Origin of the sequence: Amycolatopsis mediterranei (assembly GCF_026017845.1) — a bacterium.
In the GTDB taxonomy this organism is placed as follows: Bacteria; Actinomycetota; Actinomycetes; order Mycobacteriales; family Pseudonocardiaceae; genus Amycolatopsis; species Amycolatopsis mediterranei.
This window is the reverse complement of record NZ_CP100416.1, coordinates 4066945-4124615: the sequence shown is the minus strand read 5'-3', so window position 1 is coordinate 4124615 and position 57671 is coordinate 4066945. Positions and strand designations below refer to the sequence as shown.

Below are 57671 nucleotides of genomic sequence, written 5' to 3'. Positions count from 1 at the left end.
GGACGTGAGCGCCGTTCGGACGCCGTCGCCAACCGGGACCGGATCGTCGAGGTCGCGCGGGCGGAACTGAGCGAGTCCAACGGCGCGACCGACGGCCTGAAGCTGCATCGGGTCGCCAAAGCCGCAGGCGTCGGGCAGGGCACCCTGTACCGGCACTTCCCCACGCGCGAGCACCTGCTGGCGGAGGTGTACCGGGCCGAGCTGACCCAGCTCGTCGACACCGTGGCGCCCCTGCTGGCGGAGCACTCCCCGCTCGACGCGCTGACCCGGTGGCTGGACCGGCTGGTCGAGTACGCGCGGGTCAAACGCGGCGTCATGGCGGCGATCGAGGTCCCGGTGTGGCAAGACCTCTACTCCGGCCAGCACCACCGGCTCGACGAAGCGCTCGAAACGCTGCTGGACCAGGGAAAAGCAGCCGGGGAGATCCGTGGCGGCGTCGACGCCGCCGACGTCATCCTGCTGCTCGGGGCGCTGTCGCGGATCCCCGAAGCCGAGTGGGACGAGCGGGCACCCAGGATCGTGGCCGTGATCGTCGACGGCCTGCGCGCTTGACCCCGCGCCGCCCGGGCATTGCCCGCCCAGCACGCTACGCAGGCTGACCGAACTCCGGCGAAGTGCGCCGGGGCGCGGCCTTCGGCACGGGGACTGGTTGAGTTCCCCGCGGGGTGGGCAATAGAGGTTCGCCCGGACAGCGCCTTGCGCAGCTTCGGGCCACGGCGTCGCCGCCCCTCGGGCACAACCTCGAGGGCGCGACGCAGCGGTTGAGCCACCAGCCGCCACCGAACTCCGGTCCGGCCTGCCCACTGGCGGCCCGGCAGCGCGAGGGTGGCATGGCGCACCAGGCCTCCTTCCGCACCAACGAGAGGCCACCCATGCCCGGCACCGCCACCATCAGCGACATCGACGCAGTTCACTGCGCACGCACGAACATCGCCGTGACCACCACGGCGGACGCTTCGACGGTGACGGTCACCGGCCATCTCGACCTGGCCACCACGCCGCGCCTGCGGGATCAGCTGGACGACGCACTGAAGTCGCGCCCCCTCGCGCTGATCATCGACCTCGACGCGGTCGGCTTCTGCTCCTCCGGTGGCCTGTCAGCCCTGCTCGAAGCCGTCACCAACGCCCACGCCCGCGGCATCCCGTGCGCGATCATCACCACCCAACGGGCGGTGATCCGCCCGATCAAGCTGCTGCAACTCGACCGCGTCCTGCCCCTCCACGCCGGCCGCACCGAGGCCGAGACCTGGCTGGCGCTGGCGGCCCGTCTGCGCTGAGCAACCCTGAAGGCTCGCTCCTGCGGCAACCGGTGACACGACGACCGCACTCGGCTTGCCCGACGTCGATCAGTAGCCCAGTTTCCGGTCCGATCGCGCCCCAAAGGTTAAGTAGTTACTTGACCAATGAACCCTGTCGAGGTTAACTTAAGTACATGCTTAACCATGGCGAGCCGCTGGACCGGCTCCGGGACTTGCTCGAGCCAGGTGACTCGGAAGGAACTGCCTCATGACCGTCACGCACGCCACGTTCACCCTGGAACGCACCTACCACGCGGCCCCCGCACGGGTATTCGGCGCCTGGGCGGACCCCGCCGCGAAAGCCCGCTGGTTCGGCGGGGAAACCCACGAACTGGACTTCCGCACCGGCGGCGACTGGCTGGACAAGCTCGGCGAGGAGCTGAAGTGACCGCCGGCCCGCGGTCGGTGATCGAGGCCCGCGTCGCGGCCGTGGCGGCCAAGGACGTGGACGCCCTCCTGGCCTGCTACGCCGAGGACGTCACGCTGTTCGACGCGGTTGGTCCTCTCCGCGACACCGGCCGGGACGCGGAACGGGCCCGGTTGCGGGAGTGGTTCGGCGCCTACCGGTCCGCGATCGAGCTGGACATCCGCGACCTGGACGTGGTCGCCGACGGCGACGTCGCGTTCGCGTCCTACCTGTTCCACGTACGCGGGACCATGCTGGACGGAACCGACGTGGCGATGTGGGTACGTTCGACCGCCGGGCTCCGCCGCGACGACCACGGCTGGAAGATCGTCCACGAACACAGTTCGGTGCCGTTCGACGGCGCGACCGGCGAGGCACTCACCCGGCTGCAGCCCGAGTCCGGTACCGCCGCGTGCCGGGACACCGGCGTCCCGGGGGCCGTGCGCACGGCCTGGAGCACCTGACCCACCACCCGATCGGCCGGCCGGGACGGTGCGCAAAGCGCGCCACGCGTCGCCGAGCCCCGAACCGGGGAACGGCATCCCCGCCAACGGCACTTCGTCCGCGGCGATCCCCAGCACCGAGGCACACGTCCCCGGCCGCAGCCGCACCCCCGTCAAGAGCTCGGTCAGGCTCCCGGTCCCGGCCTCGATCTCCGGTCCGGTCAACCACAACGAACCGTCCGCGAAAACCAGCAGGTCCACGAACGGTTGCGGCAACGCGGGCGGCAGCTCCCCGCTGCGCCGCCACACCCGGCCGACGCGGTCAGCCAGGTCGGCGGGCGGAGCGAAGTCACCGGTCACGACACTGAGTGAACCCCCCGGACGGCCGGGTTCCGCCACCGAAACGCGCTGGAAACCAGGCGTTCGAACCGTGTGACCGAACCAGCTGCCGTGCGTGTTCGGATGATCCCTGCCAACCCGGGCAACCGACGTGGCCGCCTGCTCGGCTGCACGTCCAACTCGGCCACCGTGAGCGGGATCCACCCCGGGCCCGCCCGGGAAACCGATGTCAGCGCGGCGGGCCGACGATGACGTTCCCGAACTTCTCCGCCGCCTCGGCCATCCGGGCCGGGGAGATCTCGAATCCGTCCGGCCGGGGTTCGGCCCGGTCGCGGCCGGCGTGGCGGAACATGCCCTCGATGCCCGCCGGGGTGTTGATCATCAGCAGGTCCGCCGTCGTGGACGTGATGCGGTAAGCGTGCGGGATGTTCTTGGGCAGGAAGACGATGCCGCCCTCGGCGAGCTCCATCTCCTCCTCGCCCACCCAGACCAGCGCCGTGCCCTTGATGAGCATGAAGACTTCGTCTTCCCTGGTGTGCAGGTGAAACGGGGGCGCTTCGCCCTTGGCGACGTCGAACCGGCCGACCATCAGCTGGCCGTCGGTGGCCGCGCCGTCGAGCAGGATCGACAGCGTGCCGCCGTCGAGCCACTCCAGTTTCTGCTGCTGGCCGGGCTGGGCGAGGTAGGCCATGCTCATCGGGCGGCTCCGTTCGAAGTGGACAGTCAGAGGGAACCGAGGACACGCAGGCGGTCGGCGACCGCGCGACGGGCGACGTCGGTGTCCCAGGCGAACGTTTCGAACTCGTGCGGCACCCCGGGGTGCAGGTGGAACTCCACGTCGACGCCGGCCGCACCGAGCCGGCGGGCGTAGTCGAGGTCTTCGTCGCGGAAGATGTCGAGCTGGCCCACCTCGAGGTACGTCGGCGGCAGGCCCGTGAGGTCGCTCGCCCGCGCCGCGGCGGCGTACGGCGAGACGTCGGGGCCGCCGGCCCGGTCACCGAGCAGTGCCGACCACCCGGTGACGTTGTCCTCGTAGGTCCAGGTCGCGAACGGGACCAGCTCCGGGTCCGGCGTCGTCGTGCGGTCGTCGAGCATCGGGAAGACGAGGATCTGGCGCGCCACCGCCGGCCCGCCGCGGTCGCGGGCCAGCAGTGTCACCCCGGCGGCCAGGCCGCCGCCCGCGCTGTCACCCATCACGGCGATCCGGGCCGGGTCGACGCCGAGTTCGGCGGCGTGGTCGTGGAGCCACTTCAGTCCGGTGTAGACGTCCTCGACCGGCGTCGGGTCGGGGTGTTCGGGCGCGAGCCGGTAGTCGACGGCCAGCATCGGCACCCCGCTCGCGGACACGTACCGGGCGATCGGCGCGTCGTAGAGCTCGACGCTGCCCAGGATCATCCCGCCGCCGTGCAGGTACAACGCGGCCGAGCCGGGGGCGGCGCCGTCCTTGGCGTACCAGCGCAGCAGCACCTTCGTGCCGTCACCGGCGACCGCGTGGAAGCCGGTGACCGTCACGTCGGCCGGGGTGGGCTGCAGCGCCGCGGTCTCGGCCATCACCGCTTCCAGCGCGACGCGCCGGGTCGCGATGTCGCCCACGGCGGGGTGCGGTGTGGCGGCCATGGCTTCGGCCATCGGGGCCAGGATCGCGGCGACCTGAGGGTCGACGGTGAACGTCACGACGGTCCTGCTCTCCGGAGATTCGTACGGACCGGATCGACGGTGATCGGGACCAGGACACGGACTCGGCTGCGCTCAGGCGCAATAAACGGACGATATCGTCCGGCTAATCGGTTGTCAACGACTCCGGCGACGCACCGAACTGCGATGATCGGAGCCGTGAGCGAGAGCAAAGGCGGACCGGGCAGGCGCCGGGAGCTGCGGCGGGACGCGATCGACAACCGCGACCGGGTCCTGGCGGCCGCCGCCGCCGCGGTCCGCCGGGACGGGACCGCGGTCCCGATGGCCACTATCGCGGCGGACGCCGGGGTCGGCGTCGGGACCGTCTACCGCCACTACCCCTCGCGGGACGCGCTGCTCGGCGCCTTGACGCACCGGTCCTTCCAGCTGGTGCTGGAGACCGCCCGCCGGGCCGCGGCCCTCGACGGACCCCCGATCGAGCGGATCCGCTTCTTCCTCGAACGCACCATCGAGCACGGATCGGACCTCGTGCTGCCGATGCACGGTGGCCCGGCACCCGCCGACCAAGCCACCGTCGCGCTCCGGGACGAAGCCCACCGGACACTGGGCTCGATCCTCGAACAAGGACGAGACGACGGCACGATCCGGGCCGACGTGACCAGGGCCGACATCGTCAGCTTCGGCGCGTTGCTGGCGCAGGGTCTCCCCCACGTCCCGGATTGGAAACCCACCGCCCGCCGCCAAGCGGACATCTACCTCACCGGTCTCCTGAACCGCCCCGGCCGGCCGGATCCCGGCCGCTGAACCGCGGCTACCACGACCCGGACTTCGTCGAAGGCCACTCCCCCGGCGGCCGGCCCGAAGAACCACCACGACAGGTGTGCCGGCCGGGCTACTCGGCCGGCTGATCGACGCTGCCGATCCCGTGGTCGAGGAACGCCATGGTGAGGTTCTCGAGGTGCTCACGGGCCGGGGCCGGCAAGTCACGCAACGGACCCTGCCCGGCGAGCACGGCCAGTCCGTGCACGGCGGACCAGATCGGGTACTCGATACCGTCGCGGCGCCCCTCGTCGAGCACGCCCGCGTCGACCAGTTCGTCGAGCGCGGCGCGCAGCTGGCCGAGGGGGGTCCGTGGCGGCCCGGGTTCGGTGCCCGGCATGTCGTAGCCGTGCTGCTGGGGCAGGGAGAACGCGGTGGCGAACAGTCCCGGTTGCTCGCGGGCGAACTCCAGGTAGGCGACGCCGATCGCGTACAGCCGCAGGCGTGCGGCGACGGGGTCCCCGCGCTCCCCCTCGACCCGGGCGACGCCGGCGGCCATCCGGCCGGCCAGTTCGCGCATCGCCGCCAGGCAGACCTCGGCCAGGAGCTCGTCGCGGTCGGCGAAGTGCCGGTAGGCGGCGTTCGGCACCACGCCCACGATCCGGGTCGCCTCCCGCAGCACCACCGCGTCCGGGCCGCCGGTCCTGGCCATCTCCACCCCCGCGGCGACCAGGCCTTCGCGGACGGCGCCGCGCGGCCGCCGCCGCTGCGCCGGGTGCTTCTCCGCCGAAGGCCCATTGGTCGTCACGGGCGAAGGATAACTTGTGGACAGCGTCCACTAATCGCCCTATGGTGGACAGCGTCCACTAACGGCGAAGGGAGCACCGATGAACGGCATCGTCACGGCCGCCGAGTGGTTCGCGGGCGGCCGGCGAATCCGGTACCACCCGGAAACCGCGCGCGTCCTGACCGAGCAGGAAGCCGCCGCGGAACCGGGCGCGCTGCGGGTCTTCGAGCGCGTTGCGGCCGCGAAACCCGGTGCGGACGACGTCTGGCTGACCCTGTTGCCCGGTTTCCCGGACGGCTCCTACGGCTGGGCCCAGGTGGACCGGATCCTCGGCGGCACCCTCGGGCCGCGCCTCTACGTGGAGCCGGTCGGCCAGGGCGACTCGGACAAGCCCCGCGGCTACGCGTACTCCACGGTCGAGCGGGCCGACCTGGTCGAGGCGTTGTGGCGGCACCACGGCGTGCGCCGCACCGTGGTCGTCACCTTCGACTACACCTCGCTCGCGGTGCTGGAAATCCTCCGCCGCAAGCTGGCGCGGACCGACGGCACCCCCGTCATCGCGGCCGTGTTCATGGTGAACGGCGGCTTGTTCGCCGACGCGCACACCCACCCGTGGCGGGGCACGCCGCTGCTCCGCACCCCGTTGGGCGCGCTCGGCATGCGGCAGGCGCAGCGATCGTCGCGCGTGTTCGCCTCGGCCATGGTCCAGGCCCGCATGTACGCCCGCGGCTACCGCCCCTCCGCGGCCGAACTGACCGAAATGTGGTCGGCGGTCACCCGGCACGACGGCGCGGCGTTCCTGCACGACGCGGCGGGATTCGTCGCGGAGCACCGCCGCAACGCCCAGCGCTGGGATCTCGCCGCGATCGCCCGCGCCCTGCACGGCTCGATCCCGTTCTCAGTCGGCGGCAGCGACGAGGACCCCTACGAGCACCGGCAGATCCAGGCCACGCGCGAACGCGTGCCCGAGGCCGAGATCCTGACCTTCCCCGGCGGTCACCTGACCACGAGCGAACACCCGGACCTGCTCGCCGCCGCGATCCACCGCGTCGCCGAACGCCACGGCGTCGGCACGGCGGCCACCACCAACCGATGACGCACGCTCACGACGGAAGGACCACCATGACCAGAATCGCCGCCCTGCTCGACCGGAACGAAGAGTTCGCCCGCACCTACGCTCCCGCGACGCTCGGCCTGCCCGCCACGCGATCGATCGTGGTGACGTGCCTCGATCACCGGGTCGACCCCGCGATCGTCCTCGGGCTCCGGCTCGGCGACGCGCCCGTCATCCGCAACGCGGGCGGACGCGTCAACCAGGCCGTCATCGACGACATCGCGTACCTGGCCTACCTCGTCCAGCAGATTTCCGGTGGCCAAGGCACAGCCGGGTTGCGCCCCGAAGTCGCGGTCATCCACCACACGCAGTGCGGGACGGGCCTGCTGGCCGACCCCGCGTTCCGGCACCGAGCCGCCGAAGCGACCCACATCGCGGAGGCGGCGCTGGAAGCCTCCGTCGTCACCGACCCGCACCTGACCGTCCGCACGGACGTCGAACGCTTGCTCACCGCGCCGGTGCTCACCGGGAAGGTGAGCGTCTCCGGCCACGTGTACGACGTCGCGACCGGCCGGGTCACCACTGTCGTGGACAGCCGGGAACCGGAGGATTCCTGAACCCATGGGCGAACACACCCTGCGTACACGACGACTGCGCTGGGTGTGTTAAGACTGGCTCCTAGCAAAGGGGCCACCGTGCACCAGCTCAGTCTCGGCGTCATCGCGCATTCGCGGAAAGAAAACGAACGGCGGCTGCCGATCCACCCGCACCACTTCGACCGGATCGACGCCGATCTCCGCAAGACCATCTACCTCGAACACGGCTACGGCAAACCCTTCGGCGTGCCCGACGAGCGCCTCGCGGACGCCGTCGCGGGGCTGCGGACGCGCGAGCAGCTCATCGCCGAGTGCGACGTCATCCTGCTGGCCAAACCACTGCGAGAAGACGTCGCCGAACTGCGGGCGGGCCAGGTGCTGTGGGGCTGGCCGCACTGCGTGCAGGACGCCGAGCTGACCCAGCTCGCCATCGACCGGCAACTGACCGTGATCGCCTTCGAGGCGATGAACCACTGGCGGCGCGACGGCTCGTTCGGCCTGCACGTGTTCCACAAGAACAACGAGCTGGCCGGCTACTGCTCGGTCCTGCACGCCCTGCAGCTGATCGGGTCGACCGGCGACTACGGCCGGCGGCTGCGGGCCGTGGTGATCGGCTTCGGTGCGACGGCGCGCGGCTCGGTCACCGCGCTGAACGCCCACGGGATCCACGACGTCGACGTCCTCACCGCCCGCGGCCTCAGCGCGGTCGGCGCACCGATCCATTCCGCGACGATGGTGCACCTCGACCACGACGCGAGCCACCCGGGCGACCTCCGCCGCAGCCACGCCGTCACCGACCACGGCCGGGTGCCGCTGGCCGGGTTCCTCGCCGAGCACGACGTGGTCGTCAACTGCGTGCTGCAGGACACCGCCGCCCCGCTGACCTTCCTCATCGAGGACGACCTCGCCGCGTTCGCGCCCGGCAGCCTCATCGTCGACGTCTCCTGCGACGAAGGCATGGGCTTCAGCTGGGCCCGGCCCACGACGTTCTCCCGGCCGACGTTCCCGGTCGGCGACGACATCACCTACTACGCCGTCGACCACAGCCCGTCGTACCTGTGGAACTCGGCCACCTGGGAGATCAGCGAAGCCCTGCTGCCGCACCTGCGGCCGGTCCTTTCCGGACCCTCCACATGGGACGGTCACGAAACCGTCCGCCGCGCGGTCGAAATCCGGGACGGCACGATCCGGAACCCCGCGATCCTGTCCTTCCAGCACCGCGCGCCGGACTACCCGCACCCCCGCCGAGCGCCGGCGACCGCGTAGCACGGTGAACGCCGCGGGTTGCGCGCCGGAACAGGCTCGAGGTACTTTCGATACGCGGCCGTAGCGTAGCGAAAGGAGCGGGTGAGCACTTTGGCGTCCGGCGACGTGACTCGGCCCCCGGCGACGGGACGGCCGCGGGATCACACCCGCGACCTGGCCATTCTTGACGCGACACTGTCACTGCTGACCGAGGTCGGGTACGAGCAGCTCTCGATCGAGGCGGTGGCCGGGCGTTCCGGGGCGGCGAAGACGACGATCTACCGCCGGTACCGCGACAAGGCGGCACTGGTCACCGCGGCGATCGAGCACCGTGCACCCGCGAAGCCTCCACAGCCCGAGGGCGAGAGTCTCCGGGAGGACGTGCATTCCCTGGCGACCTGGCTCGCGCGGAGCATTTCCGAACAGGACGTGGGTCTGCTCGGGGCCATGTTCACCGGCATGCGCACCGACGTGCGGCTCGCCCAGGAGATGCGGCACATCCTGCGGCAGGACCAGTCCGCGATGACGGACGGACTTGCGGCCGAGCGGCTGACACCCGGGGCGGCAGCGCTGTTCGCCGAGGTCGCACCCGCGGTGATCTTGCATCGCGTCGTGGTCGTGGGCGAGCCGTGCGACGCGGACTTCGTTGCGCATCTCGTCGACGACATCCTCATGCCACTCCTGCGCCGCCCCTGAGTGCCCTCACCCGCGATCCGGCCGACTCGAATCACGCGCAAACCGGGAGACACGATGAAAGCAGTGCGGTACGACCGTTTTTCGGGCATCGACGGGATCTACCTGGCGGACGTCCCCGAGCCAGCGGCCGGGCCGGGCCAAGTGGTCGTGCGGGTCGAAGCCGGTGCGCTCAACCCCGGGGCGTTACCGGCGCTGCACGGCAGTTCGTACACGCCGGGCCGCGATCTCGCCGGTGAAGTCGTGGCGATCGGTGCCGACGTGCCCGGCTTCGCCGTCGGTGACGCGGTGCTGGGCCGGCTCCAGAGCTGGGATGCCCACGCCCAGTTCGTCGCCGTCCCCGCAGACCAGCTGGTGTGCAAGCCCCACGACCTCTCCTGGGACGTGGCGGGCTCGCTCTGCACCACACCGATGGCGGGCCTCGGCGCCACACGGGCGGTCGAACCCCGGCCGGGCGAGACCATCGTGATCTCGGGCGCATCGGGCGGCGTCGGGTTCACCGCCGCCCAGCTCGCCCTCCGTGCCGGCGCGAGGGTGATCGGCCTGGCCGGCGACGCGCATTTCGACCTGCTCCGGCACCACGGCGTCGAGCCCGTCCGGTACGGCGACGGCGAACAGGAACGGATCCTCGCCGCGACCGACCGAGCCGACGCCTTCATCGACACCGTCGGTGGCGGCTACCTCGACCTCGCCATCGACCTCGGCGTTCCGGCAGACCGCATCGACACCGTCGTCGACTACCGCGGCGCGAAGGAGAAGGGCGTCAAATCCCTCGGGACGACCGATGCCGGCGGACTCCCGGCACTGGCCGAACTGGCCACCCTCGCCGCCACCGGCGACCTGCACATCCCCATCGCCGCAACGTACCCACTCACCGCCGTGCGCGACGCCTATCAGGCCCTGACCGACCGCAAGACCCACGGGCGCATCGTGTTGCACCCCCAAGATCTCAGCTGAACCACCCTCGGCCCGCAGCGGTTCATGATGGCCCGCACCGAACTGGACCAGTCGGTCCAGTTCGGTGACCCGCGGGGCGCACGAGGACCCGCTGGCGCGCCCGTCAAGGGCGTGTCGGTGCCCAGCGTCAGGTTCACGCCAAGGTGACGAGGGTCCAACCGGGGGTGAATCCGCCGACTGTCTCCAGGTTGGTGAAGCCACCGACGTTGCTCACCACACCGGTGACAGCCAAACCGTCACTGGCCCGGTAGAACAAGAGGCGGCCGCCACCCACACAGGCCACCGAGCACCTCGCGCGGGCCCTCGCCCTCTTCCGGCAGCTCGACGACCGCACCGGCGAGGCCTGGACGTTGACCAGCCTCGGTGACGTCGAGGTCCGGATGGGCCGGTACGGGGAGGCGAGCGAGCACCTCTACCAGGCGCTGGTCCGGTACCGGCAGCTCGCCAACTCCGTCGGCGAAGCTTGGACGCTGAACCACCTCGGCACCCTCCACACGCGCGCCGGCCTGGACACCGGACAGCATCAGCAGGCCATCGCCCTGTTCCGCGAGATCGGGGACCGCAGAGGGGAAGCCAGCGCACTGAACGGTCGGGGCGAAGCCGCGCACGTCACGGGCCGCCCGGCCGAGGCTCAGGTCCACCACACCGCCGCGAACGCGATCGCGGCGGAGCTGGGCCTGCGTGAACAGCAGGCCGGGGCCCACGCCGGCCTCGGCCATGCGCACCACGCGCAAGGCCGGGCCGCTCGAGCCCGGTGGCACTACCGGCGCGCGCTGGACGTCTACACCGACCTCGGCATGCCCGAGGCCGGCGAACTCCGCACTCTCCTTGCCGCCGACGAAAAGCGCAGCCGGACGACCTTGGCCGACCGCACCCGGTGACGATCGATGCGCAGCCCCCGGCGTGCCCTCGCCACCGCCGTGGCGCGGCGGTTCCACCCGGGGCGAACCCGGGTTTCGCGGGCCGGGCTCAGCCGCACCGCGGTGCCGGCGAGCGCGATGGTGCGGGTGGTCGTCTTCATGATCGGGTCAACCTCCGACGGCCGGGTTTCCCGCCTGGCCCCGAGCGTGCACCGGTGGCAGAGGCCGCGACGCAATCCCGAACGATTCCGGACGCGGGCCCGACCTGCTGGCCGATGACCGACCGGTTCCCGGGTACGAGGCGGTTCGGCACGCCGGGCCGAACGTCCGTGAACGCGTTCGCCGTCAGGTTCGGTGACCGTGCCTCGCGGATTCCTTCGTCATGCCGGTCCACCCGGCGTCGAGGAGGGTGAAGATCCGGTCGAGCGCGGACTCGGCGTCGTCTCGTCCGTGCACGAGGGTGACGGCTTCGAGAGCGAAATGGGCCAGCGCCTGACAGCCGGGGTCGCTCTCCGGGAGCGCGGCGTCCGCGGCGATCGCTGCGGACAGCGCCTTCTCGTGGCGCACCCACATGCGGCGAAAGTATTCGTGGAGTGCCGGAGTGGTGTCGACGAGACGGAGGAAATCGGCGAAGCGCGGGTCGTCGCGGACCTGACGGGACCGCTCGTCGCCCAGCAGCCGACGCAGCGCCTGCGGGATGGATTGCCCGGCCGGGCGCTCGCGGACCGCGGCGACGAGCGCGGCCTCGCGGTCGGTGTCCTGGTCGAAGACCAGTGCTTCCTTCCCGTCGGGGAAGTGCTTGAACAGCGTCGCCGTCGAGACGTCGGCAGCCTCGGCGATTTCCCGCACGCCGACCGCGTCGTAGCCGCGCTCCAGGAACAGTTCCAGCGCGGCGTCCGCCAAGGCTTGCCGGGTGGCGGCCTTCTTGCGCTCGCGGCGCCCCGTCTCGGTCACGTCTCCACCTTAGCGCATGCGTTGAACGGATCTAAATGTAGAACCGTTCGACTTTTCGAACGGTAGCACCTAGGGTGGTGGAGGTCAGGCTGTCCGGCCTGCAGCGAGCCGCTACGACGAACCGTCGCCGCACCACCCGTGAAAGAGGTTCACCCATGACGGCCCCACCCCGCATCGCCGTCATCGGCGGCGGCCCCGCCGGCTTGATGTGCGCCCGAGTCCTGCAGGGGCACGGCTTCCAGCCCGTCGTGTACGACGCGGACGCCGCCGTGGACGCCCGTGACCCGGGAGGAACGCTCGACCTGCACGCCGACAGCGGCCAGATCGCCTTGGAGGACGCCGGGCTGATGGCCGCCTTCCGGACGTTGGCCCGGGTCGAGGGCCAGGCCAAGAGCCGCCGGGACCACCACGGCACGGTCCTGAACGAGTTCGTTCCCGCCGAGGGCGACGAGGCAGCACCCGAAATCGACCGGGGCCTGCTGCGAACCATGCTCTACGAGCACCTGGAGCCCGGCACCGTCCGCTGGGGCCACAAACTCCTCGCCGCGACGCCGGTGGGCGGTGCGGTGCACCGGCTGGAGTTCGCCAACGGCGCCCACGCGGAGGCCGACCTCGTCATCGGAGCCGACGGCGCGTGGTCGGCGGTTCGCCGGGTGCTCACCGACGCGGTGCCGCAGTACCTCGGCGTCCAGTTCTTCGACGCCCGGTTCGACGACGTGGACACCAGACACCCCGAAGTCGCCGCGATCGTGGGCGAGGGCCACATGTTCTCCACCGACGGCGCCGGCCGCGCGGTGATCGTCCAGCGCAACAGCAACGGCGTGGTCCGCGGCTACGTGGCCTTCCGCGCCGAACTCGACTGGCACGTCGCCGCCGGGGTCGACGTCACCGACCGCGAGGCGGTCCGGTCCCACCTGCTGAAGGAGTTCGGCGAGTGGTCCGCGATCATGCGCCCGCTGCTCACCGAAAACGACGGCGACTACGTGCAGCGCAGCTTCTGGGCCCTGCCCGCACCACTGACCTGGGACCACGTCCCCGGTCTCACCCTGATCGGCGACGCGGCCCACCTGATGGCCCCCTTCGGCGGTCACGGCACGAACCTCGCACTGCTCGACGGCGCGGAACTCGCGCACGCCATCGCGAAGGAGGACAGCCTCGACGACGCTGTCGCACGCTACGAAGCAGCGATGTTCCCGCGCTCCGGGCAACTGGCCGGGAGTTCGAACACCGCGCTCACGCGGTTCTTCGCCACGACGTCCCCGGACGCACCGCACCTTCCCCCCGACCACGCGCAGGAACACGAGGACTACCGCACCAGGGCCGCGGAATACCGGCGATTGCGGGCCGAACGCGACCGGTAGAGCCGGCCACACCCGCCGACGCCGTGAAATTCCGGCCGTCCTGGCCTCACCTCAGTAGCGCCCGACCGTCGGTGGTTACTCGCAGGCGCCGAGGCGGCTACCGTGGGCGGGGTGAGGAGGTGACCGCCGTGGCCTTCGAACGCGATGTCGTGGTGATCGGCGCCTCCGCAGGCGGTGTCGAGGCGCTGTGCCAGACCGTGCGGTCGCTGTCCGACGAATTTCCCGCCGCCGTCCTGGTGGTCATGCACCTCTCTCCCGGCGCGACGACCGCGCTCCCCCAGATCCTCACCCGCGCCGGGCCGTTGCGGGCGGTCCAGGCGACCCACGCCGCGCCGCTAACCAGGGGCGTGATCCACGTGGCGCCGCCCGATCACCACCTGCTCATCGACGGCGGCGCGCTCATGCTCAGCCACGGCCCCACCGAGAACGGGCACCGCCCCGCGATCAACGCCACCTTCCGGTCCGCGGCGGTCGCCGCCGGGCCACGGGCGATCGGCGTCATTCTTTCGGGTGCTCTTCACGACGGCGCCGCCGGTCTGGGCGCGGTTGTGGAACGCGGTGGTCTCGCGATGGTGCAGGACCCGGCGGACGCCCTTTACCCGGGGATGCCGGAAAGTGCCCTCGCCTGCGTGAGCACGGAGCACGTGTACCCGGCCGACGTGCTCGGCAAGGTGCTCGACCACGTGGTCCGCACGGCGGCGAGCACCCGGCCGGTCGAGCCGCCCTCGCCGGCTCTGCTGTTGGAGGACCGGATCGCCCGTGACGGTGTCCGGGTCTCACCGGCCGCTACGTCAGCACCGACCGGGAATGCGCGACCGCCGCCGAAACGCTGCGCCGGTTCCTGCTGTCCCTCTCCCCCGAGACCGAGGCACACTCGTGAACGCCGAAGGCGACCTACGGCCGGTACCGCAGTACCGGCCCGAGTCGCAGTGGGCGTGCCGGAACACACCGAGGATCGCCACCGAGCTGGTCGAGAACACGATCGTGCACACGACATCGCGCCCGCGGCTTCGGCTCGAGCTGCGGGGCGGTGCCTTCACCGTCGCCGGGACTTCCCGGGTCCGGGGGTGCAGCCGGTCCTGGACCGGGGGCGAGGTCGTCCGGGCCGTGCTCGCGCGGCGCGGCCGATCCCACCACGAGTTCGGCGGGTAGCGTGCGGAGCGTGACGGAGCCCCAGCCGGAAGACGACGGTGAGTTCGAGTCGGTTCTCGTGTACCTCAAAGAGTCGCGAGGCTTCGACTTCACCGGCTACAAGCGCAGCAGCCTGCGACGGCGGGTGCAGCGCCGGATGACCCAGGCCGGGGCCGGGAGCTACGCCGAGTACATCGACCAGCTCCAGGTCAACGCCGACGAGTTCGTCGCGCTGTTCAACACCATCCTGATCAACGTCACCGGGTTCTTCCGCGACCCGGAGGCCTGGGAATACCTCCGCAGCCACGCGATCCCGGCGCTGCTCGCCGAGCGCGGCCCGACGGAGCCGATCCGCGTGTGGAGCGCCGGCTGCGCCGCCGGCCAGGAGGCCTACAGCCTCGCCATCGCGTTCGCCGACGCGATCGGCGTCGACGCGTTCCGGCAGCGCGTCAAGATCTACGCCACCGACGTCGACGAGGAAGCCCTCACCCAGGCCCGGCACGCGGCCTACACCGCGGCCGAGGTCGAAGGGCTGCCCGAGGACAAACTGGAGCAGTACTTCGAACTGCAGGGCAACCGGTACAGCTTCCGCAAGGACCTGCGCCGGTCGGTGATCTTCGGCCGCAACGACCTCGTCCAGGACGCCCCGATCTCGCGGATCGACCTGCTCGTGTGCCGCAACACGCTGATGTACTTCAACGCCGAGACGCAGACCAAGATCCTCGAGCGGTTCCACTTCGCGCTGGCGCCGCGCGGGTTGATGTTCCTGGGCAAGGCCGAGATGCTGCTCAGCCACTCCCGCATCTTCGAGCCGCTCGACCTCAAGCGGCGCGTCTTCCGCAAAGTCGCCGGCAGCTCGGCGGGCTACAGCCATTTCGCCTCCCCCGGTCCTCCCGGACGGAAGCCGATCGACGTGTCGGGTCTGGACGAGCTGCGGGAACACGCCTTCTCCGCAAGCCCGGTGGCCCAGCTGGTGGTGACCGCCGACGAGGTGGTCGCCCTGATCAACCGGCAGGCGGAGCTCTCGTTCGGGCTCAACGACCGCGACATCGGGCGCAAGCTGTGGAACCTCGACATGTCCTACCGGCCGGTCGGCCTGCGCCCCTACGTGGAGCAAGCTCGGCTGGAACGGCGGTCGCTGCGGGTGAAGGACGTCGAGTGGCGGCGCGGGAGCGACACGGTCTGGTACGAAGTGCACGTGAACCCGCTGGTGGGCCGGGACAACAGCCTGCTCGGCGTCTCGGTGGTGTTCCACGACGTCAGCTGGGCGCACCTGCTGCTGCTGGAACTGGAACACACCAACCGCCGGCTCGAATCCGCCTACGAGGAACTCCAGTCCACGAACGAAGAACTCGAGACCACGAACGAGGAGCTCCAGTCCACTGTGGAGGAACTGGAGACGACCAACGAAGAGCTCCAGTCCACCAACGAAGAGCTCGAAACCATGAACGAAGAGCTGCAGTCGACCAACGACGAGCTGCAGACCATCAACGAGCCCTCCGTGACCGCAGCATCGAACTGGACGAGCTGAACGACTTCCTGGAATCCGTGCTGACCTCGATCCAAGCCGGGATCGTCGTGATCGACACCGAAATGCGGATCAAGGCCTGGAACCGCGGCGCCGAAGATCTCTGGGGCGTCCGCCGCGAGGAGGCGGAGGGCACGCACCTGCTCAACCTCGACATCGGGCTGCCGTTGACCGAGCTTCGGCCGGCCGTTCGCGACGCACTGGCCGACGCCGGCTTCCAAACCGAACTGACGCTGAAGGCGATCAACCGCCGGGGCCGGCCCGCGGTCGTCCGGCTGCTGTGCAGCGCACTGCGGTCCACCGGCGGCCAGAGCCAGGGCGCCCTGCTGCTGATGGAGGAGACTCCGGCCACCGCCCAGCCGGTATCGCGGGGACTCGGCGGGGAGTAGCTTGAGGCGATGGACGCCCGACCTCGATCCGGCGCTGTCGGCAGGGGACCGTGACCGGACCCCGTGACCGAAGTGTCACGCTGGAGCCCTCGGCCCGGCTGGCCAGCACCCTGGTCACCGTCACCGGGGAACTCGACCTCTCCGGCTACGGGTTCCTGCGCGACGGCCTGCTGAAGGTCGCCGCCGACGGACCACCCGGGTTGATCGCCGACGTGGACGGCCTCCGCATCAGCGAGCTTTCCCCGGCCGCCGTGTTTCCCCTGGTCGCCCGCCGGATCGGCAACTGGCCCGGCATTCCCTTCTCCCTCATCACCCGCCGGCCGGACCACCTGGACACCTTCCACCGCTCCGGCATCGACCGGTTCGTCGCCGTGCACACCGACGTGGAGGCCGCCGAACGACAGCAGACGATCCCGATCCGCCGGTGGGCCCTGCGGGGGTTCCCCCGCACGGACAACGCGACGAAACTCGCCCGGGCGTTCCTCCGGGAGATCATGGCGAGCTGGGACGTGCCGAAGCTGGTCTACGACGGCACCCTGATCGTCGGAGAGCTCGTCGGCAACGCGCTTCAGCACACCACGTCCGCACCCGAGGTGCGCCTCGACCTCCGCCGGGACCTGCTCACGATCTCGGTCGCCGACGACAGTCCCCGGCCCGCGACGCTCCTCGAGCGCACCGACCTGCGCGATCCCGGGCTCGGCCTGCGCATCATCGCCCAGACCGCGCAGGCTTGGGGCAGCAGCCGCCGCTGGTCCGGCGGCAAGGTCGTCTGGGCGACCCTCACCTCCGACCACCACACCTGAAACCGCAGCACCCGGCACGCGCGATTCAGGCATCCGGGCGTCGAGCCTTTCTCGGGACAGCCATTCCCGGTCACCATGCCTCCGGCATGCGCAGCACCGCCCACACGACCTTGCCGCTCGAGTGCCTTCGCGAACAACCTGCCGCCCGAGCCAGCCGGGTGACGCGCAGCAGACCACTCCCTGAATCCGCCGAGGTGCGGTCCGGCCGCGGCAACAGCACCGGCCGTGGATCGTCGTCGGCGACCGCGACCGTGAGCCTGCCCCGCCACAGCTCCAAACGCAGCGTCGCGGGCGAGGTGGTGTGCCGCGCGGCGTTCGCCACCAGTTCGTTCGCCACCACGACCGCGTCTGCCGTCAGAGCTTCGATCCCCCAGTTGTGACAGGTGTCGGCGACGAACCGCGCGGACGCCAGGACACTGCGCTCCGACGGCGGCAACCACAGCTCGGTCCGGTGTCGCGGCGGCGGCTCGTCCGCCAGCCCCAGCGCGGCGTCGACACCCGCGTGAACGGTGATGAAACGACGCGTCGGGCTGCCCGCGAACATCGCCGCGTGCACCGGAGCGGGAACCAGCATCAGCGGCACCGTCGACCACTGCGAAACCCGCATCCACACCGACACGAACACACTGATCAGGAAATCGTGCGTGATCTCGAGCCGGCCGAGGTCGACGATCACCGCCCGCGGCTGGTCGGCCGCGCACTTCAGCAGGCAGTCACGCAACACCGGGTAGGTGTGGATGTTCAGCACGCCCACGGGACGTACGACCGTCGCGCCCTGCACCCCGGAGATATCGCAGTCGAGCAGGCTGTGCGAGTCCACGCCCCTGGCTCGCCTTCCGTTAGTTCTTCAGCTGATCGCCGCCGGCTCCCGGAACAAGCCGCATCAACAGCGCGAACCACGAACGATACGCGCTGTACGACCACTCACTCCACGGGCCACGCCGCAAATTCACTCGATGCGATGATTTACAAGACCAACTTCTCTGTGCATATAGCACCGAGGGAACCGTTGACCATTTTCCGACAGAGCGACAATATGGCGAGAATATGCCAATCCGGCACAAGCCGCGTCCCGACTTTCGTTTGTCTTCATTCGGGCCGATGCATTCAACGACATTCTCCGCCGCAACCGGACGTTACTTGAGCACGCTGACCGCGCGCGCGATGACCAGCAGCGACGTCAGCAGCGCCGCGACGCTCTGCACCGCCATCAGCACCTTCGCCCGCGAGGACAGCGGCATGGTGTCGGTGGGGCTGAACGCCGTCGAATTGGTCACCGACACGTACAGGTAGTCCAGCAGGGTCGGCACCCAGTCGGACTTGACGCTGGAGCCCGCGGCGACCTCCTCGACGGCGTCGTCGTTCTCGTCCTGGGAGAACCGGAAGTCGGCCAGGGGGAGGTCGGCGCGGCCGGCCTGGGTGCGCTTGACCGGGCCGCCGCGGTCCAGCTCCCAGTAGGCCAGGCCGAACGCGATCACGTTCGTCAGCCACACCTGCAGCGCACCCAGCAGCAGGGCCTGGCCGCTGCCGGCCGCGCCGGCGACCAGGTCGTGGATCAGCAGCCCGAGCGCCCCCAGGTTGGTGGCGCCGATGACCACGACGAGCGCCAGGGACACGACCCGGGAAAACCGGGTCTGCCGGGTGACGCGCCGCGGGTTGATCGCGATCAGCGGCACCAGCAGCACGATCTCCAGCGCCGGCACCACGAACCGGGGCCCGACGAGCAGTTGTTCGGGCAGGGCCACGTAGAGCGCGATGGCCACGACGGTCGCGACGGCGGCCGGCAGGCGGGCCTCACCGCGGCGCTGGTGGCGAGCATGACGGGTGCGGGCCTCGGCCCGATCGGCTGGCATGACGGCGGTGACTCCTCGGGAACGGCCGCTGACCGGCCGTTGTTCGGCGGGCCGCCAGCCTAGCCTCCGGGGCCCCGGACCGCCGCCGACGACACACGCAGGCCTCCCTCCGGACGGCGCGCCGGCGAACAGGCAACGCCGGCCGACGGGCGCCGGAAGTCTCTCAGCGTTTTCACAGCGGGTTTGCGCCAAGGTCGGCGCCGTCCGTCGTATTGGAGGTTTTGTGCACGACCCGCTGACCCGGCGCCGCCTGTTCGGGGTGACGCTGGGCGCCGCCGCGCTGGCGGCGTGCTCGACACCCGGGCAAACCCCGGCTCCGGCCGGTTCCACCCCACCGCAGGCGGCGCCGCCGCCGTCGAGCACACCTCCGCCCTCCCCCTCGCCGCACCCGCAGGGGCCGGCCACCGAATTCGCCCGCTCCTCGTCGGGGCGGCCGCAGGTCGCGCTGACGTTCCACGGCGCGGGCGACCCGCAGGTCACCCGCCAGGTGCTGGACCTCGTGCACCAGCACGGCGCCCGGATCACCGTGCTGGCGGTGGGCACCTGGCTCGCCGAGCACCCGGACGCCGCTCGGATGGTCCGCGACGGCGGGCACGAGCTGGGCAACCACACCTGGAGCCACCCGGCGCTCTCGGGTTACGCGGCGGAGCCGATGTACGCGGAAATACAGCGGTGCCGGGACAAACTCGCCGAGCTGACCGGCTCGCCGGGGAACTTCTTCCGCCAGTCCCAGGGCCAGCACGCCACCCCCGAGGAACTCGCCGAAGCCGGCAAGGCGGGCTACGCCCGGGTGCTGTCCTACGACATCGACTCCCTGGACTGGAAGGACCCCGGGCCGGCCGCCATCCGCGCCGCGGTGGCGAAGGCCCGCGCGGGCAGCGTGATCAGCATGCACCTCGGCCACCCGGGCACGGTGGCCGCGCTCCCCGGCATCCTGACCGCCCTGGCGGACCGCGGCCTCACCCCGGTCACCGCGTCGGACCTGCTGGCGTAAGCGGATGCGCGTCCGGCTGACCGCCGTGGTCCTCAGTCTCGCCCTCGCCGCCGGCTGCTCGTCCGGCACCGGTTCGGACATGTCCGGCATGCCGGGCATGTCCGGCGGCCCGGGCACGTCCGTGCCGCACCTGCCCACCCCGCCGGTCCCGGCGCTGAACCCGCTGCCCGGCATGCCCGGCGTCCCGGACCCGCACGACGTCGACGCGGCGGCGGGCGCCGGGATGCTCTCTCCCGCGGTCGCCGGCGACAAGCCCCTGGTCTACGTGCCGCACAGCGGCTCGGGCGACGTCTGGGTCATCGACCCGGCGACCTTCCGCGTCGTCGCGAAGTACCCGGCGGGCAAGGAACTGCAGCACGTGGTGCCCTCGTGGGACCTGCGCACGCTCTACGCCACCGACGACCGCGGCGACCACGTGCTGCCGTTCGACCCGAAGACCGGGCTGCCCGGCAAGGCGTTCCCGGTGGTGGACCCGTACAACATGTACTTCACCCCGGACGGGCAGTACGCGATCTCGGTGGCCGAACGGCTGCGCAAGCTGGTCTGGTACGACCCGCACACCTGGCAGGTCCACGACGAAACCCCGGTGCCGGAGTGCGCGGGCATCGACCACGCGGACTTCTCCCCCGACGGGCGCACGGCGGTCTTCACGTGCGAGTTCGCCGGCCGCGCCGCGGTCGTCGACGTGGCCTCCCACCACCTGCTGCGGATGATCGACATGCCGCACCGCAACACGAAAATGGGCCCGCAGGACATCAAGCTCGCGCCGGACGGCTCGGTCTACTACATCGCGGACTCCGACGCGAACGGCCTCTGGGTCCTCGACGGCGCGGCGACGAAGGTGCTCCGCTTCATCCCGACCGGCCGCGGCGCGCACGGGCTCTACCTGTCACGGGACGCGAAGCAGCTGTATGTGACCAACCGCCACGAGGGCAGCGTCAGCGTGCTCGACGCCTACACCGGCGCGCCGGTGACGACCTGGCACATCCCGGGCGGCGGGAGCCCGGACATGGGCAACGTGACTGCCGACGGCACCCAGCTCTGGCTGTCCGGCCGCTACGACCGGGTGGTCTACGTGCTGTCCACAAAGGATGGGTCGCTGCTGGCGAAGATCCCCGTCGGGAACGAGCCGCACGGCCTGTGCGTCTGGCCGCAGCCGGGCCGGTATTCCCTGGGCCACACCGGCATCACCCGGTGAGCCAACGGAACCCGGAGAAGGGTGCCCCACGACGTGCCTGTGGATCGGCTTAAGAAACCCGTGACAGCCTCGCCGCCGGCCCGTTCCGGGCGGCACCATCGAGGTCATGGTGGTGCTCTCCGAACGAGCCGCCGTCCGGCGGCTGCACGACCGGCTCGGCTTCGGCCCGCGGGCCGGTGATCTCGATCGCGGGTTCGCCGAAACCCGCGATCGCCTGCTGGGCGGCGGACCGGACCCCGGAGCGGCCGCGACGCCGATGCCCGATCCCGGGCCACCGCCGGACAAACCCGGCAAAAACGCCGACCAGGCCACGAAGCAGCAGGCGCGCAAGGCGGTCCAGGCGCAGGCCACGCAGGCCGTCGGGTGGTGGCTCGACCGGATGGTGGCCGCCGACCTCGCGTCCGTCGAACGGCTGACCTGGTTCTGGCACGGCCACTTCGCCACGGGCGAGCAGAAGGTGCGCAGCCCGCGGCTGATGCTCGCGCAGAACCAGACCCAGCGCGAACACGCGCTCGGCAGCTTCACCGACCTGGCTCGCGCGATGGTCGTCGACCCGGCGATGCTGCTCTGGCTCGACGGCAACAGCAACAAAGCCGGAAAGCCGAACGAGAACCTCTCGCGCGAATTCATGGAGCTGTTCACCCTCGGCATCGGGCACTACACCGAAGACGACGTCCGCGAGGCCGCCCGCGCCCTCACCGGCTGGACCGCCAAGCGCGACGCCACCGGCGCGCAGCTGGTCGCCAAGCGGCACGACAACGGGGTGAAGCGGATCCTGGGGTCCAGCGGCGACTTCGACGCCGAGTCCTTCGTGGACCTCGTGCTGGGCCGGCCGGAATCGGCCCCGTTCGTGGTCGGGCGGCTCTGGTCCCGGCTGGTGTCCACGACCCCGCCGCCACCGGACACGCTCAACCGGCTCGTGGCCGCCTACGGCAGCCGTCGCGACATCAGCGCCCTGCTGCGCGCGATCACCGGCGAAGCGGCGTTCCACGACAGCGGGACCTCCCTGGTCAAACAGCCGGTCGAATGGCTGGCCGGGCTGCTGCGCGCGCTCGGCGTCCGGCCGGGGACGCTCGACGGGAAGACCCGTGACCAGCTCCTGGCGGCGTTGCGCGGGATGGGCCAGGTGCCGTTCCAGCCGCCGAGCGTCGGGGGCTGGGCCGCGGGCGGGGCGTGGCTGACGACGTCGGCGGGCGTGGCGCGGCTGCACGCCGCCCAGCTGGTCGCCGCGCACGCGGATCTCGGCGCGGTGTCGAAGGCGCAGGACAAGGTCGCCGCGATCGGTGAGCTGCTCGGCGTCGACGCCTGGTCCGACCGCACGCGCACCGCGCTGGCCGGGGTCGCCGGTGACGCCCGTCAACTGTCCACAGTGGCCGCTTGTGCCCCCGAATACGTAGTGAGCGGGTGACGATCGTGCAGCAGGTGAACCGTCGCAGGTTCCTCACCGCGACCGGCGTGACGGCCGCCGCGGCCCTGGCCGCCGGCGCCACGCAGGTCGACTGGGACCGGCTGATGTCGGCCGCGCAGGAGAACCCCCTCGACCCCGGCGCCGGCGTGCTGGTGGTCGTCACCCTCTACGGCGGCAACGACGGGCTCAACACCGTCGTCCCGGCGAGCGATCCGGCGTACCGGACCGCGCGGCCGGAACTCGCCTACCGGCCGGAAGAAGTCCTGGACCTCGGCGAGGGGCTGGGGCTGAACCCCGGCTTGAAGGGCTTCAAGTCCCTGTGGGACGCCGGCGAGCTCGCCGTGCTGCGCGGGGTCGGCTACCCGAAGCCGGACCACAGCCACTTCCGGTCGATGGCGATCTGGCAGACGGCTTCACCGGAGACGTCGGTGCCGACCGGCTGGCTCGGCCGCTGGCTCGACGCCACCGGCGACGACCCGCTGCGCGCGGTTTCGGTCGACCCGGTGCTGCCGCCGCTGCTCGCCGGCGAGCGCACCGCCGCCGCGTCCCTGCCGGTCGGCGGGCTGAAGCTACCGGGAGGAGCGCTCGGCAAGGCGTTCGGCGACCTCGGTGCGCCGCAGCCCGGCGAAGGGTTCTGGCAGGCCCGCGCCGCCCGGTCCGTGACCGATCTGCACCGGGCCGTGGAGACGCTCGGAAAGCCCGCGAAAGACGGGCAGAAGGCCAAGGGCGAGCTGGCCGCCCAGCTCGACGTCGTCGCCGGGCTGATCGAAGCGGGCGTGCCGGCGCGGGCGTACTCGGTGTCGCTGGGCGGCTTCGACACCCACGCCGACGAGCGCGGCACCCAGCAGCGGCTGCTGACCGAACTGGACGGCGCGCTGACGCCGTTCGCGCAGCGGCTGGCGAAGACCGACCGCGGCAAGCAGGCGACGGTGCTGGTGTACTCGGAGTTCGGCCGGCGCGTGACGGCGAACGCCAGCCAAGGCACCGACCACGGCACGGCGGGCCCGGTCTTCGTCCTCGGCTCGAGGGTCAAGGGCGGCTTCCACGGCGCCGAGCCCAGCCTGACCGACCTCGACGACGGCGACCTGAAGCTCACCACGGACTTCCGCGACGTCTACGCCTCGCTCGTCGAGAACGTCCTCGGCACCGACGCGGGCAAGGTGCTGCCCGGGCACCGCGGCCGGCTGGACGGCTTGTTCGCCTGAGCGTCACGGCACGGTCGGCAGACCGGCCAGCCGGAACCGCGCTCCCCCGCCCGGCGCGGCTTCGCACCACAGGTCGCCGCCGTGGGCCCGGGCGAAGCCGCGGGCGATGGGCAGGCCCAGGCCCGCGCCGGCCTGGCTGCGGGCGGCGTCGAGGCGGACGAGACGATCGAAGATCCGTTCGCGTTCCGTGCCCGGGACGCCCGGGCCGGTGTCGGTCACCGTCACCCCGTCGCCGGTGACCTCGAGCGTGAGCGTGCCCCGGCCGTCCATCGCGCGGACGGCGTTGCCCGTCAGGTTGGCGAGGATCTGGGTCAGCCGGACCCGGTCGCCGAGCACGGTCGTGTCCGCCCCGATCACCTCGACCGTGACCTCCGGCGCGGTCAACCGGACCTGCTCGGCCTGGGCCTCGGCCAGCTCCCGCAGCGACACCGGGGCCCGCTCGAGCTCGGCACCCGAGTCGAGCCGGGCCAGGTCCAGCAGATCGGCGACGAGCTTGCCGGCCCGCTGCGACTCGCGGACCACCAGCAGCTGCAACCGTTCCCGGTGCTCGTGCGGCGTGTCCGCGGGCTGCTGCAGCAACGCCTCGGCCGCCGCCTGCACGCCGGCCAAGGGGGTCCGCAGCTCGTGCGCCGCGTCGGCGACGAACCGCCGCGTCCGCTCTTCGGAAGCCCGCGCCGCGCCCTCCGCGCCCTCGAGCGCGTCGAGTGCGGAGTCGAACGCGGCCGCCGCGCGCCCCAGCTCGGTGCCGGTCCGTTCGGGCGCGAGCCGGCCGCCGCGCTCACCGGACACGATCGACCGCGCCAGCCGGGTCATCGCGTCCAGGGGCGCGAGCGCGAACCGGACGGCCAGCAGCAGCGCGACGGCGGCGACGGCCAGCGCGGCGACGCCGGTGGCCAGCAGCACCCAGCGCAGGCTCCGCTCGGCGGCCGCGATCAGGGACTCGTCGGCGGTGAGCGTCAGTTTGGCGCCGTTGATCCGCGGCGGCCCGGACAGCGTCGCGTGCACCTGCCGGATCCGGGCGTCCGCCGGCAGCGGTGCCGCGCCGACGAACGTGCCGTCGGGCAGGGACAACGAACCCGTCACGCCCCGCGTTTCGACGCGCCGCACCAGGTTCGGCGGGGACACGTTCTGCTTGGCCAGCTGCTGCGCGAGCTGGACCCGGGTGGTGAGCACCGTGTTGACGTCCCGCTCGGCTTGCGCGCGGAACGCCGCGTCCACCACCAGCCCGACGGCGACCAGCACCACCGCCAGGACCACGAGCACGGTGACGGTGACCCGACGGCGCAGCGACGCCGTCCGCAGGCTCACGGCTCGCCGCGCAGGACGTACCCCTGGCCGCGCACGGTGTGCAGCACGCGCGGCCCGTGCGCTTCGAGCTTGCGGCGCAGGGTGCTGACGTTGACCTCGACGAGGTTCGGCGCGGAATCGCCGTAGCCCCACACGGCGGTGAGGACCTGGGTCTTGGACACCACTCGGTCGCGATGCTGGGCGAAGTACAGCAGCACCTTCCACTCGGTCGAGGTCAGCTCGACGTCGGCGTCGCCGTAGCGGGCGCGGCCACCCTCGACATCGATCACGAGGTCCCCGACCTCGACGGCCGGCCGGGTCCGCCCGGTCCGGCGCAGCACGGCAGTCACCCGCGCGACCAGTTCGGCGAGCACGAACGGCTTCACCACGTAGTCGTCGGCCCCTTCGCCGAGCCCGCGCAGCCGGTCCTCGACGCCGTCACGCGCCGTCAGCATCACCACCCCGGCGGCCGAGGTCCGCCGGATCACCCGCAGCAGCTCGAACCCGTCCCGGCCGGGCAGCAGCACGTCCAGCACCACCAGGTCCGGACGGGTGCGGACCAGCTCCCCTTCCAGCTCCGCGCCGTCGGGCCGCGACCGCACCGAAAAACCCGCGTCGGCCAGAGCGGACTCGACCGCCACCCGGATCGCTTCAGCGTCCTCGATCACCAACACACGCGGCGGGGCCGGATCGTCCACACCGCCAGCTTAAAGGCAGCTCGGCGCGCCCCCGGCGGTCAGCCTCCGCGCCGCGATCGAGTCGTTGACCGACTCGGAGATCGGCACCGTCCGCAGCCTCTTGACGCCCTGTTCGAGCACTCGACCGGACATGAAGCCGCCAGGTTCGCCGCCGGACATTTACAACGTTGCATTCCCTGCGTCACACTCGATTTTTACAACGTTGTAAATCCGACCGGAGGTTGATCCCGTGCCGCTGAACCGCAGGCAATTCGTTGCCGGAGCCGTCGCCGCCACCCTCCTGACCGGCACGGACGTCGACACAGCCGCGGCGGCCGCGCTGCGGTACCGCCAGGTCGCCCCCACGAAGGGCGGGCTGTACACCCCCAACGCGGCACCGCTCAAGCCCGCCGCCTTCCTCAAGCTCCCGCCCGGGGCCGTCACCGCCCGCGGCTGGCTCGACGGGCAGCTGCGGCTGCAGCTCGACGGCCTGTGCGGGCACTACGCCGAGACGTCGCACTTCCTCGACTTCGCCACCAGCGGCTGGGTGCACCCGGAGCGCGAAGGCTGGGAAGAGGTGCCGTACTGGCTGCGCGGCTACGTCGACCTCGCCGCGGTGACCGGCGACGCGACCGCCCTGGCCACCGCGCGCCGCTGGATCGACGCCATCCTCGCCACCCAGCAGTCCGATGGCTTCTTCGGTCCCGCCGTGCTGCGCACCGCGCTCAACAACGGCCCCGACTTCTGGCCGTACCTGCCGCTGCTGCAAGCCTTGCGCTCGTGGCAGGAGTACACCGGTGACACGCGGATCGTCCCGTTCCTGACCCGGTTCCTCCGGTACATGAACGCCCAAGGCAAGAGCGCGTTCGACTCCAGCTGGGTGTCCGTTCGCTGGGGCGACGGCCTCGACAGCATCTTCTGGCTCTTCAACCGCACCGGCGACCCCTTCCTGCTCGACCTCGCCGACAAGATCCACACCTACGGCGGGAACTGGGTGCGGAACCTGCCGAGCCTGCACAACGTCAACGTCGCACAGGGCTTCCGCGAACCGGCGCAGTACGCGCTGCGAACCGGCTCAGCCGATCTCACCCGAGCCACCTACGCCGACTACGACACGATCATGGCCACCTACGGCCAGTTCGCCGGCGGCGGCTTCGCCGGGGACGAGAACGCGCGGCCCGGGTTCGGGGATCCGCGGCAGGGTTTCGAGACCTGCGGGATCGTCGAGTTCATGGCCAGCCACCAGTTGCTCACCCGGCTGACCGGCGACCCGGTGTGGGCCGACCGCTGCGAGGACCTCGCGTTCAACTCCCTGCCCGCCGCCCTCGACCCGGCCGGCCGCGCGGTGCACTACATCACCAGCGCCAACAGCGTCGACCTCGACAACGTGCCCAAGACCGCAGGCCAGTTCCAGAACGGCATCGCGATGCAGGCCTACCTCCCCGGCGTCGACCAATACCGCTGCTGCCCGCACAACTACGGCATGGGCTGGCCGTACTTCACCGAAGAACTGTGGCTCGCCACCCCGGACAACGGTCTCGCCGCGGCGATGTACGCGGCCAGCAGCGTCACGGCGAAGGTCGGTGACGGCACCTCCGTGACCATCACCGAAGACACCACCTACCCGTTCTCCGAGCAGATCACCTTCACCGTCCGCACCCCGCGAAGGCTGCCGTTCCCGCTGTACCTGCGCATCCCCGCCTGGTGCGCGGCGCCGCGGCTGATCGTGGCGGGTGCGCCGGTCGCCGCGCCGGCCGGACCGGCGTTCGTGAAGGTCGACCGCACCTGGGCCGACGGCGACGTCGTCACGCTGGCTCTGCCGCAGCGCACGACGACGCGGACGTGGCCGGCGAACCACGATTCCGTGTCGGTCGACCACGGCCCGCTGACGTACTCGCTGAAGATCGGCGAGAACTACGAGCGGCTGGGCGGCAGCGACCGGTTCCCCGAGTACGCGGTGCACGCGACCACGCCGTGGAACTACGGCCTGACCGCCGGCACGGCGTTGACGTTCTCGGCGACCGGTGGCCCGCTGCCCGCGAACCCCTTCACGCCGGACACGGCGCCGGTGAAGATCACCGCGGCCGCCCGCAAGATCGCCGAGTGGACAGCGGACGACCAGCACGTCGTCATGCCGCTGCAGGCGTCCCCGGCGCGCAGCGCGGCGCCGGCCGAGACGGTGACGCTGATCCCGATGGGCGCGGCGCGGCTGCGGATCACGTCGTTCCCGACGGCATCGCCGGACGGGCAGCCGTGGCAGCCGGGCGGCGGCGGGGCGAGCTTCCGGATCAAGAACCGCAATTCGGGCAAGGTGCTCGGCGTGGACCAGATGTCCACTGCAGACAGTGCGCAGGTGGTCCAGTACGCCGACAACGGCACCGACGACCACCTCTGGCACTTGGTGGCCAACGGCGACGGCTGGTACCGCATCCGCAACCACCACTCGGGCAAGGTGCTCGGCGTCGACCGGATGTCCACTGCAGACAGCGCGCGAGTGGTCCAGTACGCCGACAACGGCACCGCGGACCACCTCTGGCAGCTGATCGACAACGGTGACGGCTGGTGGCGCCTGAAGAACCGCAACTCCGGCAAGGTGCTCGGCGTCGACGGGATGTCGACGGCGGACAGCGCGCAGGTCGTCCAATCCGGCGACAACGGCACCGCGGACCACGTGTGGCTGCTGGTCCCGGACGGCCGGGTGCGGATCGAGAACCGCAACTCGAGCAAGGTCCTCGGGGTCGATCAGATGTCCACAGCAGACAGTGCGCGAGTGGTCCAGTACGCCGACAACGGCACCGACGATCACTTGTGGAGCTTCGAACCGACGACGGCCGGCTGGTTCCTGATCCGCAACGCCCATTCGGGCAAGGTGCTCGGCGTGGACCTCGCGTCCACCGCCGACAGCGCGCTCGTCGTCCAGTTCACCGACAACGGCAGCGCGGACCACGAATGGCGCCTGCGCGACGACGGCAGCGGCTGGTTCCGGGTGGTGAACCGCAACTCCGGCAAGGTCCTCGGCGTCGACCGGATGTCCACCGCGGACAGCGCACCGGTGGTGCAATTCTCCGACAACGGTTCCGCGGACCACCTGTGGCGGCTGCGATGAACGATCGGCAACACCAATGGCAGCGTGGGCAATTCGTTGCGGGCTTTCAGCAGGACCAGGACCCCCACGCCTGGACGCCGGCGGGTGTCCGCGGCGAGGTAGTTCTCTGTTCAGTACTACCTACTCGTATCGGTGCTGCTTGACGCGAGCATTAGTAATCAATACAGTACTGGTTTGTGGACGACGAGACGGTCAAGGCGGTGCGCCGGAGCGTGCTGCGGCTCGCGCGGCGGTTGCGCGGCAGCCGCTCGGCGGGGGCGTTGAGCCCGGCCAAGGTCGGCGTGCTGGGTTACCTCTCCCAGCACGGCGCCAGCAGTCCCGGCGAGATCGCCGCCGCCGATGCGCAGCGGCCGCAGGCGTTGACCAAGGTGTTCACCGAACTCGAGGCCGACGGGCTGATCAGCCGGTCACCCAACGAACTCGACGGGCGCAGCGTCCTGCTCCACCTCACCGCGCACGGCACGGCCGCGCTGGAAGCCGACATGCGCGAACGCGACGAATGGCTGGCGGCCGCGCTCGGGACGTTCACCGAGACCGAGCGCGGCCTGCTCCGGCTCGCCGCCCCCCTGCTGGCGCGGCTCTCCGACCACCCCGCCGCACCGAAGGACGAAGCATGACCGACGTCGATGCCTTCCCCCTGCCCCGCGCGTGCCCGTATTCGCCACCGCCCCGGCTCGCCGAACTGCACCGCGACGCCCCGATCAGCCGGGTCCGGATCTGGGACGGCAGCACGCCGTGGCTGCTCACCCGGTACGCCGACGTCCGGGCGGTGCTCGCCGACCGCCGGTTCAGCGTCGACCCCGCCCGGCCCGGTTATCCCGCCCGCGGCGCCGCCGGCCGCGGCCGGCGCACCGGACGTGGCTCGTTCATCTCCATGGACGGCCCGGAGCACACCCGCCTGCGCCGGATGCTCATCAGCGAGTTCACCGTGCGCCGCGTCGAGGCGCTGCGGCCGGCCATCGAACGCACCGCCACCGAACTGCTGGACGAGCTGACCGCCGGGCCTCAGCCGGCCGACCTGGTCGCCCGGTACGCGCTGCCGCTGCCGTCCATCGTCATCAGCGAACTGCTCGGCGTGCCCTACGAAGACCACGCCTTCTTCGAAGATCGCGCCCGCGCCATGCTGGACGACGCCGCCGGCGACGAGGCCAACCGGGCCGCGACCGCGGAACTCGCCCGCTACCTCGGCACCCTGCTGCACCGGCGAAGCGGCGACGATCTGCTCGGCCGCCTCAGCGCGGAGCAGGTCGCCACCGGTGCGCTCTCGCGGGCCGACGCGGTGGCCACGGCCATCCTGCTCTTGGTCGCCGGCCACGAAACCACCGCCAACCAGATCGCCCTGTCCACCGCCTTCCTGCTCGACAACCCCGAGCACGCCAAGGCGTTCCGCACCGCGGAAGGCCCGCCGTCGGCCGCGGTCGACGAACTCCTGCGACTGCTGACGATCACCCACTTCGGCCGCCGCCGCGTCGCGACCGCCGACGTCCGGCTCGGCGACGTGACCATCCGCGCCGGCGAGGGCGTCATCGCCGCCGCCGACATCGCCAACCGCGACCCCCGCGAGTTCGCCGATCCCGACGAGGTGGACTTCGCCCGCAGCCCCAACCACCACCTCGCCTTCGGCCACGGCGAACACCTCTGCCTCGGCCACCACCTCGCCCGCCTCGAACTGCACATCGCGCTGACCACGCTCATGCAGCGCCTGCCCCGGCTGCGGCTCGCGGTCCCCACCGGCGAACTGCCGTTCCGGCACACCCACCCGATCTACGGCATCGACCGCCTTCCCGTCACCTGGGATTGACGAGTGCGGACGACCCGGCCGGGAGCCACCGACCGGGCCGTCCTGACAGGACTATCGAAACAAGTCCGGTCGGGTCAGGGCTTCTCGAAGTGCTGGTAGTCGATCGGGGTGTCCCACGAGCCGCCCCAGGTCCAGCCGCGGGAGACGAACGCCCGCTCGGTGACGTCCCCGGCGTGGATCATGCCGGGCACGTTCTGCGTGCGGTCGACGTAGGGCGCGCCGTTGGGCGGGTAGACCGCGCCGCTGCCGGAGATGTAGGGGTTCTGCACAGTGTTGATGTCGATGGCCCGCCCGTAGGAGTGGTTGGACCAGGCGGTGCCGCCGGTGATCGCCCGGCAGTTGAACGCCGAGGTGTTGTTCGCCGCCATCGAGGCGTCGTCGTCGGAGTTGTACTTCTCCACGGTCTCCATCCGCTCGATGGGGAACCGGCCGAAGTACAGGTCGGCGAAGGTGCGGGCGACTTCGGTGGCGCGGTCGGCGTTGACGACCAGTTCCCCTCGGTGCACGGCACCGTCGAAGCCGAGGAAGCCCAGGTTGATCAGCCGCAGCTGATCAGGCCCGACCGGGCACCCTGCGTGCCAGCTGTTGCCGAGCCGTTCCGCGGTAACCGGTTTGATGACGGCAACGTAGGGCGCGAGCCCGCTACCGGCCGGAGCGGCGACTTCCACGGTTTGCGCCGTGGTGGCCGCCGGAGCCGGCACGGCCACGGCCCCGACCGCGGCGAACGTGAACGTGATGATGGCCAGAACTCTGGTTCTCAGATTCACTGCGAAGGATCCACTTTCTCTCGATTTGCTCCTGCGCCGGAGGGGATGTGGCGCGGCTCCGCCATGCCGTCTTCCGCCTTCCCCCCATAAACCGACCGAGTTACAGCGAGCGCCAGATTGTCACCTCTGCCGTCCCCCAGCCGGGTGAGCCACTCGTGCCAGGCCGACCGTGCCAGCGGTGACTGAAGAGCGTCAACCGGCCCGAAAACGTTTCACCCCCACCCGAAAGGTCACTTCACAGGCCCGAGACGGCAACCTTTGGGGACCTCAAGCCGGGGCCTGCGAGAACGGCGGCAGCGAGCGCGACCGAATCGGTCAGGCACGACGATCGGCGACGGCGAGCAGGTACAAGTAGCTCGCCCGCGCATACTACGGCTTTCATATGATATTTTACTCGTATCAGCTGTCGAGCACCGACGAACTCCGGAGCAAGCCGACCGGAGGGAAGGGTTTGCCATGATCGTGCTCACCGGAGCGACCGGCCTCGTCGGACGCCTCCTGGTCACCGAACTTGCCGAAGGCCACGAGGTTCGCGCCGTCACGCGTTCGCCGGGGAATGCGGGGCTGCCCGCCGGCGTCGAGGTCGTCGAGGGCGACCCGCAACGGCCGGGAACCTTCGTGGACGCGGTGCGCGGCGCGGACGCGGTGTTCCTCCACCCACGCGCCGTCGGCGATGCCGCCCATGACGTCGTCGCGCTGGCCCGGGATCTCGGCGTCCGCCGGGTCGTGGCGCTCGCGGCGGCCAATGTGGACGACCGGCTCGACGCCCAGCCGTCGCGCTTCCGCGGCGACCGCAACAAAGAAGCCGACGACGCGGTCGCGACGAGCGGTCTCGACTGGGTCAGCGTGCGGCCCAGCTCGTTCGCCGGCAACGCACTCACCGCGTGGGGCGGCCAGATCCGCGCAAGCGACGACGTCCGCTACGTGTACGCCGGCTTCGAGGAGTCGCCGCTGGACGAACGCGACCTGGCCGCCGTGCTGGCAACAGCCCTCACCGGTGACGACCTGCTCGGCCGGCGCATCGACCTCACCGGCCCGGAGTCGCTTACCCACGAGGAAATGGTCCGGCAGATCGGTGTCGCGCTCGGGAGACCCTTGCGGTTCCACGAAATCCCGGCCGAACCCGCCGCACGCACCATGGTGGCCAACGGGCTGCCCGAGCCGTTCGTCACCGCGATGATGGCTCGCTACGCCGCACACCGCACACAACCCCAGTTCCCCCCGACGCCGGAACTCGAGAAGATCCTGGGCCGCCCGCCCCGCACCTTCGCCGAATGGGCCACCGACCACGTCACCGGCTTCGAAGCGGCCGGGTGACACCGGAGACACGGACGTTTCCGCGGCCGGGTCTGGGCGATCTCCCCGAACTGCTCGGGCATGCCCTGCACCCACCCGCGCAGCATCGGCACCGCGCTGTCCACCCAGGCGCAGGCACAGCGCGCCATCGGCCGCCCCCGGTGGGCGCAGCCGAGCAGGATCAGGACCTCGCCGAACCGGCAGCTGCCCGGGTCGGCCGGCTCGGCGCCGGAATCCGAGCACCACGGCCAGTCCGCGAACACCGCCGCGGCCGCGCCGCGCTCGGGTCCCGGGTCCAGCTCCGGCGGCAGGAACTGCCGGACGGCCCGCGGGTTGGCCCGGGTAGTCCACCATGACGATCTCGCCCGAGAAGTGCCACGGCGGCGGCGTGAGCATGGCCGCCGCGCCGGTCGGGGACAACGGCAGGCTGTAGCCGCGGGGGCCGGCTTCTCGTAGCAGTTGGAGCTCCGGGAAAGTCGAGGAGAGGGAGAGCGTCGTCAACGGCTGGCGGGGATCCGGACCACCAGCGGGCCCGTCAGGAACCCGCCGTTGGGCGTGATGACGTGGACGCCCGCCGGGTCGGCGACCACGATCCTGCGTCCCATCGTTCCCGCGAACCACCGGAGGAACTGCCAGCAGTTCGGGCAAATGTTCTGGTTGACCGCGAAGGGGCCGCCCCACTGGACGACCATCTTCTTCTCCGCGTGGAACGGCAGTGTGCCATCTCGCGGGTTGAGGAGGCCCGCCTGGCTCATCAACTCGCGGATCGACTGGATCATCGGCGAGCTCATGCGGTCCCGCCGGCTCTGCGTACGGGGACCGCCGCGCGAGACCGCCGTGACGAGAGAGCCGTCCGGCACGGCCCCGACTTCGAGCTGCAACGTGATGGCGATGTCCATGAGCCTGTCCAGCTCGGGATCGGCGCGGCGGGCGGCTTCAAGCGGTGTCGCGTCGGTGGCCGGCTCGGTAACCGGCGCGCCACCACCGGTTCCCGGGGCGTGCACGGGCGCGGACGGGCCGGCTTGCGGTGCTACGACGGGCCGAACCGGGACGGGGTCGACGATCCGCACACCGGACGTGGCGCCCGGCGCTTCGGCGGAAGGCGGGGACTGCGCCGGCCGCGTTTGCGCGGACGTCCGGATCGTCTGGTAGCCCTCGACGGCGTCGTAGATGAGCAGCCCGACGATCACCCCGTCGAGGAACCAGCCGACGGGGTTCCACTCGTCCGCGATGGCCACCGCGGTGAGCCCGGCCAGCAGCCGACGGGAGACGATCCGCTCCCCGACCTGGACGACGACTTCCTCCACCGCTCGTTCCGCCACGACGCGCTCGGCTTGCGACGCCGCCGCGTCCACCGCGGCGCGTTCCGCGGCCCGCGCCGCGGAACTGCCGAGGGGAGGCAGCTCGAACACCTCGGGCGGCATGCCCTCCAAGGGCACGGCGGGCGGTTCCAGCGTCGGCGGAGCACCGGTCGACGGCTGAAAGGATTGTCGCTGGACGGTGCTGCCCTCGCCGTGAATCCGCTGGAACAGCATTCCCACGGCCCGGTTTCCCGCCGACTGCTGCAACGCGACTATCGGGAGCGCCGCCCGGCCAGGGGTGGTCCGCGATCGCCCGGGGCGTTCGCGGACATGCCTTTCCTGAGCAAACTCCATACGCGCCAGTGTCCCCCTCGACACTCGTCACAGCGGCGATCCGGCCCTTTTGGGCGGGCAATGTCGCCCTTGCGGGCGAGCGGCTCGGAGCCACCATCATCAAGTCACCGGAGACGGCTCCGCCAAAGGTCAGAAATCGTTTTCCCATGCTCCATTCGGGGTATTGTTGGCACTCTCCGTTACATCGAGCCGCCCGACACAGACCTGTTCCATGAGGGCAAGGGTGATGGCGATGGCAGTGGACTTGGAATTGGGCTTGGTCTGGGACAACGACCAGGAGAACTTCGAGGTCAACCTCCGGATGAGCGGCCCCGAAAGCCTGGACCAGATGGAATTCCTCCGGCACGCGATCACCATCGACGCGGATGCATTGCGAGCGGCCCACGCCGATGAAGACGAGTACGGGGCCCGTCTCACCGGCATGATCTTCTCCCAGCCGAAGATCGAGAAGTACTACCGTGACGCGATCCGCGCCGCCGGCACGGAATCAGTGCACTTCCGAATCCACCTCAACGGCCCGGCACGCTTTCACCAAGTGCGCTGGGAATCCTTGCGCGCGCCCGGCAAGGACGGCCGGCCGATCGCCACCTCCGGCAACGTCCTGTTGTCCCGGTACCTCAGCGGCGAGAACTGGCCGCTCATCCCCAGCAAACCCTTCCGGGAACGGCGGGCGCTCATCGTGGTCGCCGCACCGGCCGACGTCGAACAGTACAAAGACCTCGCACCGGTTGATCGCGCGGCAGAGGTGGCACGCGCCACTTCTTCGCTCGCGGACTACCGCTCCGACGTGCTCGGTCACGCGACCCTCGACGAAATCATCCGGCGCATGGAGAAAACCCCCTACGAGGTCTTGTACCTCGTCGCGCACGGCTGGCTGACCGAAGACGTACCGCGCCTTCTGCTGGAGAACGCCGACGGCAATGGTGACGTCGTCGACGCCCGCAGGCTGGCCGAACGGGTGCACGCCATGGCGCACAAGCCGACGCTCGCCATGCTCGTCTCGTGCCAGTCCGCCGACCCCGGCGAAAATCCGGCCAGCGCCGATTCCGGCGCGCTCGCCGGGCTGGGTCCGCGGCTTTCCGAGGCCGGAATACCCGCGGTCGTCGCCATGCAGGGCAACATCGCGATGGCCACCGCGGAGAAGTTCGTCAAGCAGTTCTTCGACGTCTTCAAGAACGATGCCGCCGTGGACGTGGCGATGGCGAAGGCTCGCGCCGCCGTACGCACGCAACCGGACTGGTGGGCGCCCGTGCTGTTCTCGCGGCTGCGTTCGGGACGTGCGTACCACAAGCCGGAGTTCACCACGCTCGCCGGCGAAACCTGGGATGACCTCAAGCTCCTGTTGGAGCGCCACCGGGTCACCCCCGTGCTGGGCCCCGGCCTCGCCGACGGCATCCTCGGTACCAGGGCGGAGATCGCCCGGCGGTGGGCGTTGCGGTGGCAGATGCCCATCGCCTGGCACGGCCGGAGCAACCTCGCCCAGGTGGCGCAGTTCCTGCGGGTGACCAAGAAATCCGGCATGGTGCCGCACTACCTGACCGAATTCCTGATGACCGACCTGCTGGAGCGGGTGGAGACCGCAGGCCACGACAACCGCGACGACCCCTTTGTCAACCTGCCTTCGAGACTGCTCACCGGCAGCGACCCGGTCCCCATCATCCAGGAAGTCGGGAAGCGGATGCGAAGCCGCGATGCCGCCGACCCCTATCGGGTGGCCGCCGCTCTCAAGTCACGTATCTTCGTCACGACCGGCTGGACCGGACTGCTCCAGGACGCGCTGCAGGAGGCCGGCTTTCGACCGCGGACGATGTGCTACCCGTGGTATCCCGAGTCGAGGTCGAGGGACATCGAGGGCGTCCCGCTCGAGGCCTGGCCACCGCCGACCGTCGAAGAACCCTGGGTCTGCCACCTGTTCGGCAGGCTGGCCGAACCGGAGTCGCTCGTCCTGACCGAGGACGACTACTTCGCGTGGCTCTCCGCCTGGATCGGCAAACGCAACCAGTTGCCGGAAACGCTGTCCGAGCTCTCGACCGCCCTCAGCGTGCGCCCCTTGCTCTTCGTCGGCTACCAGCTTCGCGACTGGGACTTCCAGGTGCTCTTCCAAGGCATACAGAACTTCGGCGGCCAAGGCATGCTGAACAACCTCAACGTGGGTGTGCAGCTGATGCCCGAGGTCGACGTCATCGAGCCGGAGGCCGCGCAGCGCTACCTGGAGTCCGCTCTCAAGGATGTCCGGATCTTCTGGAGCGACACCAAGACCTTCATGAAGACGCTGCGCGAGAAGGCGGAGCTGGAAACATGAGCAGGGACAATCCGTACATCGGCCCGCGAGCATTCCGGGTCACCGAGAAGCTGCCGAACCGCGAACGTGAGGCCAAGGAACTGACCAACCTGGTCATGGCCGAACGCGTGGTGCTGCTGCACGCCACGTCCGGGGCGGGGAAGACCTCCCTCATCCAGACCTCGGTCACCCAGCGGCTGACGGACGAGGGTCTCAAGCCGACCCGCGCCCTCCGGGTGGAGTGCCCACGACCGCCCGGTGTGGACTTCCGGAACCGGTACGTCTACTCGCTGACGCTCGACCTGCTGGGGAGCGAGGGGCTCCGGCCGGAGGACCTGGCGAAGATGCGGCTGAGCGAAGCCTTGGCCAAGGCGAACGACATGCGCGGCTACCGCGTCCTGATCATCGATCAGCTGGAGGAGATCCTCACCCTGGATCCGGCCGACCTCGACACCAAGACGGACTTCTTCCGGCAACTGGGCGAAGCCATCGAGGCCTGTTCGATGTGGGCCTTGCTCGCCGTTCGCGACGACTACCTGGGCAGTCTCGACCACTACCTCCGCTTGCTCCCCGGCCGGCCGCGGGTGACGTACCGCCTCGACCTCCTCGGTCGTCAGGAAGCGCTGGCCGCCATCCGGAACCCGGCCTCGGAACGTGCTGTCGAGTTCACCGACGACGCCGCGAACATGCTGGTCGACAAGCTCGCGGGCGGTGGCTGCGTGGAACCGGTCCAGCTCCAGGTCGTCTGCCGCCGGGTGTGGCGGGACTGGGATCACTCCCAGCCGGTGATCGGCGTCCGCTCGGTCGAGAACGTGGACATCGACACCGCGCTCGGAAAGTACTACTCGAGATCCCTCGACGACCTCGTCGAGGAACTCGAAGTGGACGAGCGCGTCGTCAGGGATTGGTTCGAGCAGTCGTTGATCACCGACACCGGGTACCGCACGCAGACCCTGCGCGGGCCGGAGGTGGGCGAGCTCGAGCGCGAGGTGCTCCAGCAGCTGGAACGGATGTACCTCATCCGCAGTGATCTGCGGGCCGGCAGCCGGTGGTACGAACTCGCGCACGACCGGCTGGTCGGCGCGGTACTGGAGAACAACCGGGCCTGGCAGCTGCACCATCTGGCCAGCTGGCAGGTGGCCGCGTACGAATGGAACCGCAAGGATCGCGACCCCAGCTTCCTGTTGCCCAAGAACAAACTGGCCTACGTCCCGCTGACTTCGAAAGCCCTGCTCGAGCACGAGCTCGACTTCCTGCGGAAGTCCTACGAGGATGCCGGCGAGAAGTGGCGGGCGAAGTTCACCGCCACCGCGTTCCGGGTCGTGTTTCCGCTGGCTTTGGTCGAACTCGTCGTCATCGTCGTCCTGGTCGTCCTGAGATGAGCACCGAGACGGTCGAGTTCAACGGCATCGACGCCGATACCGGGCAGTACCTGTTCCCCGCTCAGTCGCCGGGGGACGTCGCGGCGGCAGCCAGGGCACAGGACCTGGCCAGCCCGTTCCTGCAGGCGATGCGATACCGGAAGATCCGCGAGGAGAAGACGTTCGGGGTCGCGTCCCTCGTCGACGATCCCGACGATCTCGCGCAGGCCGGCTGGGGCCTCGTGGTGGCGCACGACGCGAACCCCCGGGTGCGCGACGCGCTGCGGCCGCTGCTCGACCTGCGCCAGAGCCAAGCCGGGCCGTACTACCGGGAAATGACCGTGCACCCGGGCGAGGACGCGAGCAGGTTCTTGCTGCGCCACGGAATGGGCCCGGATCCGGCCGACCCGCGCAAGGTGCCGTACTACCTGCTGATCGTCGGGTCGCCGGCGGCGATCCCGTATTCCTTCCAGTACCGGCTCGACGTGGTGTACGCGGTCGGCCGGGTGGAATTCGAGTCGCTCGAGGAGTACTCCGCCTACGCCCGCTTCGTGACAGCGGCGGAGGACCGGCCGAAGGCTTCCGCGCGAGTGCACCTGTTCGGTACGAGCAATCCGGGTGACCGGCCGACCAAGCTGAGCGCCACCCGGCTGGTCGAGCCGCTGGCCCGTGAGCTGGTGGAGCTGGCGCCTGCCTGCCGGGTCACCCGCGACGTCGGCGAACGGGCGACGAAGAGGCGGTTGTCTGAGCTCATGGCCGATGGTCCCGAACTGCTGTTCACCGCCACGCACGGCTTGGGCCGCAGGACCGGCGACGCTCACGACGTCCAAGGCGCGCTGGTCTGCCAGGATTGGCCAGGGCCTCTCACGGCGGGGCCGGTTTCACCGGAGCAGTACTTCTCGGGCGCGGACGTCGTCGCGCCCCTCGCGCCACGCGTGGTGTTTTCCTTCGCCTGTTACAGCGCAGGAGGGCCGGGTAATCCCGGCATGGCCCGGCTTCCGCAGCAACTGCTCGGCCACGGCGTGCTCGCGTTCATCGGGCACATCGACCGCGCCTGGGGCTACTCGTTCCTGTGGACCGGCGCGGAGGCCCAGATCACGTCGATGGTGAGCACCGTCCTGGCCATCCAAAAAGGACGCCGGCTCGGGTACGCCATGGAAGCCATGGGGTCCCGGTGGGCCGTCATCGCCACCGAACTGACGCAGAAGCTCGGGGGACTCAGAGACCGCAGGATCGTCGATGACCGTCAGCTCGCGTGGCTGTGGACGGCGAGCAACGACGCTCGCGACTACGTGCTGATCGGCGACCCCGCCGTGCGTGCCCGGTGAACGGAGGCGGCAGATGTCCGAAGAAAAAGTGCCAGGCCATGACGACGTTTCCTACCACCTGCTGAACTTCGACGCGGCCGGGAAGGAACGCGGCGACGACAGCCGCCACGTACTCGCCGAGGCCGAGGCAGCTCAGCCCACCGACATCTTCGTGCTCAGCCACGGATGGAACGGTGACGTGCCGGCGGCGCGGGCCCAGTACGGCGCCTGGATCGCGACGATGGCGGACTGCGGCGCCGACCGGGAGCGGGCCCACCGCCTCCCTGGGGGCTTCCGGTCGATGCTGGTGGGTCTGCACTGGCCCAGCAGAGCATGGGGCGAAGAAGAACTGGGCACCACATCGTTCGATGCCGGCCCGTCGATCGGTACGGAGGACCTCGTCACCCGGCTGGCCGCACGACTCGGCAACGGCCCCGAGCCGATCGAAGCCGTTCGGACGATCGTCGGCTCGGCACTCGACGACATCGAGCCCGCGTACTTGCCGCCGGACGTCCAGGCGGCCTACGACGACCTCGACCGCCTTGATGAAGACACTTCGGCAGAAGGTGCGCGGGAGCCCTTCGATGCCGAGCGGACGTATCAGGCGTGCCGCATCGAAGACGATCCCGTCTCCTTCGGCGGCTTCTCCCTCGGCGGGATCCTCGCGCCGCTCAGGGTGCTGACGTTCTGGAAAATGAAGAAGCGCGCGCGCTTGTTCGGGGAGAGCGGTGCGGCCACGCTGGTGCGCGACCTGCAGGGATGTGCACGCGATGCGCGAGTTCATTTGATGGGACACAGCTTCGGGTGCATCGTCGCCGCTGCCGCGACGGCGGGCGCGACCAGACCGGTCGCCTCCCTGTCGCTGCTGCAGGGCGCGATGTCGCTGTGGTCGTTCAGCGCGGAAATACCCGGGCGACCGGGGCTCACCGGGCACTTTCGCCCGCTCGTGACGCATCACCTGGTCGACGGAGCGACCTTCGTGAACATGTCGGTGCACGACCGGGCCGTCGGGACGTTTTATCCGCTGGGCGCCTGGTCCGGCCATCAGGTGACCTTTGCCGCGGAAGGCTACCCCCAGTACGGCGGAACGGGCGTCCACGGCATCCGCGGCTCGGGCATCGCCGTGGTGGACCACTCCGACATCGCGGCGGTCGAGAGCCTTGCGCCGGGAAAGGTGCACAACGTGGACGCCCGTACGATCATCGCCGCGAACGAAGGAATCGCCGGAGCGCACAACGACATCTGCCATCCGGAAGTCGGCCGGCTCGTCTGGCAGGCGGTGATCTCGGGCCGCTGAACGCCACGCCGGCCGTTGTTTCGGCGCCCTTTCCACCAGTTTGCGGACCTTCGATCGGGTGATTGGCGCGTCGGCGAGTACCTGCCTCGCGACACTGGATGCATCATGTATGCGCTCAGCGTCGAGCATGGTCTCCTATGCACACACCGAGAGGCTTCCGCCGAGTGATCAAGATCTGCCAAGGCCGTGATGGAAACGGCGCGAAACGCATCGTCTTCAGCTTGCCCGCCGACGAGCCTCCCGGCCGCGTCAGCGTGGTCGGATCGTTCAACGACTGGACGCCCGGACAGCACGATCTCCAGCCGCGCACCACCGGACGCCGCTCCGCCACCGTCGAGGTCGCCGCCGGCGTCACCGTCCGGTTCCGCTATCTCGGGGAAGACGGGCACTGGTTCGACGACCCCGACGATCCCGGCGCGCTCGACCGGGTCAACGGCACACCGGGGTAGCTGCCGAGGTCCGCTCAGTCGTCGCCCCGGCTTTCGGCTTCCTCGGCGCGCTCGCGGTTGCGCTGCTGCCGCTCCCGCTCGCGGCGGCTGTAGGTCGCCCGGCGGACGCGTTCCTCGTCTTCGAGGCTCGAGCCCACCGCCCCGGCGACGATGCCCACGGACGTCGACAGCCACACCAGCTTGAGGTACGAAGCAGGCCCGGCCGGATGGCCGAGGACCTGCCCGAAGTAGGTGCCTTCGATCAGCACGATCGACGCCACCAGCGCCAGCACGAAGAGGATGGCGTACATGCAGGCGACGCCGATCGACAGCGTCAGCGCCGTCGAGGCGTTGTACAGCAGGGCCTTCTGCCGTTCGTCGTGCCCGGACGGGGAGTCCCAGAGGCGGTTGTGCACCATCAGCCAGCCCGACATGACCACGATCGCCAACACCGTGATCCCGGCCAGCCGCAGCGCGGGCAGGGCCTCGGCGAGCTTCCAGAACGAGGTGGTGATGATGCCGTACGCGGCGGTCGCCGCCGCGGCCGCGGTTGCGCCAGCAAGGTTGGGCACCAATCGCCACGGACGGTTGTCGCGGATCATCCCGGCGAGCAGCCGCAGCCGGCCGCGCACCCCCACCAGCGCCAAGTGCTCGTCGGCGGCGCCGCGGCCGCGGATGTGCCGCGTCGGCGCCACCACCTCCCGCAGCCGGTCGAGGATCCCCCGCGGCGGATCGGCCTCCTTCGCCGACCGGTGCGCCACCAGATGCCGGACCAGGTGGATGACCAGCCGGGACGCCCGGCCGTGCAGCCGCAGGGCACCCAGCGCCGGCAGCGACACCATCGCCACACCGTGGTCACCGTTGTAGTCCGACGCGATCGGGACCGTACCGGCTCGCCGCGGGAGGTCGGTGATCAGCACCAGCAGGTCCCAGCCGTGCTCGGCCCGGCGCTCCTGCGCCAGGTCCAGCATGGGAATGTCCCCGTCCTCGTTCAGGGGAAGGGACTGCGTCTCGTGCTCGACGCGCCAGGTCGTCTCCTCGCCGAGGTCACGGGCCAGGCGGGCGGGCAGGCCGTCCGCGATTCTCCCGGCGAGCTGCCCGGGCAACCCGTCATCGGTCAGCAGGCCCACCACCAGGGCCTCCGGCGCACGCTGGGCGGTCATGCTCGAGCCTTCCCTCGAAGTGAGGTCTTCGGGTTCCCGGCTTGACCACCGGCAAACGGCGAAGGCCCGGCGTCCGGCACTTGATCAGCACGTCCTGGTCAACCGGGTGCACGACGGAGACCGGGACCACTCACCGGCCCTGGCCGGCGTCCTTGAACTGCTCGTGGCCCAGCACGCCCAGCAGCTGCAGCTTCTCGGACGCGGCCGAGCGCGGCGGCGCGGTCAGCACCAGCAACGCCTGCGACTGGTCCTCGGTGAACAACGCCTGGCAATCCACCTCGATCTCCCCCAGTTGCGGGTGCACGAGCACCTTGTGGTCCTCGAACCGCTTCGCCACCTCGTGCCGTTCCCACAACCGCGAGAATTCCGCACTCTCCCGGCGCAACGCCCGCACCATTTCACCGGCCCGTGAATGCGGGCCCATCGACCCGTGCGCGGCCCGCAGGTTCGCCACCAGTGCGCGGCTCTGCCGGTCGCGATCGTGCTCCGGGTAGATCAGGCGTTGGGCGGGGTCGGTGAACCAGCGGTAGATCTCGCTGCGCGCGAACCCGGTGTAGTGGGAGCTTCCGCCGTAGAGGGCTTCGGCGAGGCGGTTCTGCACCAGCACCTCGCCGAGGTTGGACAAGATCAGCGCGGGCGTGTCCGACAACCGGTCCAGCACCCGCAGCAAAGCGGGCGCGACGTGCGCGGCGGTCGCCGCGGGAGACGGGGCGTTGCGGCCGGCCACCACGAACAGGTAGTTGCGCTCGTCGTCGCTCAGCCGCAGCGCGCGGGCGAGCGCGGCCAGCATCTGCTCGCTCGGCTGCGGACCGCGTTTCTGCTCCAAGCGCGTGTAGTAGTCCGTCGACATCGCGGCCAGCGACGCGACCTCCTCCCGCCGCAGCCCGGTCGTCCGGCGGCGGGCTCCCGGCAGGAGGCCGACGTCCTCAGGCTGCAGCTGCTCCCGGCGCCGCCGCAGGAAGGCCGCCAGTTCCGCTCGATCCATACCCCCAGTATCCCGCGCCGCCGGGCGCGAACCAGGGATCGCCGATCCCCCGATGTGCGCTCTCTGCCGCCACGCGGCCGGGACGCCGAGACTCGGGGCATGGACATCACCGGAAACACCATCTTCATCCCCGGCGCCACCAGCGGCATCGGCCTGGCCTTGGCGCTCGCCCTCCAGGAGCGGGGCAACACCGTGATCGTCGGCGGACGCCGCGTCGAACTGCTGGAGAAGATCGCGGCCGAGCACCCCGCCCTCGACACGGTCCGGATCGACACCGCCGACGCCGGGAGCGTTCAGGTGGCCGCGAAGGACGTCCTCGCCCGCCACCCCGGGCTGAACGTGCTCGTCACCATGGCCGGCGTCATGCGGGTCGAGGACTGGCACCAGCCCGAAACGTTCCTCGAGTCGGCCGAAAGCGTCGTGACGACCAACGTGCTCGGTCCGATCCGCCTGATCGCCGCCTTCGTCGAGCACCTGCGGACCCGGCCGGACGCCACCATCGTGACCGTCTCTTCAGGACTGGCCTTCACCCCGCTCAAGGTGACGCCGAGCTACAACGCGTCCAAGGCGGCGATCCACATGCTCAGCGAGTCGCTGCGGCTGCAGCTGGCCGACACCTCGGTGAGCGTCCTCGAACTGGAACCGCCGGCGGTGCAGACGGACCTGCTGCCGGGCCACGCCGAGAACGACCAGGCGATGCCGCTCGGTGAGTTCGTCGCCGAGGTGATGGGCATCCTCGAGACCCGGCCGGAGGCGACGGAAATCCAGGTCGAGCGGGTCAAATTCCTCCGCTACGGCGAGGCCCGCGGCGACTACGACCAGGTCGTCGCCGCACTCAACGGCACCGACCCGCATCCGGGCTGAGGGCAGGCGGCCCCGGGCTGCCGCGCGCGGGGCCGGCGGTCGAGAGGTATCGAATTCCCGGCTCGAACCGGCACTAGCGGCTCAGCGGGCGTTCCCGGTGCCACCGGTCAGGGCGCGTCCGATGATCGAGGCGTACAGGCGCACGGACCACCGCCGGGGCAGCAGGTACTTGCCCATGAGGTCGGCCGCGCGGTTGACCGCGCCGGGGATGACGTGGGCGCGTTTGCCGAGGTTGTCCAGCGCGGTCCGCGCCACCCGCGCCGGGTCCATTTTGGACCCGGCGAGCCTGCCGAAGTCGATGCCGGCCGCGTTGTCCAGGCCTTCGGTCTGCGTCTGCCCGGGAGAGACGACCAGCACGTCGACGCCGTCCTTCTTCAGTTCGTGGTTCAGCGCCTGCCCCAGTGACAGCACGTAGGCCTTCACCGCGGCGTAATTGGCTTCGAACGGCACGGGACTGGCGGCGATGCTGGACGACACCAGGACGATGGCACCGCGGCGACGCTGCGCGAAGCCGCGGCCGAAGCGGTGCGCCAGCTGCAGGGGCACCGCACCGTGGATGGTGAGAACGTCGAGCTCGTCGGCCAGCGAGTTGGCCACCAGCGGTCCGGCGAAGGAGAACCCGGCGTTGGCCACGACGAGGCCCACGTCGAGGTCGGCGACCTGCTGCCACAGGTCGTCGACCGCTCCCGGCGCGAGGAGATCCAGGGCGACGACTTTGCTGGTGGTGCCGTGCGCGCGCGACAGCTCCGCGGCCAGGGCCTCGAGGCGGTCCTTGCGGCGCGCCACCAGAACGACGTCGACGCCGGCGGCGGCCAGCCGGCGGGCGAACTGCTCGCCGATCCCGGAGGACGCCCCGGTGACGACGGCGTACTGGCCGTATGCGGCGCGAAGATCCTTCATTCCGATTCCCGTCCGAGTGGGGAACGACTTTCATGCGAGCGTTCCAGAAGTAGGAAGACCGACCCTACGACTTCTTGAACGGGCAGTCAAGAAGTCGTAGGGTGGGCTCATGGCGAGGACTGGACGGCCCCGCGGGTTCGACCCCGCGGGCGCGCTGGAACGAGCGCGCGGCATCTTCTGGGCCTCCGGATACGGCGGCACCTCGATCCAGGACCTGGTCGACGGCCTGGCCGTGGAACGCGGAAGCCTGTACGCGACCTTCGGCGACAAGCGGCAGCTCTACCTCGAGGCCGTCAAGTCGTACTGGGCCGACTACGAGCGGGCTCTCGAGCCGGTGCTCGCCACGATCCCGCTGCTGCCCGCCCTGCGGGAGCTCCTGGTGATGCCGGCCCGGCTCGGAGCCGCGGCAGCCGACCCCGAGGCCCCGCACGGCTGCATGATAGGCAACACGACCGCCGAACTCGTACCGCAGGACGACCAGGCGACCGCGATCGTCAGGGAGTCGTTCGCGCGCTTCGTGCGCATGGTGGCCGACGCCCTCCGCGCGGCCCAGCAGCGAGGTGAAGTGACGACGACCTCCGCCCCCGAAGCGCAGGCGCAGCTCCTGCTCGTGGTCGCCCAAGGGACCTCGCTGCTGGCGCGGGCGGGCACGGACCCGGCAGCGGCCACCGCCGCGATCGACGTGGCTCTCGAGGGGCTGCGTCAGGCCCCGTGACCACGAAACAGCGGCTCGGCGCGGCGGCGGCGAGCCCCGGGCCCGCGGTGCGCCGCGGGTAGCCTCGCGATCATGGTGTTCGACTCGGCCCGGTTCGATCTGCGTCCCTACGCCGGCTTCGAAACCGACCGGTTCGTCCACCGGACGTTCTGCAGCTGGGAGCACGCCGGCTGGCGGTCCTTGCTCGTGCAGCGGTTCGAGCACGTCCCGGTGGTCGAGGAGCTGGCGCTGCCTGCCGCGGCCGACCTGCACCTGGTGTTGCCGGTCTCCGGACGGGCCGAGCTGGAGACGCGCGACGGCGGCCGGGCGGTCCGCGACCGCTGGCTTCCCGGGCGGGTCCAGCTCGGCGTCCCGCACCAGGCCACCGTTCGCCGTTACCGCGGGGACGCGGACATGCGCAGCGTCCAGGTGCACCTCCCGCGCGACACCGTCGACTCGGTCGTGGCGCGGTTCGACGCCGGCGTCCCGGACTTCGAAGCCATGGCCGCGTCCGTCGCCACCGGCGACCCGCTGCTCGAGGAAGCGATCCGGGCGCTCGGGTCCGCGGGCGCGGCCGACGACCTGTACGCCGAGACCGCGGCCGCCTTCCTGGCCACGCACCTGCTGAGCCGGCACGGACGGCTCCGCACCGGCCGGCCCCCGGCGCGGGAGGACGCCCGGGTGCGCGCGGCCGTCGCGTTCCTGCGCGAGCGGCTGGCCGAGCCGGTCACGCTGGCCGACGTCGCCGGCGAGGTGTGCCTGTCGGTCTACCACCTCGTCCGGGTGTTCCGGGCGGCGACCGGACAGACCCCGCACCGGTTCCTCACCGGTTTGCGGGTGGAAGAGGCCAAGCGGCTGCTCCGCGGAACCGACCTCGCCCTCGACCGGATCGCGCCGCGGTGCGGCTTCACCAGTCCCGGCGCCCTGTCCGCCGCGTTCGTGCGCCACACCGGAATCCGCCCGTCGGTCTACCGCAATTCCTGACCGGGACACCGCAATCGCGCGCCTGGCCGGAGCGCGGCGCCGGTCCTAGCCTGCCTTCATGACCCAGCAGTCCTACGACGTCACGGCCGAATCCGCGGCGCCGCCCTCGGTCGTGTGGGCACTCCTGCTCGATCCGCGCAGCTGGCCGGCCTGGTCCCCGATCGACGCGCTGGAGACCGCGCGGTCGGCCGGCCTCTCCCCCGACGGCCGGGACGACGTGGGCGCGGTGCGCGCCTTCCGGACCGGGAAGGTGGTCACCAAGGAGCGGATCACCGCGCTGGAGCCGGAACGCCGATTCGCCTACGAAGGCGCCGAAAACCCGCAGCTGAGCGACTACCGGGCGACGGTCGAGCTGACCGGGCTGCCCGGCGGCGGAACGCGGATCCGGTGGCACGGCAGCTATTCGGCGCGCTGGGGACTGCGCTGGTTCCTCGGGCGATACCTCCGCCGCTTCATGCGGAGCATGGCGACCGGCTTGGCCGGGCACGCGGCCGGGAGAGGGTGACCGGCGCCCGAAGCGCGGGCGCCGGAGCACGGCCTCGACCTCAGATCTTGTAGAAGTCCGTGTAGTGGTTGGGCGAGAACCAGACCACGCCGGTGGTCAGGTCGACGATGATCCGGTAGGCGTCGCGGGACGCGCCGCACGTGCGCGGGTAGACGTCGAACTCGCGGAACGAGTGGCCGGCCGGCAGCTCGCCTTCGCGGTTCTGGTAGGTGCCGCCCGCGTAGTTGCACTTGCCGCCGGGCCAGTCGTACCAGCCACGCGTGCCGGGGTAGCCCTTGCTCTGCCAGGTCGTGTTGGCCGAGCGGGCATCCGAGCAGCGCGACTGCGTGCAGGAGCTGTACACGGTGGCGTCGGCGACCGTGGTGGTGACACCGAGCGTGGCGGCCACCGCGGTGACGGTCACGGCGAGCCGCTGCGCGGTCCGGGAAAGCAGGGAAGCGGGCACGGAACCTCCTCGTCTCGTACGGGCACCGGAATGCTGGCTGCCGCACGTCGCCGGAAGGCGACCGGGAACGTGCCGATCCGGTGAACATCCGGCGACGGGCGTGGGATCGGCTGATCGGGCACGGGCACCGCGCTGTCAGCCCGGCTACCGGAAATCCGGCGCACCAGGCGAAAGGGGGTCTCACAGTACCGGTGTCGCCAGGGTCTCCCGGACATTCAGGACGCCTGTCAACCTGGTTGAGCCGGCTGCCGGGCACAGCGCCGACAACAGACGCGACCGTGTCAGCCCATGTTTCCCGACAGAAGGAACAGAAACCCATGGCGGACAGCCAGTTCACCACGCACGCAGACCTTTTCGACCTGAGTGGGAAGTACGCCCTCGTCACCGGCGGCACCAGGGGAATCGGGATGATGATAGCGCGCGGCCTTCTGCAGGCGGGCGCCCGCGTCGTCATCAGCTCACGCAAGCCGGACGCGTGCGCGGAAGCACAGCAGCTGCTGTCCGAATTCGGCGACGTTCAAGCATTCCCCGCCGACCTGTCCAGGCACGACGAGTGCCGGCGCCTCGCCGATCTTGTCGAGGCCGGCTCGGAACGCCTGGACATCCTCGTCAACAACGCGGGAGCGATGTGGCGCGAGCCGCTGGAGACGTTCCCGGACGAGGCCTGGGACGCCGTGATCGACCTGAACCTCAAGTCGCCGTTCTGGCTGGTGCAGGCGCTGCTCCCGGCCCTTCGCCGGGCGGGCACCGCCGATGATCCCGCGCGGATCGTCAACATCGGCAGCATCGCCGCCATCCACGTCGCCGCGGCGCCGAACTACTCGTACGCCAGCAGCAAAGCGGGACTCCACCAGCTCACCCGGGTGCTGGCCAGAGAACTGGGCCCCCAGCACATCACGGTGAACGCGGTGGCCCCGGGACCGTTCCCGTCGCAGATGATGGCGTCCACGCTCGACGTCCTCGGCGACGCGATCGCGGCGAAGGCCCCGCTGCGCCGCCTCGGCCGCGACGACGACATGGCAGGCATCGCCGTGTTCCTCGCCGGCCGGGCCTCGGCTTACCTCACGGGCACCGTCATCCCGGTCGACGGCGGCATCGCCACGACCGCATCAGGTACCTAATACCGCAACGGTACCGGGGTGATGATGCCGGGGGGTACCAGCAGAACCTCCCTTCGCCCGCGGACAGGGCTTACGGTGACGGGGTGACCATGATCGACCTGCGCACCGAGATCAAGGAATTCCTGAGCTCGCGTCGCGCGCGGATCGCGCCCGAGCGGGCCGGACTGCCCGCCTACGGCGGCAACCGCCGGGTCAAAGGTCTGCGTCGCGAAGAGGTGGCTCTGCTGGCCGGAGTCTCGGTCGACTACTACGTGCGGATGGAGCGCGGCAGCCTCGCCGGCACCTCCGACGGGGTGCTCGACGCGGTGGCCGCTGCCTTGCAACTCGACGAGGCCGAGCGCGATCACCTGTTCCACCTTGCGCGGCAGTCCAGGACGCCCGGCGGTCCCCGCCGCCGGCGGCCCGCCGTGGCGGTGCGGCCGGCGCTCCAGCAGGTGCTCGACGCGATCACCGATGCGCCGGCCTGGATTTGCAACGGCCGTTATGACGTCCTGGCCATGAATCACCTCGCCCGCGCGCTGTATTCACCGGTGCTGGCCGACCCGCGACGACCGGCGAACACCGCGCGGTTCGTGTACCTGGATCCCGAAGCGGCGGAAACGTTCTTCGTCGACTACGACCGGATCGTCGGCGATGTGGCCGCGAAGCTACGCATGGAAGCCGGCCGCAATCCGCACGACGAGGAGCTGATCGCCCTGGTCGGTGAATTGTCGACCCGCAGTGAACTGTTCCGGCAGCGGTGGGCATCTCAGGACGTCCGGCTCCACCGGTCCGGACGCAAGCGCCTGCACCATCCGGTGGTGGGCCGGCTCGACCTGGACGTCGAGTCGATGGAGCTGCCCGCCGAGCCCGGCCTGCTCCTGAACATCTACACCGCACCCGCCGGCACGGCGACCGCGGACGGTCTGGCCCTTCTGGCGTCGTGGGCGGCCGGCCAGGAGAAGCCGGCGACCGGGATTCAAGCACTCAGCTGAGCTGCCGGCCGTTTCAGTCCGCCTGGGTCGGCGCTGAACGATCGGCGAGAGCGTCGGGCCTGGCTCATGCACCCGACCCCAGCCGAGCGCGGCTTCGAGGGCAACCGCACTGGACCTCCCCGGCACCACCTCAGCCGCCGCGGGGGACGACCAGCTCCATGTGCATCGAGTCGGTGGACTCGCCGGTCCAGGCGACGCCGAGGTCGAACCCGTGCTGCGCCAGGGCGACCAGGAAGTCCGCGTTGAAGTGCTCGCGTCCCGTCACCGGGTCCCGGGGGTTGAAGTAGCCCTTCTCCACCAGCTGCGCCATCGACGGCGTGTCCGGGACCGTCGCGGTCGTGGGCCGCTCGCCCTTCTTGCGCTTCGCGCTGCCGAACAGGAACGCCGGATCGCTCAGCTTGGCCCGCAACGACGTCAGCTTCGCGAGCGTTTCCTTCGCGCCCACAAGGGGTTTCAGCCCGTCGAGGAGGGTCTGGGCCTGCTCGGTGACGCGCGTGACGCGGTCGCCGAACGTGCCGTCCGGCTCGGTCTTCACCAGCTTCTCCCAGGCGGCGAGCCGGCCCCACAGCTTGGACTTCGCTTCCGGTTCCTTGCCTTTCGCCTGGACAACGGCCCGGCCCGCCTCCCGCGCGGCGGCTTCGATCTGCGCGATCCGCACGCTGAGCTGGGCCTTCGCGGGCAGCGCGGCCGGATCGAGAGCGGCCGCGGTCGCCAACGCGGTCAGGCGCTGCTCCTCGGTCGTGATCGCGGTCGTCCACGGCACGATCAGGGCCGGGACCTGGTTCAGGACCGCGGTTTTCTCCGGCGGCGTCGACGCCTCGAAGTACTGGGTCCGCAGCTCGAGGAACTGGTCGCGCGAAGCACCGAGGCTCGCCTGGAACGCCTGCGACGACGCCGCCAGCCGCTGCGACTCGGCGCGGATCCGGTCCATCAGCGCCGCCGCCTGCGCCGGGGGCGCCTCCCCCGCCGCGGTCGCGTCGCCGGTCGCGGTGATGACGGCCCGCCGGGCCGAGTACTCGCCGAGCTGGGCGTTGCTGGGACCGCCGCCGGTGAGCCGGAGCAGCTCGGCTGTCTCGCCGCGGCCGATGCGGGGCATGTTGTTGGCGTCGTAGTCGATCGCGTAGCCGAGCGTGTGCATCGACGCGGGCGTGTAGTGGGTGTCCGGGGTGAACGCCTTGCGGAAGGAGAACGCCACGGTGGACGACGGCCCGGGACCGCCGAGCGACGCGATCGCCGCCTCCAGCCGGGCCTTGGCGTCCCGGTGCAGGAACGGGTGGCCGGGCGCGGTGGACTGTTCGATGCCGCGGAAATGGTCCAGTGTCGCCTCGTGGCTGCCGAACCATTCGCGGCCCGCGCGCAGGAAATCCTGCTTCGCCGCCTCGGTCGCCAGCGGCACACCGCCGTTGCCGGACAGCACGTGCGCGGGCAGCCCGTCGACCGCGGCGAGCGCGGCCTGGTCGTCGAGGTCGCGCTGCACGGTGACCAGCCTGGTGGTCGCGGCGTTCCCGGCGAGGCGCTGCAGCCGCAGCAGCCCCGGTTCCGCCGCCGCGGAGTCCCGGCGGGGCTGGGCATCGTGCGGCCGGACGGCCGGCTTCCTGCGCACATGCTCCACGAATGGAGGATACGACCCGCCGGACCAGGCGACCACGACCGTGCGGGCAGACCGAGCGGCCCGAAAGGGCCAGGTCGCGAAGACCGTCACCGCGTAGTCCGGCGCGCGGCGGGCCGGCCACGCGCAGCCTCGCCGTCCGACGGTCGCGGGAGCACTGCTACGCCACCGGCTCGGCGGCAACGGGGACATCGGCACCGGACGCGAGGACCGAGCGTCGCCTACCGCAGGACGGCTGCCAAGTATTCACGAATCCGGGCTTTCTTCGGAAAAGCGACCTCCAGACCGATCGGCTGCGTATCGTCCGCCACCGCGTTCACGAATATGAACAACGGATTACTCTCACTGTGTGCCGAACGACCTAGGACTTTAGATCAACCAGCGGATTGCGAAGCATCTTAACCTACTCTACCAACAACCCGTTGGTAGATCACCCACATGGCAGATGACAACAGTCAGAGCCAGCAAATACGCTTACTTGTCGTCGCATCTCAATGGCGCATATCGCATTTAATACGAGGGGTGTAATGCGTAAGCACAACAAGAGGATGACTTCAATTCTCCTTGCGACCTTCTGCTCTTTGATTTCCTGGACTTCGTCAGCTTCGGCCGCGACAGTTGCGGACTCAAATCTCGTTGATATCCCCGCCAACGAATTGCAGGCATTAGTAAGCGCGGCTTACGGAAACTCGACCTTGTACTCAGGTCTGCGCTTCGACGAAGCGAGACACACTTACATCCTCGGGGCAGTCGACGTCAACGCCGCCGCCAAGAGCCTGAATCAACTTTTTCACGGGAACACTGCAAATGAGACCAGTTCGGTCGCGGGCTCCTCAGTTCGAGTTGAAGTCACGAAGCAAAGCAGGAGCCGAAATATCCTCAAATCTGTCATGTCGCAAGTGGCAGCCGACGTCAAGAACAAGAATGTCGCCGACGGTCGAGTAACAGCTTGGCATATCGACGAAGACGCCAATCAGGTCGTAATCGAGATCGCCAATCCATCCGACAAAGACGTTCTGGCATTACGCGATCGATACGGATCGGGACTTGTCAGGGTCATTTCCGGCAGGCGGCCGACCACGGCAGCGAAAGTGACGACCACGGAGAAGCCGATAAAACTTCAGAAAGCAAGCAAAGGCTCGATCGCAGTGCCCAGTCAAGCAAAATCTCCGAGCCGGCTTCTCGATTTCCCGGCGTACAACTCCGCAGTTCGCATTTTCACGGTTGGCCCCAGCCCCACCGGTAGCGGTAGCACTATTTTTGAGTGCACCACTGCGATGAACCGGGCGTCGCTGACTCAGGTAGTCACTGCAGGACATTGCGGACCGACAGGCACCACATTTTATCAAGGGTACTTCGACAAAGCTTCCAGTACCGCCTACTACAGCGACATCCTCGGCACTGTCACCTTGAGCATCGACGGCAACGGCGATCCTGATTTTGCGAATATTCAGCCATATGTTCCGCTCTCTGACCAACAGTACACCTCCGATGTGGTCAACCTCGAAGAATACGTTGCCACAACCCAGACCAACGATTCGATCAAATTTGTGGTCGGCCAGAGCGTCTGCACAAACGGGTCATTCAGCGGGTATACGTGTCGCGGCGCGACGGTCAATGCAGTAGATATCTGCATAGACACCGACGTAGCAGACCTGGTCTGCGGCATTGACCGCGCAACATCTGGCGATGGCGGCTCGATCGTGCAGTCCGGCGACAGTGGCGGCCCTATTCTGACTGGATCCCTTTCCGCTGGAGCTCAGGTTGGAGGCGTAATAGTGGCCGAGGACCGCTACGGCCTCGACGTCTTCACAACTGAAGCCAGTCGCACCTGAGCAGTCAGATAGCCGGAGCTGTGATATAGTGGAGGCGAGTCGCGACAATGACTCACCTCCACTATATCGACTCAGACAAGGCTGAGAAGTGAATAGCTCAAGACGATATGGCCTGCTGGCAGGGAGTGTGCTCGTTATCATAGTTGCGATCGGGGTCGTTTTCTATTTAATCGATAAATCTCAGCCGCCGCATGCCACCCTGGTTCCCCCGGCAACTGGGGCGATTAAGTCGCTTGTCCAAGTGACGCCTACCGCGACTAAATAATCAGACGTCCAAAAAGAGCGAAGGATCTTGCGCTCGTTCCATTCCCGCGCGACGTGAGCGGACTCAGTCCCGCGAATGCGCGGGACCGCCGCCAAGATGTGTTTCGCTTCACGTTTACTCACGGTGACTCGGTCTTTACGCCAACCGAAATGGGAGATCAGGCCACCGTGTAGCTTTCCCGCTTGCGCCGCCCGACGCTTTCCGTCCGTAACACGACGGGACGTGTTGCGGGACTCGGCGTTGCGTTGATCGACTCCCAATCCGGGCGGACCACGCGGTAGGCGTAAGAAAAATTCCGGGATCAGGCGTCAGCGGAATGGGTATTCGGACCTACCCCGCTGGTGGTAACCCGGCCGCCGCACCGGAGGCCGAGCCGCCGGTTCGACTACCGTGACGAGGTGCGCGCAAAGTCTTCCGTGCCCCGGCTGGACGTCGTCGTCACAGCGGCGCTCGTGGCACTGACCGTCGCCAACGTGGCGGCCCGCCCGGACGCCGGCCGGCTGATCCACGTCGCCGGAATCCTGACCGTCGCACCCCTCGCCCCGCGGCAGGTCACTCCGGTCGCCGTCATGACGGTGACCGCCTGCGCGGTGACCGTGTACTCCGCGCTGGAGTCGGCGGAACTGCCCAACGCGGGCTTGGGCCTGTTGATCGCGATGTTCACGGTGGGCACCATGTGCTCCACCCCGGTGGCCGCGCTGATGTGGTTGCTTTCGGTGCTCTGCTTCCTCCCGACGTTCCTGAACCCGTCCAGCGACTTCAAGCTGGCCAAGCTGCTCGAAAGCGCGCTGATCCTGTTCTGCTCCTGGGCACTCGGCGAAAGCACCAAGCGCTGGGCGCAGCGGGTGCAGCTCCAGGCCGAGCAGGCCCGCCGAGCGGTCGCCGACGAACGCGTCCGGATCGCCCGGGAACTCCACGCCGTCGTCGCGCACCACATGTCCGTCATCTCCCTTCAAGCCGGATTGGCTCGCTACGTGTTCGACAGCGACCCGCAGACCGCACGCACGGCAGTCGCCACCATCGACGGAACCAGCCGCGAAGCGCTGCAGGAGATGCGCCGGCTCCTGGACGTCCTCCGGCTCGACGACGACGGTGAAGTCGACCTGTCGCCACAGCCGGGTATCGAGGCGGTACCGGGCCTGGTCGAGCGGGTCCGGGCCGCGGGCTTGGCCGTCGAACTGGTGGTGACCGGCCGGCCGAGGCCCGTGTCGCCCGGAGTCGCGATCTCCGCCTACCGGATCGCCCAGGAGTCACTGACCAATGTCCTGAAGCACGCGGGCGCCGCGTCGGCGCGAGTGGGGATCGCCTACCACGGTCGGTGCGTCGAAGTCAGGATCACCGACGACGGAGCCGGCGCCCGCACCGGAGGCGGACCGTCTTCGTACGGCATGCGCGAGCGCACGGACCTCTACGGCGGAACGTTCGAGGCCGGTCCGCGCCCCGACGACCAGCCGCTGGTGCGGGCCGGCCTGGCGGGGCTGCTCGAGGCCGCCCCGGGGATCGACGTGGTGGCCGAGGCCGCCAACGGCGTCGACGCGGTCGCCTCGGCCACGGCCACCCGGCCGGACGTGGTGCTCATGGACGTGCGCATGCCGGAACTCGACGGGATCTCCGCGACGCGGCGGATCCTGAGCCGAGACCCGGGGTGGCAGCCCCGCATCATCATCCTGACCACCTTCGACATTTCGGAGTACGTGTACACCTCCCTCCGCGAGGGGGCATCGGGGTTCCTGCTCAAGGACACCCCGGCCGACCGGGTCATCGCCGCGATCCACGCCGTCGCGGCCGGCGACGTGCTGCTTTCGCCGCGGATCACCCGGCGGCTGATCGAAAGCTTCGCGCGCCACCACGTGGTGGCCGCGTACGAATCCGGCCTGATCGTGCCGTCTTCCGCGGATTGACCACCGCAGTCATGCCTCGAAGTGTGCGGTCACCGAAGCGCCACTGATGACGTCGAGGCAGGCGTCGACGCGGCGGCGCAAGGACTCGGCGGTGGCCGGCGCTGCCGAGCCTTCGGCCGGCAGCCGGAGGATCTCGATGATGCCGCCCAGGACGAAGTCCGCGAGGGTCGCCGGATCCGGGAGGTGCTCGACGAGCCGGAGGCACGCCGGGTGCAGGAGGTCGCGGTAGGCGTTCGCGGTCTGCTGCGACGCCGCGCTGGGGTACAGGTTGCGGTAGAGCTCCGCGTGCCGGGCCGAGAACTCGCACAGGCGGTGGATCACCGCTCGCGGGTCTTCCCCGTCGCCGGGGGCGAGTTCGCGGAACGAGGCCGCCACGGCCTGGGCGACGGCGTCGTCGCGGTCGCGGAAGTGCTGGTAGAAGACCTGCCTGCTCACGCCGGCGAGCTGGGTGATGTCGCTGACCGAGATCCGCTCGACCCGGCGCCCCTCGATCAGCTCGAACGCGGCCCGCCGGAGCCGGTCGCGCACGCGCGCGGCTCGGGGATCGGCGCTGCCGGTGCGGGCGGGCGCTCGCGGAACTCCGTTCGTTGACACTTGTCAACGATAGCAGTAGCGTCGATTTCAGCGACACATGTCAACGAAGCGAGGTGGCCGCCATGGCGCGTCCGGTCCGGATCGCGAACTTCTCCGGCGCGATGGGTGACAGGTTCTCCGCGTTCGAAGAGGCCGTCCAGGGCGATCCGGTGGACGTCGTGATCGGCGACTCGATGGCCGAGATCACCATGTCGATGGTCGTCGCCGGCTTCCACGAAAACCGCGAAGCCCGGCGCGGGTTCTTCTCGGAGTTCTTCCTCCGCCAGCTGCGCCCCCAGCTGCCCGCCGTCGCCGCAAAGGGGATCAAGGTCGTCACCAACGCCGGGATCTACCACCCCGCCGGTCTCGCCGAAGCGATCCGCGCCGAAGTGGCGGCACTGGGCCTGTCGCTGAAGGTCGCGTACGTCACCGGCGACGACCTCACCGACACCGCGAAGGACCTGATCGCCGACGGGCAGCTGAACCACCTCGAAACCGGCGCCCCGCTGGAGATCGACGATCTGCTGGCCGTCAACGCCTACCTCGGCGGCTGGGGCATCAAGACCGCGCTCGACGAAGGCGCCGACATCGTCATCACCGGCCGCGTCGCCGACGCCTCCCTCGTCACCGGCCCCGCCGCGTGGTGGCACGGGTGGCAGCGCGGGGACCTGGACCGCATCGCCGGCGCGACCGCCGCCGCGCACATCATCGAATGCGGACCGCAGGCCACCGGCGGCAACTTCGCCGGCTTCACCGGCCTCGCCGACAACACCCTGCCCGGCTTCCCCATCGCCGAAGTCGCCGACGACGGCAGCTTCGTCATCACCAAACGAGCCGGCGACGGCGGCGCGGTCACCGTCGACACCGTCACCGCGCAGCTGATGTACGAGATCCAGGGCCCGCGCTACCTCAACCCGGACGTCACCTGGCACACCGACTCCATCACCCTCGCCCAGGACGGCCCGGACCGCGTGCGCGTCACCGGTGCCCGCGGCAGCGCCGCCTCCGAGACCACCAAGGTCGGGGTCAACTTCCAGCGCGGCTACCGCGGCGCGACCTGGCTCTTTCCCACCGGCCTGGACGTCGACGCCAAGATCGACGTCCTCAAAGCCCAGGCCGAACGCGCCCGCCAGGACCACCCCGTGGACGAGCTGCACTTCTTCGTCTGCGGGCAGCCGGTCCCCGATCCGAAGGACCAGTGGCAGGCCACCGTCGCCGTCCAGGTGACCGCCGCGGCGCCGGACCGGGCGACGGTGTCGGGGTTCCTGAACCAGTTCTGCTCCTACGGCCTGGGCAGCATCCCGGGCTTCTACATCGACATGACCCAGATGTACTCGATGGGCGGCCAGCCGCGGATCGACTACTGGCCCGGGCTCGTCCGCCAGGCCGACCTGCACCACCGGGTCCACCTGTCCGACGGCCGGGTCCTCGACATCGCTCCCCCGCCGGACACCGTCGTCTTCACCGGCCAGCCCGCAACCCCGGCGAGTCCCGCGGCGGCGTTCGGTCCCACCTCGACTGTCCCGTTCGGACAGATCGTTTACGCGCGCACCGGCGACAAGGGCGCCAACGCCAACCTCGGCGTGTGGGCTCCGGACGAAGCCGCGTGGCCCTGGCTCGCCGGGTTCCTCACCGCCGACCGGCTCCGCGAGCTGCTCGGCTGCCCGGAGGCCGTCGAGATCGAACGCTACGAA

At 70.2% G+C, this 57671-nt stretch carries 51 protein-coding genes and 3 pseudogenes (2 of these 54 only partly in view); 37 read left to right on the top strand and 17 right to left on the bottom strand.

Annotated features, from left to right (window positions below):
• The 4 genes from ISP_RS19150 to ISP_RS19135 form a co-directional block, all read left to right on the top strand.
• Window positions 1-552, top strand: partial view of a TetR/AcrR family transcriptional regulator gene (locus ISP_RS19150; RefSeq protein ID WP_013225464.1) — the 3' portion only. Its footprint begins 6 nt before the window's first position; the window shows 552 of its 558 coding nt (coding positions 7-558); its start codon lies off the left edge, out of view; it ends in the stop codon at window positions 550-552.
• A gap of 320 nt (window positions 553-872) precedes the next feature.
• Window positions 873-1277, top strand: coding sequence for an STAS domain-containing protein (locus tag ISP_RS19145; protein ID WP_013225463.1), 405 nt, complete (start codon window positions 873-875; stop codon window positions 1275-1277).
• A 229-nt stretch (window positions 1278-1506) separates the two neighbouring features.
• Window positions 1507-1686 carry an SRPBCC domain-containing protein gene (locus ISP_RS19140; protein WP_014466983.1) on the top strand — a complete coding sequence of 60 codons (180 nt, stop codon included), beginning with the start codon at window positions 1507-1509 and terminating at the stop codon, window positions 1684-1686.
• Entirely contained in the window at window positions 1683-2168 is a 486-nt protein-coding gene (locus tag ISP_RS19135) for a YybH family protein (protein ID WP_013225462.1), read from the top strand. Before ISP_RS19140 ends, ISP_RS19135 begins: the two co-directional genes overlap by 4 nt.
• A gap of 547 nt (window positions 2169-2715) precedes the next feature.
• Here ISP_RS19135 and ISP_RS19130 read toward each other — a convergent pair.
• Complete coding sequence (locus ISP_RS19130; RefSeq protein ID WP_013225461.1) at window positions 2716-3183, bottom strand: cupin domain-containing protein; 468 nt, start codon at window positions 3181-3183, stop codon at window positions 2716-2718.
• 26 nt (window positions 3184-3209) lie between these two features.
• Window positions 3210-4160, bottom strand: coding sequence for an alpha/beta hydrolase (locus tag ISP_RS19125; RefSeq protein ID WP_013225460.1), 951 nt, complete (start codon window positions 4158-4160; stop codon window positions 3210-3212).
• 159 nt (window positions 4161-4319) lie between these two features.
• Between ISP_RS19125 and ISP_RS19120 the strand changes: the two genes are divergently transcribed.
• Window positions 4320-4925, top strand: coding sequence for a TetR/AcrR family transcriptional regulator (locus ISP_RS19120; protein WP_230468834.1), 606 nt, complete (start codon window positions 4320-4322; stop codon window positions 4923-4925).
• A gap of 88 nt (window positions 4926-5013) precedes the next feature.
• Here ISP_RS19120 and ISP_RS19115 read toward each other — a convergent pair whose 3' ends face one another.
• Complete coding sequence (locus tag ISP_RS19115; protein ID WP_013225458.1) at window positions 5014-5688, bottom strand: TetR/AcrR family transcriptional regulator; 675 nt, start codon at window positions 5686-5688, stop codon at window positions 5014-5016.
• Between the two features lie 79 nt (window positions 5689-5767).
• Between ISP_RS19115 and ISP_RS19110 the strand changes: the two genes are divergently transcribed.
• The 6 genes and pseudogenes from ISP_RS19110 to ISP_RS19085 all read left to right on the top strand — a co-directional run.
• The gene (locus tag ISP_RS19110; RefSeq protein WP_013225457.1) at window positions 5768-6763 is read left to right on the top strand and encodes an alpha/beta fold hydrolase; all 996 of its coding nucleotides are present in this window, start codon (window positions 5768-5770) and stop codon (window positions 6761-6763) included.
• Window positions 6764-6789: 26 nt separating this feature from the next.
• Window positions 6790-7338 (top strand): carbonic anhydrase, encoded by a 549-nt coding sequence (locus ISP_RS19105; protein WP_013225456.1) that lies wholly within the window; start codon window positions 6790-6792, stop codon window positions 7336-7338.
• Window positions 7339-7416: 78 nt separating this feature from the next.
• Window positions 7417-8583, top strand: a complete 1167-nt coding sequence (locus ISP_RS19100) for a N(5)-(carboxyethyl)ornithine synthase (RefSeq protein WP_013225455.1) — start codon at window positions 7417-7419, stop codon at window positions 8581-8583.
• A gap of 81 nt (window positions 8584-8664) precedes the next feature.
• The gene (locus tag ISP_RS19095) at window positions 8665-9258 is read left to right on the top strand and encodes a TetR/AcrR family transcriptional regulator (protein ID WP_013225454.1); all 594 of its coding nucleotides are present in this window, start codon (window positions 8665-8667) and stop codon (window positions 9256-9258) included.
• 54 nt (window positions 9259-9312) lie between these two features.
• Window positions 9313-10212, top strand: coding sequence for an NADP-dependent oxidoreductase (locus ISP_RS19090; protein WP_013225453.1), 900 nt, complete (start codon window positions 9313-9315; stop codon window positions 10210-10212).
• Between the two features lie 284 nt (window positions 10213-10496).
• Window positions 10497-11093, top strand: a pseudogene (locus ISP_RS19085) (tetratricopeptide repeat protein); the annotation flags it as partial.
• Between the two features lie 324 nt (window positions 11094-11417).
• Here ISP_RS19085 and ISP_RS19080 read toward each other — a convergent pair.
• Window positions 11418-12026, bottom strand: coding sequence for a TetR/AcrR family transcriptional regulator (locus tag ISP_RS19080; RefSeq protein WP_013225451.1), 609 nt, complete (start codon window positions 12024-12026; stop codon window positions 11418-11420).
• A 155-nt stretch (window positions 12027-12181) separates the two neighbouring features.
• On the opposite strand from ISP_RS19080, the gene ISP_RS19075 reads away from it, so the two are divergent.
• From ISP_RS19075 to ISP_RS19060, 4 genes and pseudogenes are all read left to right on the top strand, one after another.
• The gene (locus ISP_RS19075) at window positions 12182-13387 is read left to right on the top strand and encodes an FAD-dependent oxidoreductase (protein WP_013225450.1); all 1206 of its coding nucleotides are present in this window, start codon (window positions 12182-12184) and stop codon (window positions 13385-13387) included.
• 119 nt (window positions 13388-13506) lie between these two features.
• Window positions 13507-14553 (top strand): chemotaxis protein CheB, encoded by a 1047-nt coding sequence (locus ISP_RS19070; RefSeq protein WP_378249470.1) that lies wholly within the window; start codon window positions 13507-13509, stop codon window positions 14551-14553.
• Window positions 14550-16435: pseudogene (locus ISP_RS19065) on the top strand (CheR family methyltransferase). The gene ISP_RS19070 and the pseudogene ISP_RS19065 overlap by 4 nt, the downstream one beginning before the upstream one ends.
• 50 nt (window positions 16436-16485) lie before the next feature.
• Window positions 16486-17238: an ATP-binding protein gene (locus ISP_RS19060; RefSeq protein WP_013225446.1), complete on the top strand. Its 753-nt coding sequence runs from the start codon at window positions 16486-16488 to the stop codon at window positions 17236-17238.
• A 70-nt stretch (window positions 17239-17308) separates the two neighbouring features.
• On the opposite strand, the gene ISP_RS19055 is transcribed toward ISP_RS19060, so the two are convergent.
• Window positions 17309-18058 carry a hypothetical protein gene (locus ISP_RS19055; protein WP_013225445.1) on the bottom strand — a complete coding sequence of 250 codons (750 nt, stop codon included), beginning with the start codon at window positions 18056-18058 and terminating at the stop codon, window positions 17309-17311.
• Between the two features lie 316 nt (window positions 18059-18374).
• Window positions 18375-19091, bottom strand: coding sequence for a hypothetical protein (locus ISP_RS19050; protein ID WP_013225444.1), 717 nt, complete (start codon window positions 19089-19091; stop codon window positions 18375-18377).
• A gap of 223 nt (window positions 19092-19314) precedes the next feature.
• Here ISP_RS19050 and ISP_RS19045 point away from each other — a divergent pair, with 223 nt between their 5' ends.
• The 4 genes from ISP_RS19045 (at window position 19315) to ISP_RS19030 (ending at window position 23896) form a co-directional block, all read left to right on the top strand.
• Window positions 19315-20085 carry a polysaccharide deacetylase family protein gene (locus tag ISP_RS19045; RefSeq protein WP_013225443.1) on the top strand — a complete coding sequence of 257 codons (771 nt, stop codon included), beginning with the start codon at window positions 19315-19317 and terminating at the stop codon, window positions 20083-20085.
• A 4-nt stretch (window positions 20086-20089) separates the two neighbouring features.
• A complete protein-coding gene (locus ISP_RS19040) occupies window positions 20090-21283 on the top strand; it encodes a YVTN family beta-propeller repeat protein (protein ID WP_013225442.1) in 1194 nt (397 codons plus the stop codon).
• Window positions 21284-21389: 106 nt separating this feature from the next.
• Window positions 21390-22691, top strand: coding sequence for a DUF1800 domain-containing protein (locus tag ISP_RS19035; protein ID WP_013225441.1), 1302 nt, complete (start codon window positions 21390-21392; stop codon window positions 22689-22691).
• Window positions 22688-23896 carry a DUF1501 domain-containing protein gene (locus ISP_RS19030; RefSeq protein WP_013225440.1) on the top strand — a complete coding sequence of 403 codons (1209 nt, stop codon included), beginning with the start codon at window positions 22688-22690 and terminating at the stop codon, window positions 23894-23896. Before ISP_RS19035 ends, ISP_RS19030 begins: the two co-directional genes overlap by 4 nt.
• Window positions 23897-23899: 3 nt before the next feature.
• Here ISP_RS19030 and ISP_RS19025 read toward each other — a convergent pair whose 3' ends face one another.
• Both ISP_RS19025 and ISP_RS19020 read right to left on the bottom strand, forming a co-directional pair.
• Window positions 23900-25204, bottom strand: a complete 1305-nt coding sequence (locus tag ISP_RS19025) for a sensor histidine kinase (RefSeq protein ID WP_013225439.1) — start codon at window positions 25202-25204, stop codon at window positions 23900-23902.
• Entirely contained in the window at window positions 25201-25881 is a 681-nt protein-coding gene (locus tag ISP_RS19020) for a response regulator transcription factor (protein ID WP_013225438.1), read from the bottom strand. The genes ISP_RS19025 and ISP_RS19020 overlap by 4 nt, the downstream gene beginning before the upstream one ends.
• Window positions 25882-26110: 229 nt before the next feature.
• On the opposite strand from ISP_RS19020, the gene ISP_RS19015 reads away from it, so the two are divergent.
• The 3 genes from ISP_RS19015 to ISP_RS19005 all read left to right on the top strand — a co-directional run bounded on the left by ISP_RS19015 (window position 26111) and on the right by ISP_RS19005 (window position 30767).
• Window positions 26111-28966, top strand: a complete 2856-nt coding sequence (locus tag ISP_RS19015) for an RICIN domain-containing protein (protein WP_013225437.1) — start codon at window positions 26111-26113, stop codon at window positions 28964-28966.
• A 176-nt stretch (window positions 28967-29142) separates the two neighbouring features.
• Window positions 29143-29583, top strand: a complete 441-nt coding sequence (locus ISP_RS19010) for a MarR family winged helix-turn-helix transcriptional regulator (RefSeq protein WP_013225436.1) — start codon at window positions 29143-29145, stop codon at window positions 29581-29583.
• On the top strand, window positions 29580-30767 hold the full coding sequence (locus tag ISP_RS19005; protein WP_013225435.1) for a cytochrome P450: 1188 nt from the start codon (window positions 29580-29582) through the stop codon (window positions 30765-30767). The genes ISP_RS19010 and ISP_RS19005 overlap by 4 nt, the downstream gene beginning before the upstream one ends.
• Before the next feature lie 74 nt (window positions 30768-30841).
• Here ISP_RS19005 and ISP_RS19000 read toward each other — a convergent pair whose 3' ends face one another.
• Complete coding sequence (locus tag ISP_RS19000; RefSeq protein WP_013225434.1) at window positions 30842-31534, bottom strand: M15 family metallopeptidase; 693 nt, start codon at window positions 31532-31534, stop codon at window positions 30842-30844.
• A 456-nt stretch (window positions 31535-31990) separates the two neighbouring features.
• On the opposite strand from ISP_RS19000, the gene ISP_RS18995 reads away from it, so the two are divergent.
• Window positions 31991-32851 carry an NAD(P)H-binding protein gene (locus ISP_RS18995; RefSeq protein WP_013225433.1) on the top strand — a complete coding sequence of 287 codons (861 nt, stop codon included), beginning with the start codon at window positions 31991-31993 and terminating at the stop codon, window positions 32849-32851.
• 26 nt (window positions 32852-32877) lie between these two features.
• On the opposite strand, the pseudogene ISP_RS48275 reads toward ISP_RS18995, so the two are convergent.
• Both ISP_RS48275 and ISP_RS18990 read right to left on the bottom strand, forming a co-directional pair.
• Window positions 32878-33168: pseudogene (locus tag ISP_RS48275) on the bottom strand (acetoacetate decarboxylase family protein); the annotation flags it as partial.
• Window positions 33169-33327: 159 nt separating this feature from the next.
• Window positions 33328-34365 (bottom strand): hypothetical protein, encoded by a 1038-nt coding sequence (locus ISP_RS18990; RefSeq protein WP_014466978.1) that lies wholly within the window; start codon window positions 34363-34365, stop codon window positions 33328-33330.
• A 283-nt stretch (window positions 34366-34648) separates the two neighbouring features.
• Here ISP_RS18990 and ISP_RS18985 point away from each other — a divergent pair, with 283 nt between their 5' ends.
• The 5 genes from ISP_RS18985 (at window position 34649) to ISP_RS18965 (ending at window position 41180) form a co-directional block, all read left to right on the top strand.
• Window positions 34649-36787, top strand: coding sequence for a CHAT domain-containing protein (locus tag ISP_RS18985; RefSeq protein WP_230468833.1), 2139 nt, complete (start codon window positions 34649-34651; stop codon window positions 36785-36787).
• A complete protein-coding gene (locus ISP_RS18980; protein WP_013225430.1) occupies window positions 36784-38148 on the top strand; it encodes an nSTAND1 domain-containing NTPase in 1365 nt (454 codons plus the stop codon). Before ISP_RS18985 ends, ISP_RS18980 begins: the two co-directional genes overlap by 4 nt.
• Window positions 38145-39455 carry a CHAT domain-containing protein gene (locus tag ISP_RS18975; RefSeq protein WP_013225429.1) on the top strand — a complete coding sequence of 437 codons (1311 nt, stop codon included), beginning with the start codon at window positions 38145-38147 and terminating at the stop codon, window positions 39453-39455. Before ISP_RS18980 ends, ISP_RS18975 begins: the two co-directional genes overlap by 4 nt.
• Window positions 39456-39468: 13 nt before the next feature.
• A complete protein-coding gene (locus tag ISP_RS18970; protein ID WP_013225428.1) occupies window positions 39469-40731 on the top strand; it encodes a hypothetical protein in 1263 nt (420 codons plus the stop codon).
• A 221-nt stretch (window positions 40732-40952) separates the two neighbouring features.
• Entirely contained in the window at window positions 40953-41180 is a 228-nt protein-coding gene (locus ISP_RS18965) for an early set domain-containing protein (protein ID WP_431306515.1), read from the top strand.
• Between the two features lie 14 nt (window positions 41181-41194).
• Here the strand turns inward: ISP_RS18965 and ISP_RS18960 are convergent, their stop codons facing one another.
• Both ISP_RS18960 and ISP_RS18955 read right to left on the bottom strand, forming a co-directional pair.
• Entirely contained in the window at window positions 41195-42322 is a 1128-nt protein-coding gene (locus ISP_RS18960; RefSeq protein WP_013225426.1) for a hypothetical protein, read from the bottom strand.
• Window positions 42323-42452: 130 nt separating this feature from the next.
• Window positions 42453-43307 carry a helix-turn-helix transcriptional regulator gene (locus ISP_RS18955; RefSeq protein ID WP_013225425.1) on the bottom strand — a complete coding sequence of 285 codons (855 nt, stop codon included), beginning with the start codon at window positions 43305-43307 and terminating at the stop codon, window positions 42453-42455.
• Between the two features lie 99 nt (window positions 43308-43406).
• On the opposite strand from ISP_RS18955, the gene ISP_RS18950 reads away from it, so the two are divergent.
• Complete coding sequence (locus ISP_RS18950; protein WP_013225424.1) at window positions 43407-44171, top strand: SDR family oxidoreductase; 765 nt, start codon at window positions 43407-43409, stop codon at window positions 44169-44171.
• Between the two features lie 81 nt (window positions 44172-44252).
• Here ISP_RS18950 and ISP_RS18945 read toward each other — a convergent pair whose 3' ends face one another.
• Entirely contained in the window at window positions 44253-45071 is an 819-nt protein-coding gene (locus tag ISP_RS18945; RefSeq protein ID WP_013225423.1) for an SDR family NAD(P)-dependent oxidoreductase, read from the bottom strand.
• 109 nt (window positions 45072-45180) lie between these two features.
• Between ISP_RS18945 and ISP_RS18940 the strand changes: the two genes are divergently transcribed.
• The 3 genes from ISP_RS18940 to ISP_RS18930 all read left to right on the top strand — a co-directional run bounded on the left by ISP_RS18940 (window position 45181) and on the right by ISP_RS18930 (window position 47254).
• Window positions 45181-45786: a TetR/AcrR family transcriptional regulator gene (locus ISP_RS18940; RefSeq protein WP_013225422.1), complete on the top strand. Its 606-nt coding sequence runs from the start codon at window positions 45181-45183 to the stop codon at window positions 45784-45786.
• 72 nt (window positions 45787-45858) lie between these two features.
• On the top strand, window positions 45859-46749 hold the full coding sequence (locus ISP_RS18935; RefSeq protein WP_013225421.1) for a helix-turn-helix domain-containing protein: 891 nt from the start codon (window positions 45859-45861) through the stop codon (window positions 46747-46749).
• A 58-nt stretch (window positions 46750-46807) separates the two neighbouring features.
• Entirely contained in the window at window positions 46808-47254 is a 447-nt protein-coding gene (locus ISP_RS18930) for an SRPBCC family protein (protein ID WP_013225420.1), read from the top strand.
• 40 nt (window positions 47255-47294) lie between these two features.
• Here the strand turns inward: ISP_RS18930 and ISP_RS18925 are convergent, their stop codons facing one another.
• Window positions 47295-47699: a ribonuclease domain-containing protein gene (locus ISP_RS18925; protein ID WP_013225419.1), complete on the bottom strand. Its 405-nt coding sequence runs from the start codon at window positions 47697-47699 to the stop codon at window positions 47295-47297.
• 317 nt (window positions 47700-48016) lie between these two features.
• On the opposite strand from ISP_RS18925, the gene ISP_RS18920 reads away from it, so the two are divergent.
• Both ISP_RS18920 and ISP_RS18915 read left to right on the top strand, forming a co-directional pair.
• Entirely contained in the window at window positions 48017-48820 is an 804-nt protein-coding gene (locus tag ISP_RS18920) for an SDR family oxidoreductase (protein WP_013225418.1), read from the top strand.
• A gap of 83 nt (window positions 48821-48903) precedes the next feature.
• Window positions 48904-49794 carry a helix-turn-helix transcriptional regulator gene (locus ISP_RS18915; protein WP_013225417.1) on the top strand — a complete coding sequence of 297 codons (891 nt, stop codon included), beginning with the start codon at window positions 48904-48906 and terminating at the stop codon, window positions 49792-49794.
• 130 nt (window positions 49795-49924) lie between these two features.
• On the opposite strand, the gene ISP_RS18910 is transcribed toward ISP_RS18915, so the two are convergent.
• Window positions 49925-51406 (bottom strand): hypothetical protein, encoded by a 1482-nt coding sequence (locus ISP_RS18910; protein ID WP_230468832.1) that lies wholly within the window; start codon window positions 51404-51406, stop codon window positions 49925-49927.
• Between the two features lie 524 nt (window positions 51407-51930).
• Between ISP_RS18910 and ISP_RS18905 the strand changes: the two genes are divergently transcribed.
• Complete coding sequence (locus ISP_RS18905; protein WP_141748538.1) at window positions 51931-53238, top strand: chymotrypsin family serine protease; 1308 nt, start codon at window positions 51931-51933, stop codon at window positions 53236-53238.
• Between the two features lie 663 nt (window positions 53239-53901).
• Complete coding sequence (locus ISP_RS18900) at window positions 53902-55404, top strand: ATP-binding response regulator (protein ID WP_230468831.1); 1503 nt, start codon at window positions 53902-53904, stop codon at window positions 55402-55404.
• Window positions 55405-55413: 9 nt separating this feature from the next.
• Here the strand turns inward: ISP_RS18900 and ISP_RS18895 are convergent, their stop codons facing one another.
• Window positions 55414-55998: a TetR/AcrR family transcriptional regulator gene (locus ISP_RS18895; protein WP_034285112.1), complete on the bottom strand. Its 585-nt coding sequence runs from the start codon at window positions 55996-55998 to the stop codon at window positions 55414-55416.
• Between the two features lie 62 nt (window positions 55999-56060).
• On the opposite strand from ISP_RS18895, the gene ISP_RS18890 reads away from it, so the two are divergent.
• On the top strand, window positions 56061-57671 hold the 5' portion of the coding sequence (locus ISP_RS18890; RefSeq protein WP_014466975.1) for an acyclic terpene utilization AtuA family protein. The gene runs 150 nt beyond the window's last position; the window shows 1611 of its 1761 coding nt (coding positions 1-1611); it begins with the start codon at window positions 56061-56063; its stop codon lies beyond the right edge, outside the window.

Excerpts from the sequence above, each read along its gene's own strand:
- ISP_RS19145 (WP_013225463.1), top strand. The coding sequence starts at position 873 with ATGCCCGGCACCGCCACCATCAGCGACATCGACGCAGTTCACTGCGCA.
- ISP_RS19140 (WP_014466983.1), top strand. The coding sequence starts at position 1,507 with ATGACCGTCACGCACGCCACGTTCACCCTGGAACGCACCTACCACGCG.
- ISP_RS19130 (WP_013225461.1), bottom strand. The coding sequence starts at position 3,183 with ATGAGCATGGCCTACCTCGCCCAGCCCGGCCAGCAGCAGAAACTGGAG.
- ISP_RS19110 (WP_013225457.1), top strand. The coding sequence starts at position 5,768 with ATGAACGGCATCGTCACGGCCGCCGAGTGGTTCGCGGGCGGCCGGCGA.
- ISP_RS19105 (WP_013225456.1), top strand. The coding sequence starts at position 6,790 with ATGACCAGAATCGCCGCCCTGCTCGACCGGAACGAAGAGTTCGCCCGC.
- ISP_RS19090 (WP_013225453.1), top strand. The coding sequence starts at position 9,313 with ATGAAAGCAGTGCGGTACGACCGTTTTTCGGGCATCGACGGGATCTAC.
- ISP_RS19075 (WP_013225450.1), top strand. The coding sequence starts at position 12,182 with ATGACGGCCCCACCCCGCATCGCCGTCATCGGCGGCGGCCCCGCCGGC.
- ISP_RS19050 (WP_013225444.1), bottom strand. The coding sequence starts at position 19,091 with ATGCCAGCCGATCGGGCCGAGGCCCGCACCCGTCATGCTCGCCACCAG.
- ISP_RS19040 (WP_013225442.1), top strand. The coding sequence starts at position 20,090 with ATGCGCGTCCGGCTGACCGCCGTGGTCCTCAGTCTCGCCCTCGCCGCC.
- ISP_RS19035 (WP_013225441.1), top strand. The coding sequence starts at position 21,390 with ATGGTGGTGCTCTCCGAACGAGCCGCCGTCCGGCGGCTGCACGACCGG.
- ISP_RS19005 (WP_013225435.1), top strand. The coding sequence starts at position 29,580 with ATGACCGACGTCGATGCCTTCCCCCTGCCCCGCGCGTGCCCGTATTCG.
- ISP_RS18995 (WP_013225433.1), top strand. The coding sequence starts at position 31,991 with ATGATCGTGCTCACCGGAGCGACCGGCCTCGTCGGACGCCTCCTGGTC.
- ISP_RS18990 (WP_014466978.1), bottom strand. The coding sequence starts at position 34,365 with ATGCTGTTCCAGCGGATTCACGGCGAGGGCAGCACCGTCCAGCGACAA.
- ISP_RS18980 (WP_013225430.1), top strand. The coding sequence starts at position 36,784 with ATGAGCAGGGACAATCCGTACATCGGCCCGCGAGCATTCCGGGTCACC.
- ISP_RS18975 (WP_013225429.1), top strand. The coding sequence starts at position 38,145 with ATGAGCACCGAGACGGTCGAGTTCAACGGCATCGACGCCGATACCGGG.
- ISP_RS18970 (WP_013225428.1), top strand. The coding sequence starts at position 39,469 with ATGTCCGAAGAAAAAGTGCCAGGCCATGACGACGTTTCCTACCACCTG.
- ISP_RS18960 (WP_013225426.1), bottom strand. The coding sequence starts at position 42,322 with ATGACCGCCCAGCGTGCGCCGGAGGCCCTGGTGGTGGGCCTGCTGACC.
- ISP_RS18955 (WP_013225425.1), bottom strand. The coding sequence starts at position 43,307 with ATGGATCGAGCGGAACTGGCGGCCTTCCTGCGGCGGCGCCGGGAGCAG.
- ISP_RS18950 (WP_013225424.1), top strand. The coding sequence starts at position 43,407 with ATGGACATCACCGGAAACACCATCTTCATCCCCGGCGCCACCAGCGGC.
- ISP_RS18945 (WP_013225423.1), bottom strand. The coding sequence starts at position 45,071 with ATGAAGGATCTTCGCGCCGCATACGGCCAGTACGCCGTCGTCACCGGG.
- ISP_RS18940 (WP_013225422.1), top strand. The coding sequence starts at position 45,181 with ATGGCGAGGACTGGACGGCCCCGCGGGTTCGACCCCGCGGGCGCGCTG.
- ISP_RS18935 (WP_013225421.1), top strand. The coding sequence starts at position 45,859 with ATGGTGTTCGACTCGGCCCGGTTCGATCTGCGTCCCTACGCCGGCTTC.
- ISP_RS18930 (WP_013225420.1), top strand. The coding sequence starts at position 46,808 with ATGACCCAGCAGTCCTACGACGTCACGGCCGAATCCGCGGCGCCGCCC.
- ISP_RS18920 (WP_013225418.1), top strand. The coding sequence starts at position 48,017 with ATGGCGGACAGCCAGTTCACCACGCACGCAGACCTTTTCGACCTGAGT.
- ISP_RS18905 (WP_141748538.1), top strand. The coding sequence starts at position 51,931 with ATGCGTAAGCACAACAAGAGGATGACTTCAATTCTCCTTGCGACCTTC.